Genomic DNA, 57,671 nt, shown 5'->3' on the forward strand with positions numbered 1-57,671 from the left:
TCATGTTTTCACTGCTCCTCATTATGAAATTAAGCTCCTAACACTATATATGCAATCAGGTTAATGAAATATGTTAGTTCTCGAACAAACCCTTATTTAAATCATAAGAATACTGCGCAACAGTTTTTTCTTAATTGCATCGTACGTAGTCGTTACAAGGGGTTTAGTTGATTTAAATATGGTTTCCCTTCAGAGCAACGTGTACCGAACGAAGCCCAAGCTCTTCTATAAACCCTTCTCCAACTTCCGTGATCTTCATAAGGTTAATAGAATGCGCTTATCCATTTTTGATTCTACAAAAAACCTCAAAAGGACTACTTTCATTCCTTTTGAGGTTTCACACACTAAATTCATATTCATTTTAAGTACTACACTTGAGCATGCTTATTCATATGCTGAATAGCTGCCTTTTCTAAACGTGAAACTTGAGCTTGAGAAATGCCAATTTCATCAGCAACTTCCATTTGGGTCTTTCCTTGAAAAAACCTCATGTTTAAAATCATCTTTTCACGTTCATTCAAGCGTACCATTGCTTCCTTCAAAGCAATTTCCTCCACCCAATTAACATCTCGATTCCTCTCATCACTAATTTGATCCATTACAAAGATTGGGTCACCACCGTCATTATAAATCGGTTCAAACAAGGAGACAGGATCTTGTATTGCATCAAGTGCAAAGACGACATCCTCTTTTGGTACATCTAGAACTTTTGCAATCTCTTGTACAGTTGGTTCTTTTTCCCTTTTCTTCTCCGCCATTAATTGATCACGTACTTGCAAAGCTTTATACGCTATGTCTCGTAGTGAACGAGAGACACGTATTGGATTATTGTCGCGTAAATAGCGTCTAATCTCACCAATAATCATTGGCACTGCATATGTAGAGAATTTAACGTTTTGACTTAAATCGAAATTATCAATCGATTTCATTAAACCTATACAACCGACTTGAAAGAGATCATCCACATACTCTCCGCGATTATTAAAGCGTTGGATCACACTCAATACAAGCCTTAAGTTGCCATTCACTAACGTTTCCCTAGCACTTGTTTCTCCATTTTGCAAACGCTGAAATAATTCACGCATTTCTGCATTTTTCAGAACAGGTAACTTTGACGTATCTACACCACATATTTCAACTTTATTTCGTGTCAATTCTTTCCCTCCTATCGCGGGAGATGATGTCTAAGAAAAGTATCTCCTGCGTAGGAAAAAATATGCACGAGCCTTTTGTGGATAAACTCACAAAAATAAGACTCATGCACGTCATAACACGACTTATTCAAAAGAAAAAAATTTTTTAAGAAATTTTTCAAAAAGTGGAGGTCCCAATTAAAAATTTTAGTAGGTCGTTATTCTCCAACGCAATCGGAACAATCCCGAGATTTTTCCAAAAATTCTTTTTTAACACTCTTTAAACCATTTTATTGAACTCTTTTTGTAATCGTTTAATGATTCTTTTTTCAAGTCGGGATATATATGATTGAGATATTCCGAGCATATCAGCTACATCTTTTTGTGTTTTTTCTTCATCTCCAGCTAGTCCAAACCTTAACTCCATAATTTGTTTTTCTCTTTCATTTAATGTGTGTAGCGCCTTCACTAATAATTTACGATCAACTTTTTCTTCAATTCCTCTTGTAATTATATCTTCTTCTGTTCCTAATACATCTGAAAGCAATAATTCATTTCCATCCCAGTCAATATTCAATGGTTCATCAAATGAAACTTCCGAACGTGTTTTATTATTACGTCTTAAATACATTAATATTTCATTCTCGATACAGCGAGAAGCATATGTCGCCAATTTGATCTTTTTTTCCGGATTGAACGTATTAACAGCTTTAATAAGCCCAATCGTTCCAATACTAATTAAATCCTCGATATTAATACCCGTATTCTCAAATTTCCTTGCAATATAAACGACTAACCTTAAGTTTCTTTCTATTAACATCGAGCGAACCGCTTTATCGCCTGTTGGTAGCTTTTTTAGAAGGACTGCCTCTTCTTCCTTTGTTAATGGCGGAGGTAATGCCTCACTACCACCTATGTAGTAAATTTCGTCTGGCTTCATACCCATTCGATACATTAATTTGTACCAAAGTAATTTCATTTTCAGTTTCAGCATCGTATGCCCCCTACCTTAAATTACAAAAATTATATAAATAAATCATTCGCTAAAGACGTTCACTCATGACGACATTGCTTCTTTTGTCATTCCCCTTTGTAACAGTGCTGGGTGAATAATGCTTGTAAACGAATGATCTGATGAAAGTTCCTTATCTTGAAGTGCAATCAACACCTTAGAAGTTTGAATCACTCCTCCTTCCTCATATAGCTTTATGTAATCTGGTCGAATCCCTGTTAAAAAGGGGGATGATTGACCTACAACGCGATATGGAATGATCGTAAGACGGTCATCTAATTGCGTTGATTGTTCGTTAGATTTCATCGATAGTTCATGAAATTGTAAAAGTTGATCAATGTATTCTTTTGAAAAAGACTCATAGAATAAATTTGCTTCCATTATGATAACTGGACGTTTAGAGAGAGGTTCCACCAATTGGTTTCCCGTATCAATCAATCCTTTTGAAGTAATACTCTTATTACCTATTACAACTTGAACATCTATTAATTGATTAGCTTGAAATTGCCTAAATTCGATCTCCTGGAAACGTTGTTTTGAAAAGTACCATACAAGTGGGAACCCAATACAAATAAAGAGCCAACTTATCCCACTCCCATAGCCCTTGTTCACACTTAATAGTCCATCAAATAAATCTGACTCCGTTTGCCAGAAGAAATGCAATGCAAATAACCCACCCCCTGTCATGAACGTTACAAAGTAGAACATGCAAAGCACTTGGAAAAAATAACGGAAGCGTTTATAACCAAATGCTATTACGACAATCCATATAGAATAGATAGCCTTGAACCATGGTTCATATACAATATGTCCATATGAAGTAAATAAAAATAAGACAATGAGTGATGCAAAAAAAGCAGCACCAATCATTCGAACATGATGAAACGGCCGTTTCAACAGTAAATACGTTAAGGCAATAAGGAGATAGTCGATACAAAGGTTTAAAATCCAAATTAAGTCTAGATAGATGGTCATAGAAACCCTCACATCCAATAATTTAAGCCTAGTATACATCTAGTCTATTACGAAGTCTGTCAATTCATGACAGACTTCACGTACTATTTTTAAGAGATTTTCAATCAATTTGTCAGTTATAGCTTAGAGAAAATGATGTGGGAAATACAATCAACTACTTATAAAAAACAAAAAAACACATACCAAAAATGGCATGTGCTTAATCTCTTTAGACTTATCGATTTCGATTTCGACGATTTCGTAAAAATGTAGGTATATCTAACGTATCAGTTGCTTCTGTTGGCTCACTTTTAGTTTGCTGAGTTCCCCTTGCTTCAGATACCCCCTCTTCCTTCGCCTGTTTAACCGTATTGCTTTTTAGAGGTTTTTGTGACAGTGTTCTAGTTGAAGCAGGTTGATCATTTTCTTCAAATCCAGTAGCAATAACCGTTACAACAATCTCATCCTTTAAGTTCTCGTTTATAACAGATCCAAAGATCATATTTACTTCAGGATCAGATGCAGCTGATACGATTTCTGCAGCTTCATGTACTTCATATAGTGACAAATTAGAGCCACCTGTAATATTCATTAATACCCCTTGAGCTCCATCAACAGACGTTTCAAGCAATGGACTTGATATAGCCTTTTTAGCTGCTTCACTAGCTCTGCTTTCTCCCGTTGCAACTCCAATCCCCATCAATGCCGATCCTTTATCACTCATAATTGTTTTCACGTCAGCGAAATCTAAATTGATTAAACCTGGAACAGCAATTAAATCCGAAATACCTTGAACACCTTGACGTAGTACATTATCCGCTTCTCTAAATGCTTCCAACATAGGCGTATTTTTATCAACAATTTCAAGCAGTCGGTCGTTCGGTATCACAATTAATGTATCAACCTTTTCCTTCAATGCTTGAATCCCAGTAGCTGCATGTGTTGAACGCTTACGACCTTCAAATGTAAATGGACGAGTAACAACACCGACCGTTAAAGCTCCTAATTCCTTCGCAACTTCGGCAATAACTGGAGCAGCTCCCGTTCCTGTCCCACCGCCCATTCCAGCAGTAATGAAGACCATATCAGCCCCAGTTAACACTTCTTCTAACTGCTCTTTACTTTCTTCTGCGGCCTTTTTACCAATCTCAGGGTTAGCACCTGCACCAAGCCCCCTAGTTAGCTTGCCACCTAACTGAAGTTTTGTTTCTGCTTGCGATAAATGTAGCGCCTGTGCATCAGTATTTACAGCAATAAATTCTACACCTTTTAAACCATTTTCAATCATACGATTGACTGCATTACTTCCGCCACCACCTACTCCAATGACTTTTATTTGTGCTAATTGATCCATATCCATCTCAAACTCTAACATGTAAGATCCTCCTATTTGTACAATATGCCCGCTCTTTACTTATTCGAAGAACACTTTAAAAAGGTTTTTCACTTTCCCTTTAGATTTCGGCTTATTATTCTCCTCACGCTTCATTTCGTGTTTAACTTGTTTCTTTACAGGTTGATCATAATTCGAATGTGCGTTGCTTGAAACAGCTGATGCTATTTCTTTACCTTGTATTTTAACATTTTTGTAAGCGAATTGAATGAGACCAACACCTGTCGTGTACTGGGGCTCTCTCACCCCAAGATAATCAGGCATTGCCATTCTAACACTACCAGGTAAAAGCTCACTTGCTAGCTCCAACACACCAGGTATCATAACGGTTCCACCTGTTAAGACGAAGCCACCTGGAAAATCACGATATCCCATTCGATGAATTTCTCGATAAGCTAGTTCAAACATTTCTTCGACTCTTGGTTCGATAATGTGCGCTAAATCTTCTTGGGTATATTCCACACTGTCTGCTTGTCCTATCGTTGAAACAGTAAAACGCTCTTCGACTTCTGCATCATCAATATACGAGTGCCCATATTTAACTTTAATACGCTCCGCTTCTTCTGTCGAAGTCCGTAGACCAACAGCAATATCATTTGTAATATGGTCTCCACCAATAGGAACAACAGCTGTATCTTGCAATATCCCTTGGTCAAAAATCGATACCGTAATCGATCCGCCTCCCATATCTATTAAACATACACCTAAATTCTTTTCATCTTTTGAAATAGCAACTGAACCGGAAGCTAGTGATTGTAAGCAGAAACCAGCCACCTGTAATCCTGCTCGTTCTACACAGCGATATAAATTATGTAAAGCCGTTTTGGAGCCAGTAATAATCGTTCCTTCCATTTCAAGGCGAACCCCTATCATTCCACGTGGATCATTGATTTCATCTAATCCATCTACAATAAATTGCTTAGGAATAACGTCTATGACTTCACGTTCTGGTGGGATCGATACAACTTGTGCAGCATCAATAACCCTTGTGATATCTTCATCACTAATCTCTCGATCTGGACTAGAAACTGCCACGACACCATGACAAGGTTGTAACTGAATGTGATTCCCATTCACTCCAACGATGACTTGGTTGATTGTTAAACCAACCATGTGCTCAGCTTGTTCAATCGCTCTTCTTATTGATTTTACCGTTTCATCAATATCGACGATGGCGCTTTTTTTGATTCCTTCAGAAGCAACCTTCCCCATACCAATTATATTCATTGTACCATTTGACATTTCCCCAATTATCACTCTGACATTGGATGTACCGATGTCTAAACTAACGTAGATTTCACTGTTGTCCAATCTATGGCACCTCCTTATATAATCTATTGAACATTTCAATGCATTTTCTACTTTTAAACTAGTTACTAAACATATTCAACAAGAATTTATATTCTCCTTTTTGTACTGATACATATTTATGAATTATTTAACTACCTTCATTTTAAGCATCTTTTTCCTGCTTTGTTTTCCATTTCGTTAATATCATTCGACGAATAACGGCAATATTATTAAACAATCGAACACCAAATGCAAATATAGCAGCTAAATATAAGTCTACACCAAGATGAACACCTAGAAAAGCTAAACCTGCTGCTAATAAAATATTAAAGAAGAAACCTGATACAAATACGTTCGTATCAAAGGTGTTCTGAAGATAAGCTCGAATCCCACCAAATAAAGTATCTAATGCAGCTAGCACAGCAATCGACAAATAGTTCGAGTATTCGTCAGGCACGCGAAAATCTGTCATAAGTCCTACTACAATTCCTATAATTAAAGCTACAATCGGTAACCACATTTCCAACTACTCCTCCTTCACTTCTTCCATAAAACGCACCCGAGGTGTCTGGTCAAACGCAGGAATTTGTATTTCTTCGACCATTTCTATTGATAATTCATATCCTTCAATTTCAAAAAAATCAACTGAAGCCGAAACGAGCATATGATTATGTAAACGTTCGGGGTCGTTTGAAAGCACCTTCACTTCTATAGGAAGAGGGGGCAATCGTCGATTGTTCAAATAGGTCATTTGGTTCACATCTCGAAATGCAGAAGTAGTTATAATCCGTTCATTTCCTACAGCAATTTCATCAGCACCATAAATATTTAATTCATTTATCAAAAAACGGAATACATCAGGAGAAGGAATGAAGCGATCTTGTCCAAAATATTGGTCATTATATAAAGAAGTAATGGTGATAACAACACCAGAGCCCTCTTGTTCGGTTAAACCCGCTTCCGCTCTCATTTCCTCAATTTGATTTTCAATTACCGTCGTAACTTCTCCACCTAAATTATCGACAGACTGTTCATATTGCTCAATTAAAGATTGAATTTGCTCCATTTCCTGTGTTAATTCTTGCCTTTTCTCTTGTTCTGATAATACTTCTGCTCTTAATTCTCTAATATCCCTTGTGTCTCTAATGACTGGCTCTTTAGTCGTCTGAAATTGAATGGCAATCATAAATCCAATGACGAGAGTAATAAATGCAAATACCCATTTTTCTTTCAATTGATCACCCACTCTCCGTAAAATGAGGATCAAGTTCAATTGTATTTTTCTTTTGAATCCGAACGGTTATCTCGTCACTAACTAATTGGCTGTGCACACCACCAGGTAACGTCAAAGCTGATTCCAAAATATCAGAATCACCTATGGCTGTCACAACAAAAGGGGCAGAAGATACATGACCATCTACTCGAATAACAGGTCCTGTACATTGAATGTAAGATTGCCTTGTTAAACGGTATCCATTAATAGCAATAGCCTCAGCTCCAGCGACAAATAACTCATGGACAACACGCTGAATATGAAATTCGTGGACAATGTAATTATTTGGATCCTCGCCATCAGGGACATAATCTGAATCCTCTAATGAAACTTCGATACCAGGGCCTTCTACTTTTACATCACCTACTACTTTTCGTAGTCGGTCTAGATCCTCCAATAAATTTTTTGCGCGAACTTCTTCTTCTTCATCAAGTGTCGTGACGTGTTCTTCTAGTTCACGTAGCTGCGTTTGATAAAAACGCATATCCTCTTGTAGTTTTTGGTTAGTCGACTGTTCAAGAATCAATTGATTTCGTAGTTCATCTTCACGCTCCCACTGACGATCATACCCTGGATTTAAGCTGACATTTTCATTAGTCATCTCATAATTCAACGCTAAAATAAAGCCTGTAACAATTAACACAAAGGATAGGATGAGATGCTTACGTCTCACTTTCATCTTCTTCATCCTCCTCTGACACCCACTCTTCAAAATAAGGGCTCATTTGTAAGTGCAAAATTCCTCTTTTACTCGTATCTAGATCATTAATAATCGCTAAATATGGAATCACCTTTTCATGAAAATCATTGATCGTTGTATGTACCTCTATCCCATCTGTCATATACATGATGAGAGCTTGTGCATCCTGTTCCGTTGGCGAATAAATGATTTCTGAGATACGCTCCAATAAAGCATTCGGTAGCTGTCTAAGTTCAGCTGACAATTCTGATAAATCAGCCCCTTCAGTAAACCCTACTAATATGGGGGCATCAGCTGGTATATGTGACCTATTCAATTCAGATAAATTCATCCCATTATCTAAAATCGGATAATATCGATCATCATGAACTAAATAGCCAACCCGTTCATGCTCAGAGATTGTAATTTCGACTGTAGTGGGCCAACGACGTTCAACATAGGCAGAAGATATCTCAATATGTTCATTTAACCTATTAACAATATCGTCTTCATCTACGTTCCAAATGCTTGTCCCAATTTGAAGTGTACTTTGATGCAGTACTTCTTCATGAGTAAGATGAATGTTGCCATCTACAGTCACCTCTCTAACATGACTTGCTGGTGATTGAAAGTAAACAATTAGTAGAAGCAACATAAAAAAGAATGATAAAAAAAACAGCAAGCGCCGATTCGCACGCTGTTTTCGTTGTTCTCTCAATGTCGGAATTTTTTCGTTTATTGTCACGACTTTCTCATCACTCATTATCAACACTCCTACTAATCCCTGAACGAAATTGTCCATTCCGTATCTTTTTTATTATAGCATAAAAATACAGCTAATATCGTTAGTCTATTAGTATTAAGAATGTTTTCCAATCATTTCTACTTCCGTCTTAAGTTCTATTTGTTTTGTTTCTTGAATCACTTTCTTCGCATGATTAATTAAATCAATAACATCCGTTGCTCTTGCTTGATTGACATTCTCAATAAAATTAGCGTGCATAAGCGAAATTTGCGCACCACCAATTTGATAACCTTTTAAACCAGCTTCTTCAATTAACTGACCAGCATAGAACGGAAGCGGATTACGAAAAACACTTCCACACGTCGGATGTTTCCATGGTTGGGAATCTCGACGATAATCTTTATTCGCTTGCATTTCCTTCACAATGATCGAGCGGTCACCTTTCTTTAATTGAAGCACTGCTTCAACGCAAATTCCTTTTTCCTTTTGGAGCCTAGACGTACGATAATCGAAATTCATTTCGTCTTTCGTCCACACTTCAAGTGATCCATCCTCCTTCAAAATCGTTGCTTCCAACAGGATATCAGCTATCTCCGTTCCATGAGCACCGGCATTCATAAAGACAGCTCCACCTACTGAACCAGGAATACCACCAGCAAACTCTAAACCAGACAACCCTTGTCGACTAAGAAGAGTTGCTAATTTAATGGTTGAGTATCCACCACCAACCGTTACCGTTTCACCTTCAACTTTCATGTCGTCCATTCCACGATCCAACTTAATGACAACTCCTTCAATACCACCATCGCCAACAAGTAAATTAGAGCCTCTACCGATGACTAGCCAAGGAATTTCATTTTTTGTAATGATAGACATCGCTCTTTCTAAATTCTTCATACTGTCAGGAATAACAAGCACGTCAGCGGGACCACCTATTTTCCACGTAGTATGATTAGCAAGTGGCTCTTGAACCTTTACCTTTCCAATATTCGCTTGTTTAAGTTCCTCAATCCAATCCATACTATCTTCCACCTTTACGATCCATTTTTCGTTAATTCGTCTAACACCTCATATAAATGTCTAGCTGCATTAGGGAGTCCTAACTCCTTTGATGAAGTAGACATTTGCATCCATTTATCTTCACTTGTTAGAATGTGATCGATCTCTTCTAACAAGAGGTCGCCTGACATTTCTGTCTCCTTCAACACTATTGCAGCATTATTATTTGCTAGTGATTGTGCATTTTTCTCCTGATGATTATTGGTCACATATGGACTTGGAATTAGAATACTTGGGAGTCCAAGGGCAGTAATTTCAGCTAATGTTGTAGCTCCAGCACGAGCGACAATTAAATCCACCGCCCCTAATACATCTGGCATATTATGAATAAATGGCTTGATTGTTACATTTTGAGGATGATCATGCTTTTTCATTTGCTCCATAATTCGATCATAATGTACAGTCCCTGTAACATATACGATTTGATATGATTTATGTTTCAATTTCCCAATGATCGTCAAAAACGCTTCATTAATTGGTCTAGCCCCTCGACTTCCTCCAACGATAAGTACCGTTTTTTGATGCTCATTCAAGGATAATGAGCGTCTACCTGCTGAAGCATCAACATTCATCACTTCAGATGCTCTTGGATTACCAGTCAAAACGACCTTTTGACTTGGAAAGAAGTGCTTTGCTTCCTCAAAGCAAATGGCAACTTTATCGACATACTTACTCAAAAATTTATTCGTCAGGCCTGGTACACTATTCTGTTCATGAACAACTGTCGGGATTTTTAGTTTTGCTGCAGCGTAGACAACCGGTCCACAAACATAGCCTCCTGTACCTATCACAACATCTGGTTTAAATTCTCGAAGTAAAGATTTCATCTTCCGAGTTCCAGAAAGAAACCTATACACAGTTTTTATATTTTCTAAAGAAATCGAGCGCTTAAATCCGGTAATCGGAATCGATTTAAATGGGATATGTTCACGTGTGACGATCTCAGATTCAAGCCCTTTTTCAGTCCCAACATACAGAATCTCCACATCGCTATTTATTCGTTTCATTTCTTTAATGAGCGCTAACGCCGGATAAATATGTCCGCCCGTTCCTCCACCACTAACAACTACTCTCATGATCTTCCTCCAAATTATCCATTTATCTTCATTTTATCATGAACTGAACACCGAATATACATAATAAAATACAACATCTTCATTAAATACATATTAACGATCATTACAATTTCATTTCAATCAAAATAAGTGATCTCTTCTACTAAATAAGATTTATCGCGAATGACGACTAATATTTAGTAGGACACCGATCGATAATAGCATTAGCGTAAGAGAGGAACCACCATAGCTCAACAAAGGAAGAGTAATCCCTGTTACTGGCATTAGTCCAGTAACAACGCCAATATTTATCATGACTTGTATTGCAACCATTGAAATAATTCCAACTGCTAGAAAGCTACCAAATAAATCAGGTGCCGCTAACGCAACCTTAATACCTCTCCACAAAAGGATTCCAAATAAACAAATAACAATTGTTCCACCAATAAAGCCAAGCTCTTCAGCCAAAATAGCGAAAATAAAGTCTGTTTGTGGCTCGGGTAAATAAAAGTATTTCTGTCTACTCTCCCCTAGCCCTTGCCCCAATAATCCACCAGGACCAACCGCATAAAGTGATTGTATAATCTGAAAACCACTTCCTAACGGATCTGACCAAGGATTAAGAAATGATGTTATACGCTCTATACGATATGGGGCTGATGCAATTAGAGCTACAAAACCAGCAACCCCTACCATCCCAAGCCACATGAAATGGCTAATTCTCGCTCCAGCAATGAATATCATCACAACACATGTTCCAACCATAACAGCTCCTGTCCCTAAATCCGGTTGAAGCATAATCATGCCGAACGCTAACATAACAAGTGAAAGTGAAGGTAAAAGACCTTTTTTAAAAGAGATAATCTTCTTTTGGTTCCTTGATAAATAGCTAGCTAAAAAAGCAATCATGGCCATTTTCATAAATTCTGAAGGCTGGATTGAAAAGGCACCCACCCCTAACCAACTACGTGCACCACCACGAACTAAGCCGACTCCTGGTATTAAAACGATAACTAGTAGGATAAAACAAATGACTAGTAAAACTTTAGACCAGGTTCGCCACGTCCAATAGTCAATTCTCATCATAAATAACATCGCAACAATCCCTAATCCAGCGAAAAACATTTGACGCTTCAAAAAGAAAAGCGAATCATCAAACCGGTAGCTTGCCCACGCTTCACTCGCGCTATAAACCATTAAAAGACCTATCGCTAATAAAGAAAATGTCGTGAGCATTAATAAATAATCCGGTGCCCTTCTCCCCTTATCCATATAAACACCTCAACATTTCATTAAAGTACATCGTAATCCCTGTACTATAACCTATGCACAGATGAGAAAAACATGTCCAATTGACATGTGAATGAAGAACGAACATTTGACTATTCGATGATCGTTCTAAAGTCAGCCTGAACGATAAAACAAACGCTTCCCCTAATAAGGTGCTGTTTAAAACATAATAGACTGTTAAAAACTCAACAACCTAGCAGTATTGTTGAGGAAGGTACACACATATTTATATATAATGCAATCAAATTTGTGAAAGATTATACTTAAACGAACGGAGCATTTTAGTACAAGATTGGTATACTATGATATTGGGAGGAAATTATGAAATTTAGAATATTATTTATTTTCCTACTTTTATTAACAGCTTGTTCTGGAACAAGTTATGAAAATGAAGATGTGATTGCTGTCTTAAAAGGGGAAGAAATTAAAGGAAGAGATATATTAGCCTTATACCCACTAAATGATGAACATATAGAAATATACATAAAAGAAGAGATTATTGTGATTGAAGCGAAGGAAATGGGAATCCATGTGTCGAGAGAGGAAATTGAAAGGAATAAAAATAGTCTATATCCAGGTCTTGACCCATCAGAAATCCTTCAACACGTACAAGAAAATAACAGACAGTTCTATGAAGAACAAGCCGTTGCGCTTGATATTCAACCAGAGGAATATTATGAAATTTGGAGGGATACATACTACTCAAGAGATCCATATATACAAGAGTACATGAATGAAAAATTCTTTAGTCCAGCATCTGCCAAAGGGATAGATTTCATGAAACAAGAAAGTATCGATAAATTAAATAAGGAAATTGAGACACACCTTGATGAACTAATTGACTTGTATAAAAAGAATGGTGATTTAATTATAAACTAATATTTATTGAAGGGATGGAGTCGTATCTTAAAGAAGCAGATACGCTCGTTCACTATTGGTCAGTTTAATTGATGAAGGAACGGAGGCGATTGCTGAACAAGAGAACGACGAGTTATTATATTCAATAAAATAGTAAAACAACTAATTATTGTATAAGTTATGTTAAGATTACAATTGGGAGGGAGATATATAATGAAACGTTTATTTACAGCTGGATTCATATTTTTGATGTTGTTGCTTTCTGCATGTTCCAATGAAGAAGTTATGAAGAACAAGTATTCATTTACAGGAGAGGGGCAGTACTGGGAAGCAGAATACATCTATGAAGGAACGGAACTCTGGAAAGAAGAGGATAATAGAACTAGCTACTCACATGAAAGTAACGATACATTCGTACTTACATTTATAGGTTCTTTAGAGGAGATGCAATCAATAAAGAGAGTTGATTATTCCTATGAAACAACAACCGGAGGAGGAGGAGGCTTCCAAGAGTTTGATGAATCGCCAAATGAAATCACACTTAAAAGTGGTAGCGGAGGGACTGGAGCTACAATCAAAGAAAATGAAATCATATCTGTAAGTGTAAAATGGAATGATCTTGAAGAATCCTTTGAATTAGTAAATAAAACGGAATAAAGTAGTCTTCTTCAAATAGCGGACGCGTTTCTTTAACAAGAAGCGCCTTTTTTATGTCAACAAAAAGGAAATTACTGTTACACTAAAGTAGCAGGTTAAGAAAAAAGATATCCAAAAGGAATTTCCTCTCAGATACCTTATATTTGTCACCTTCCTACCGACAATGCCTCCACTGCTTGAATAAAACGGTTCCCACGTTCTTCAAACGTACGATACTGATCCCAGCTCGCACAAGCAGGTGACAGTAAGATGACATCTCCTCTATGGGAATTCTCAAAAGCAACGGAAACAGCATCTTCCATCCATTGTGCCTCGATAATGGTTTTAATGCCAGCTTTTATGGCAACATCTCTAATTTTGTCCTTGGTTTCTCCAAAAACAACGAGGGCATGAACTTGGTCAAGAGCTGGGATGAGTTCATCAAATGAATTGCCACGATCAAGCCCGCCAGCTAACAAGACAATCGGATCTTTAAACGCTCCGAGTGCTTTTTTCGTTGCCAAATTATTGGTTGCCTTGGAATCATTATAGAACCGCCTTTCGTCAACTTCACCTACAAATTGAAGGCGATGAGCAACCCCACTAAATGTTTTTAATACATCTTGTATTTGGCGTTGTGTGGCCCCCATTGTCAATGATGCAGCAACAGCAGCCAATATATTTTCTAAATTGTGAATTCCTGGAAGGGCAATATCATTCAGTTCAATAATTTGTTCTTGTTTAAAATAAACCTGTCCACCTTTTATGTAAGCACCGTCTTTAAGCTCCTCTTTTGTAGAGAAAGGGATTTTTTTTGCTTTTGAATAGTGGACTGCTTCTACAAGATGTTGATCATCATAGTTATAAATGAGCCAGTCCTGATCATTTTGATTTTCAAATATCTTTGACTTTGCTCGTATATATTCTTCTTTCGTCCCATGATAATCTAAGTGGGCATCGAAGATATTTAATACAACACTTATGTTTGGTTTGAATTGAGTTGTACCGAGTAATTGAAAGCTAGACGTCTCTAAAACGATACAATGTTCAGTCGTTACCTGCTGTACAACTTCACATGATACGGTTCCTATATTCCCTGCAATAGTAGGAATTTTCGAGCTTCCTTTTAACATTTCATAAATCAATGTTGTCGTTGTCGTTTTACCATTAGAACCTGTTATTGCAATGATATCTGCCTCACTCAGTCTTGACGTTAATTCAATCTCTGTGATAACAGGTATCCTTAGCTCTTCTGCTTTTTGAACCATCACATTCGAATAAGGAATCCCAGGATTTTTGACAACGAGTTGAAATGAATCGCTTAACAATTCGACTGGGTGGTGACCACAGATAACCTTCATTCCAAGTGCTTCTAATTGTTGGGCTTGAGAATTATCAGCATATGGCTTGGAATCATTTATCGTTACAAATGCCCCGAGTGTATGTAAAAGCCTTGCCGCAGCTTCCCCACTTTTGGCCAATCCTAATACTAATACATTCATTCCTCTAAACTGTTCAGTCGCTCTCATTACAACCACACCTCTAAATAGATTCCAAGCACAGCAAAGATCATTCCAACAAACCAAAAGGTCACAACGACTCGCCATTCACTCCAGCCAGAAAGCTCATAATGGTGATGTAGTGGACTCATTTTGAATATGCGTTTCCCTCTAGTTTTAAAAGAAATAACTTGAATAATAACAGATAACGTTTCAATGACGAACACTCCACCAATAATGACTAATAAAATTTCCATTTTTGTTAAAATCGCAATCGCTGCAATCGCACCACCAAGAGCTAGTGAGCCTGTGTCCCCCATGAATACTTTTGCAGGGTGAGCATTATAGACGAGAAAGCCGAGTACAGCCCCGACAATCGCTGCACTAAAAATCGAAATATCAATCAAGTCAGCATACCACGCAAGAACAGCAAAAGCTCCAAATGCGACCGCACCCGTACCTGCTAATAAACCATCTAAACCATCCGTTAAATTAACGGCATTAGAAGCACCTACTAACATGATAATAATAAACGGTAAATACAACCATCCTAAGTCAATCGAAAATGATGTGGCCGGAATGGTGATCTCCGTAGATAAGTTCATTTGTCGTAATCCGATATAAAATAAGGTTGCAATGAACAGTTGACCTGCGAGTTTTTGTTTTGATGTTAATCCTAGATTTCTCTTCAATACTACTTTAATAAAATCATCTAAAAAACCTACTAGTCCGAATCCCACGGTTACAAGTAGTAACAACAGTATTTCTTGACTTAAAGACAAGTACGTAATGGAAATAAACAATGACGTTAAAATAATCGATATAACGATGACAAGTCCACCCATTGTCGGTGTACCGCTCTTTTTTTTGTGTGATTCAGGCCCTTCCTCGCGTATGCTTTGGCCAAATTTTAATCTACGAAGAAATGGGATGAAAATGGGTGATAATAGGACTGCGATTAAGAATGATAAGACTAATGTTAACAATAATATTCGTTCTAACATCATTCATCACGCCCCCTTTCTTTTCTCTATTCTTATGTTGCTTGTATGATGATTCATTCGTTTTTATATGAATATACTAATACTTTTTAGAGGGCGCTGAAAAAATGTGGTGTTTAACTTTTTTGGTGCCCTCTTTTGAACAGGATTTTTTAGAATCATTTTTTCACAATCCATGCTTTTTCTTTTTTTGTAAAGCAGCTCTTGCTTCTTCACGATCATCAAAATGAATCGTTTGATCACCGATGATTTGATAGGTTTCATGTCCTTTCCCTGCGATCAGAACAACATCCCCCGCTTGAGCGTAATTAATAGCATACTCGATCGCTTCTCTACGGTCAATGATGACTTCATAATCACCATCGATCACTCCAGACACCATATCAGCAATGATAGATGCTGGCTCCTCTGAACGTGGGTTATCAGAAGTGAAAATAGCTCTATCTGCCAACTTAGTAACAATTTGAGCCATTGCAGGACGTTTCGTCTTATCTCGATCACCACCACAACCAACAACTGCAATAATACGGTTCACTTGAAGACCCTTTATTGTACTTAGCACATTTTCCAAACTATCAGCCGTATGGGCATAATCGACAATGACAGAGAAATCTTCGTCAGATTCTATCGTTTCAAATCGACCGTCTATACCGGTAACAGACTCTAAACTACTCTTCATCCCTTGTAATGACATATTAAAAGTGAGTCCGACCGCTACCGCAGCTAATACATTATAGACACTAAATTGTCCAATCAACTTTAAATGAAATCGTTCTTCATTACCGAAAGCTCGTATCGTCAAATGTGTACCGTTCGGATACAAATCGATATTGGTTGCTCGCACATCAGCGTCTAACTTAATCCCATACGTCATAATGTTTTGCGCTGTCAGCCTTTTTAATTCCTCACTACTGGGATCATCTTGATTAATGATCGCGACCTTCGAAGAAACGGTATTGCCTAACTGGGCGAATAACAATCCTTTAGCATATAAATACTTTTCCATAGTTCCGTGATAATCTAAATGATCAGGTGTCAAGTTCGTAAATACTGCGACATCAAAATCACAACCATGCACACGACCTTGATGAAGAGCATGTGAGGAGACTTCCATAATGGCTGTATCCACATCGTTTTCTATCATTTCATGAAATAGCTTTTGTAAAGGTAACGACTCAGGCGTCGTGTTCTTTGTTTCATGAATAGAATCTCCCACTTTCGTATACATCGTCCCTATTAGCCCTGTTTTCTTATGATGATCGATCATCATTCGTTCAATCAGGTGAGTTACTGTTGTCTTTCCATTCGTTCCAGTTACTCCAATTAAATTCAATTGTTCAGTCGGATAACGATAAAAGTGACAAGCTACTATCGCCATCATTCTACGTGAATCCTTCACAACAATAACAGGTACAGAAAGCGAGAGTGGATATTCAGCTACAACTGCCACAGCTCCTTTTTCAACTGCTTGTTGAGCAAAATCATGTCCATCAACGGTATAACCTTTAATACAAAAAAATACGGCACCAGGCTGTACTTCCCGAGAATCCATTGTAATGGAAGTTACCTTCGGATTTTCTATCATTTCTATATGTTGAAATCGAATAGGCTCTAATAACTCTTTTAAGTCCATAAATAAAAGGTCTCCTTTTTCAGCTGACATACCTACCTCATTTTAAAAGGAATCTGATCAATTGTCACCCATATAAAGTCTAATTGTTGAACCAGTTGATACTTTAATCCCAGGTGAGGGTGATTGAGCTAGGACATACTTCCCTTCACCTTCTCTTTCTATTTGTAAATCATAATACGATTCGTTCAATTCACGTTGCGTTCTACCAACTAAATCTGGCACATCAACAAGCGGTACATCTGACCAAGTTAATTCTTTTTCAACCTGTTCCGTACGTTGTTCTACTCCCATTGCTAGTAAGGAATCTTCAATAATATTCCCAACGATTGGTGCCGCTACTACTCCTCCAAACTGGATCGTATCCTTCGGGTTATCGATGGCCACATAAACAACAATTTGTGGGTCATCTGCTGGAGCAAAGCCAATAAATGAGACAATATGATTATTTTCTAAGTAACGGCCATCCTTAGCTTTTTGCGCAGTTCCTGTTTTACCACCTACTCGATACCCGTCAATATATGCGCCTTTTCCTGAACCAAGTGCTACGACATGCTCTAATGCATAACGAACATCTTTAGATGTCTCCTCTGAAATCACTTGCCTCTTCATCGTTGGTGTATGTTGTTCGACAATTTCTCCTGTTAGAGAATCAACAAATTCTTTTGCAATGAACGGCTGATATAAATAACCACCATTAACGGCAGCAGACACAGCCGTCACTTGTTGCAGTGGGGTAACCGCTACTCCTTGGCCAAAAGATGTCGTTGCTAACTCAAGCGGGCCGACACGGTCTCGTTCAAATAATATACCGGTTCCTTCACCTTGTAAATCAATTCCCGTTTTCTCACCAAAACCAAAATTTTCAATATAGTCAAACAGCCTATCTGTCCCTAACCGTTGACCTAATTCAACAAATCCTGGGTTACAAGAGTTTTGAACAACTTCCAAAAAGGTTTGCTGTCCATGTCCTCCCTTTTTCCAGCAACGGATATTTCGACCTGCCACCTCAATGTATCCAGGGTCATAAAAGGAATCTTCTTTAAGGTCAACTTCACCTTCTTCAATAGCAGCTGCTAACGTAATAATCTTAAAAGTTGAACCAGGTTCATATTGCATCCAGACTGGTTTATTTTGGTTATATACATCGGCAGGTACTTCTCGAAAATGTTCAGGATTGTAATCTGGTCGACTACTCATACCCAAAATTTCACCTGTGTTCGGATTCATCGCAATCGCGATTGCTCCATCTGGTCGATATGTGGCTTCAGCGATATCGAGCTCACGTTCCATGATCGTTTGAATTTGACTATCCACCGTCAAACGCAAATCAAAACCGTTTAATGGGGCTGTATACTCATCTGCGAGATTAGGCATTTTACTTCCCTTCGCAGTTGCAAAAAAGGATACATGGCCTTTATCACCTTTTAATGCATCATCATAATAAAGCTCTAATCCAGTCAATCCTTGATTGTCAATCCCAGCGAAGCCGAGCACATGTGATAAATAAGAACCGAAAGGATAATGCCTTTTACTATCTTCGGCAATGTATACACCAGGTAAACGTAAATCTCTTACTTCACTAGCTTTTTCCTTTGCTACCTTCCTCCCAACATGTACCATTGAAGCATTTTTGGTTATATCACTATATACGTCTTTATGGTCAAGGTCTAATACATTAGCTAGCTTCTCAGCAGCATCTACTGGATCCTTCACTTGTCTAGGAACAACAATGATCGAAGGAGCACTTACATTTGTTGCAAGGACAACATCATTTCGGTCAAGTATTTCACCACGTTTTGCTTCAAATGGTACATCTCGACTCCATGAATCTTCCGCTCTCTCAGTTAACCATTCACCCATAGCAAATTGAACATAGCCGAGTCTTAAAATGATAATTAAGAACGCTATAAATCCAAGGAATAAGACTAGAATAAGACGTTTGCGGACGGTAACGTTAGACACTCTCACCGAATCACTCCTACATACATACTAGTTACAGCTTGCTACTAGCGTATGCTTGTACGAGGTCTGTTAGAACATGGCTATTTATTCGGTATCTATCGACTCTCCATCCTGAGATTCAACTTCGTTTAGAGCACCTTCATCAACGTCTACATATCTCCCGTCATACACAGGGGCTAGTTCGACCATCATATACTCACCTCTCTGTAATTCTGTCCCTGCTTCAACGCTTTGTTCAACAACATAGCCATGCCCGAATACCACCAAATCCATTTCTAGAACATCGGCTAATCTTCGAACATCTCGACTTGACCATCCCACTATATTCGGCATCGTAACCTTGTCTTCATCTGTCAATAAAATTAATTTCTCACCAGGTAATGCACTTTTCCCAGCAAACGGTTGCTGAGAGATAACACGAGAGCCATTTCCTAATTTGACTACTTCTAATTCCGTTTGGTCTATTGCCTTCTCTAAGTCACTACCTTCAAATTCTGTATAATCAGTCACCATATATTCATCGTTTATTTGCTCGGATATTTCTTCTTCTGAAGGTGTTATATTTAAATATTGTAAACTATGCTTCATAATAGTATTGAAAATAAGAGCGGTAGGCTCCGATCCTGATTGGAACAAATCAATCTTGGGGCGTTCCACCGCAACATAAACGAGCACCTTCGGATCATCCTTTGGAGCCATTCCAATAAATGAAAAGATATTTTCACCATGGCCGCTTATGTACCCACCAGAAGGTGAGGGGATTTGAGCCGTTCCCGTTTTACCGATCACATCAAACCCTTCTAAATAATAAGGATTCCCTGTACCAACAGGAGAGGTTACTACTTGTTCAAGTAAATTCTTTACATGTTCAGCAGTATCCGCAGACACCGGCTCCCCTACAACCTCAGGTTTATTTTCATACATGACATCCCCACTTTGCGAATCAACAATCTGTTGAATAATGTAAGGTTTCATCATTTCCCCTTCATTTGCAATCGCAGTAGCTGCCTGCACTTGTTGGATAGGTGTAACAGCAGTTCCTTGACCGAAGGAAGTAGAGGCTGCTTCCACAGCACCGTTCCGATCAATTGCACTACTTACTTCGCTCGGCAAATCAATTCCAGTAGGCTGGTCAAAGCCAAACCTATCTAAATAATCGTAGATTGTTTCTTGACCAAGCTTTTCAAGAGTGAGCCGAGCCATTGCAACGTTGGATGAACGAAGGAAGCCTTCATCAAAGCTAATCATCCCCCAACCGCTTCGATTATTATGGTCACCAATCGTACTTGAACCTATTTGATATTGACCAGATTGATAGAGTTCATCACCATTATAGACTCCTTCCTCAATCGCAGCAGCAAGTGTAAAGATCTTCATCGTTGATCCCGGCTCATAGCGATCAGCAACAGCATAGTTTAAGTAATTCGTAATATTTTCGTATTCATTTGGATTGAAGCTCGGACGATTACTCATCGCTAAGATTTCACCTGTTTTAGGGTTAGCGACGATCGCAATCATCCTTTCAGGCTCATAATCTCCATCAACTTGAGTCATAACTTGTTCCAATGCTGTTTGAATATTTGAATCTAACGTCGTATAAATATCCTGACCATGTTTTGGAGGGGTTACTCGTTCATTCGAATTAGGCAACCTTATCAAACTACGATCCGTTTGAAATTGGACCTTCCCATCCTCAGCTCGCAAATATTCATCTAAACTTCTCTCCAAGCCCATTCGTGCCTCTTCCATATCGCGGTCTGTATAACCAATTACATGTGATGCATATGTTTGTTTCGGATAATAGCGCCGTGGTTCTTCACGGAAATAAATACCTTCAAGTTCCAACTCCTCTATTTCTTTCATTCGCTCGTATGTAAGGTTTCTTGCTCCAGACCCTAGCTCAACTTGAAATCGATCACTCGTTAACAACCGAAGTAAATCTTCTTCACTCATGTTAATATAAGGAGATAGACTAACAGCAGTCTCTTCTGGCTTGCGAACATAGAACCGTTGATCCTCATCGAGGATAGCATATACTGTATATGAGGGAACTTCTTGAGCAATCGCACTCCCTTCTCGATCAAAGATCGTTCCTCTCTTCCCTTCGATCACTTGTTCTTGTGTCCAACGCTGCTCCCCCATCTTAACTAAATCATTCCCATCAACTGACTGCGCTGTCTGAATATAGACCATTCTACCGACTAGCGTAACGAAAACGATTATTGTCACAAGTAATAAAAAAACAGCTCTTTTATTTGTTACCGCTCTTTTGATTTCCATTACGCTTCACCTCTATCATTACCACTTCTACTTAACATTCTTCATTCCTCAATTACTTCCTACGCGCCCTTTTTTATCCTACATAAAATGGAGAGAAAAAACTAGCTCCTAATAGAACTAGTTTTGTACAACTTTTACTTTATTATCATCTAAAACCATTCCTAATTCTTTCGCAATCGATAATATTCGATCCGGCTCACTTAACTCGAGCACTTGTAAATGAAGACCTTCATTAACCTCTTGCTGCTGGGCAATAACCGTTTCTAATTGTTGAACTTCCTTATTGACTGAATAAAGAGTAGCAAAATTATGTACAATGACACTTAGAATGACAAACACTGTTATCGCTACGATACTTATGATTAATTTCTCACCTAATGTTACCGTTGTACGTACTCTTTTTATTCTCTTTGTTGTTTGAACTTGTCCTTGTTGTTGTTCTTGTGTTTGACGTGCAACCATGCTCACTTTATATTCCCCCTTATCGTCGTTTTTCGGCAATACGTAGCTTAGCAGAACGAGCTCGATTATTGATTTCCAATTCTTCATTACTAGGAATGACAGGTTTCCTCGTTACCATCAACAATTCAGGCTTATACTCATCTGGAATAATTGGGAGCCCAGGTGGTAAATCAGGCCCTTTGCTTTTTTCTTTCATCATTTCTTTACATAATCGATCTTCAAGAGAGTGAAACGTAATCACTGAAATTCGTCCACCTACCGATAGAATAGCAATAGCATCTTCAAGAGCTTCCTCGAATGCACCGAGTTCATCGTTCACCGCTATGCGAATCGCTTGAAACGTGCGTTTAGCTGGATGCCCTCCTTTACGCCTTGCTGGAGCAGGTATAGCTTCTTTAATAACGTCCACTAATTCTGTTGTTTTCTCAATGGGCTTATCTTCCCGTCTCGCTTCTATTTTTCGTGCAATATGCTTAGCAAACTTCTCTTCACCATATCGTGAAATGATTGATACTAGCTTGGCAAACGGCCATTCGTTAACCACCTCGTAAGCAGAAAGCTCTTGTGTTTGATCCATTCTCATATCAAGCAATGCATCCTGATGATAGCTAAATCCTCTTTCCGCTTCATCTAACTGTGGACTGGACACACCCAGATCAAACAGAACACCGTCAACCTTATCCACACCTCGCTTGTGTAGCTCTTCCTTCAAATAACGAAAGTTGCTTTTAATTAACGTAACTTTATCCTTAAACTGCACCAATTTTTCTTCTGCATGTGCTAATGCCGTATCATCTTGATCAAATGCATATAAATGTCCTTGTTCATTTAACCGAGCTGCAATCATAGCAGAGTGTCCCGCTCCACCTAATGTACAATCCACATAAATTCCATCTGGCTTAATATGTAGTCCCTCGATTGCTTCCTCTTTCAAGACAGTAATGTGATGAAACAAGCCTTCACCTCCCTTTACCTACAAATCAAAATCAAAGTCAACAATATTTTCTGCAATTTCACTAAATGATTCTTCAGATTCTGCAAAATATTCTTCCCAAATTGCCTTGCTCCATACTTCCACACGGTTTGAAACACCTATAACAACACATTCTTTTTCCAATTGTGCAAACTCACGTAAAGGTGATGCAATGTTGACGCGACTCTGCTTATCTAATTCACATTCAGTAGCACCCGAAAAGAAAAAACGTGTAAATGCTCTTGCATCTTTCTTCGTAAAAGGAAGGGACTTTAACTTTTCTTCTAGCTTTAACCATTCTGCTTGGGGGTAAACGAACAAACAACGATCAAGACCTCTAGTTACTACAAAAGTAGACCCTAAAGCGTCCCGAAACTTAGCAGGAACAATCATCCTACCCTTATCATCAACGTTATGATGATACTCCCCCATAAACATCGTTAGCCCATCTCCCTCCACTTACTAACATTAAAGTACCACATTCCCCCACTTTACACCACCTAAAATGAATATTTTCTCCACAAAAAAAATCCTGCCCTTGTGGACAGGATTTCAAAACTCATTCCGACAGCAATTATTTACAAATACTCACAAATATAAAAGCTTATGTTTTCGACTAAATGACAACTCCATTGACAGCCATTTTTTAAATCCACACTCACCGATGACATTCATCAACACAAACGGATGAATAATACGCTCTTGCTGTTTATTTATTGGGGATAACCAATGCTCTGCCTCAACAAATTTCGCAAGTGCTTCTTCATGAGTTTGTCGAACGAATTTTTTCATCTTATTTTCTATAAATGATAGCTGCTGTTCAATCATATTGATATTTTTTTCACTTAAATGATAAATGGTTTGGTCCATTTCTGCTGCTAAATCACGAATAGTCTCATGTTGCGAGCGTACTTGTTCTCTCACATTCCCAACAACCTCAGTAATTGGATAAGGATTCACATTCTCTAACCATTGATCACGAAGCGTTTTCATCTCTCCTTTTAGAAAAGGCGTAGCCTTATAATTGTGTTCACTCAGCCATTTGCTTACTTGAGTAGGAATAAAGGTTACTTGATACCGTAACAGAACAGGAGGGATTTTCAACGCAAACAACTTAAATACTGGCTTCAATGTAGCCCAATATGCAATCTCTCCCGGACCACCTACAAATGCCAATACCGGCAATAACCACTCTTGCATTAAAGGGCGGGTCACAACATTATTACTGAATCGTTCAGGATGTTGATCAAGTAAATATAGCAAATCTGCTTTCGAATATGTAACATCTGTACCTTGTACTAAAAAGAGACCATCTTCAAAATCAAGACGTTTCCTCTCACCATTAACTTCGAGAAACAAATGAGCATTTGTCGGTTCAGTGTCAATCGGTTCTCCATAACCTGATTGATTAAATTCATGATCTCCTTTTTGCTGAGCAACTTGTAGACAATCAACTTGATCAATTAATTGTTTGAAATAGCCCTTCTCCATTTGGCGAATGAGCGGGTCATGTGCATCTAATAAAAGAAGCCCTTGTTCAGCAAAGAACCAATGCATGATATTCCGAAAAAAATCTACCATCGTATTCGACTGTTTTACATAATCGGATACTTTTTGAAATAAGTCACAAGTAAAAGCGGTTTCTGGCAATGTTGCGAAAATACCCTCTACCCATTCACCCATCTGTGCATGATCTAATATCACATTAGTAGCCGATGTATTCGAAGAACCCGTATCATAGAAGTGCTTCTTCCACCGCAACCCTTGTTGCTTATATACAAAGCGGATTTCATCTAAATCATGGTCCTCTCCAGCAATCCAAAAAATAGGGATAACACCTATACCCAATTCACGTTCTTGTTGCTTAGCAAGAGCAACAATCGTCATCGCTTTATAAATAGTATATAATGGACCCGTTAACAAGCCAGCTTGCTGTCCTCCTACAACAACAACCGATTTAGAATCTTTAAATTTCTCAATTTGATTCATAGCTTCATCATGATTCGGGAGTACCTTATAGCTCTTTTTGAAATATGTAAAAAGTTCTTCTCGTTTAAATTCACGAGTCTGAATATGATCAAGTCGCTTTTTAAAAACATCCTTATCTTGCATCAGATAATCAAAAAAAATCGTTGCTTGTTCTTTATATGCTAAATAATCATCGGTAAAACGATTAATGGTTAAGTCAAGTTCCTCTACGTTCATTCTATTAGCGTCCCTTCATTTAGCGTTTCTTCATCACTATAACAAAGAACGATCCTCCAAGAAAGTAATATGAACTAACTATTTAACCGAATAATACTAACAAATAATCCGACAAAAAATAATGATACGTGTAGGAGAAAGAACACAATAAAATTTAATCGCCAAATCCCTCTAATTAACTTACGTATGTGGATGTCCTCTGAAACATACCAATGTAACCATGTAAAGCCAATCGCAATAAGAACAACAACACCTAATACAATGAATAAGAACGAGCGACCGAATATTTCTAATAAAATAAAGTGTACGGATGCAATAAATAAAACTGTTGACCAATCCGAAGCAAAACGAATCGCATTTTTTTTATTTTTTTTTCGTTTTATATAAATCCAAAAACAAACATACCAACTTAATAGTGGAAGTGTAACTAAAGTGGCTATCACCCACACAAAAACTGCCATTATCTAACCCCTTTCTGCCATTCTATTGCTTTAATAGCATCAAACATCGTATTAAGATACGGTGTGTTTATCCCCTTCTTTTTTCCCATTCTCTGCACACTTCCAACAATCGCTTCAATTTCTGATTTTCTTCCTTGTTGTAAATCAACATACATGGAAGATTGATTGTATCTAGTTCGTTCGCATATATTCGTTACATAGCTCCACACATTATCATGATCTATCAATTCAAAGACTTCTACGACTTCATCAAATAAGTGTTTCATGATTGTAGTAAGGTGCTTATTGGCTAACAATTCACCATTGTTTACTTGAAAAAGTGCCGTTAGTGGATTAATACAAACATTTACAACTGTTTTCTTCATCAATGCCTCATGCCAATTTGTCACCTCTTCGAAGTGAAGAGGATCTATCTCGTCTAAGATCGTTCTAATTATCTTTTGTTCACTACATTTAACGTAACCCCACTTAATTGCACTCGCACCTGTATGAGTAACGGTAAAATCATTTATTCGCTTCGCACCATGCTCTACGACTCCAACAGCTACTTCTAAACATGTATATTGAGACAAATAAGAAAGATGTTGCATTCCATTTTGTAAAAATAGTATTGACTTAATCGTTGACATTCGTTTCTGTAAGCTCTTATCAACGTTTGGCCAGTCATATGCTTTAACGGCAATGACGGCTAAATCAGTTACAGCGCTTGAACTCATAAAATGATCAAATGTTATTGTTTTAATTTTCACTTTATGATGTGTTTGATCATAACGATATATTTGTAGTCCTTCATTTTGTAATTGCTTTAATTGTTCATCTCTTCTTACGACTAAAGTTATAGTTTGCGCTTTCTCAACAAAATAATAACTTAGTAGCATCCCTATTGCACCAGATCCAATGATTGTTACATTCATCGTCTAGCGTCTCCCTTCTTCATATGTACATACTGCCATTGCTATTCATTTACTCTTTATCAATCACATTTTCTCATTCTTTCCAACTAGAACATATAGAACTTTAGACCTATTTAAGGCGTTATATTCTGTTTTATGAACGTAAACTATACATTTACCCATAAAAAAACACCCTGGATTCTAAATAAGATCCAAAGTGTTAGCTATTGGTTATGATTCAGTGGTCGTCTCATAGGTCGTTAGCTTTCTTGCCCTTTCCATAATAGATAGTAACGTGCGATAGTCATCTTCCATTACTTTCTTTTCCTGTTCAATATGCTCAAGCTTATTCTTTAATCTTTTATTTTCTTCTTGTAATTCCTTAAATTCTGTTAAAGAAACTTGATCCGCGCTTTTTTGAGCAAAATCATTCAAAAAAGAAACAACCTTTTCCATTGTAAGTAATTCTTCCGTTTCACTTTCGACCTGTGCTTTCTCCTCCGATAATTGCGGTTGCAGTTCAACGGTTGGCTCCATGTCATATTCAGTTGTTTGAAATAACCTCTTTCCTTTTGAGCGTTGTTTCTTCGCTAATAAGATAGCTGATTCATACTTTTTTCTAATCGTTGAATTCCATCGAAATCCACAAGCTGCACTCGTCCTTGAGAGTCGGTCACCAACTTCTTCAAAGGCCGCTAATTGCGTGCTCCCTTCACGTATATGACGTAAAACAACTTCAGCTAATATTAAATCCTCATCTGTTGACCAAGCATCTTGCCTCACTGTACTCACATGTATTCCCTCCTTATTTTTCATAATTATTCTATACGTATGCATCTACTAGATTAGAAAGACGCACGATTATAAAAAAATAACAAATTCTATTAATAAATTATGACCTTCATTTCAACGTTGTATTCATTTTCATAAATATTAATTGGAGATATTAATTAAGAAGAACGCGGTAACCGTTTTTTTCTTAGTTGCGCCGTGCTGAGCCGTTACAAGGATTTGAGTTTTTCTAAAAAGCGGGGTTCTTTCAGAAAAACGTGTAAAGAGTGGCGTCGACGCCCTCCCTGAATTCGCCTACATCTCTTTGATTAATCTCCTAAAAATCTTTTCTCACTTATCTTTTAAATAGGAGCCACTTATAAATTATGATTCAAAAAAAAACGAAAAGGTATGAAACCTTTCCGTTTTTTTCAAGCTTATTTACTTATAACATTTCGGCCATTATATGAGCCACACTCTTTACAAATACGGTGAGCTAGCTTTAATTCTCCACATTCAGAACATTTAACCATTCCAGGTACTGCTAACTTAATGTGAGTACGACGCTTATTTTTGCGAGTTTTAGATGTTCTTCTAAAAGGTACTGCCATCATTCCCACCTCCTTACAGAATTAAATAGTCATTGTAAAAATGAAGGTTCCATCTTTGTCGGGACTTCCATTTCCTACTCTTTGTCAAAAAATTTAGCTAAATCTGCTAGTCGAGGATCTATTCGATCTTCTTTCTTTTCATCTGTTACTAATTCCCAATGTTTCCCCTCTGGAGGAGCCAACGGAACTGATTTCTCATCAGCAAATAGTTGCATCGGTATTTCTAATAAGACAGCTTCTTCGATTGCAGGCTTCAGATCGACCATTTCACCTTCAAAGAACTGTATATCATCATGATCAACATCTGCCGTTACATAATCATTCTTTGGATGATATTGCCTAACGACTTCAATATCAATAGGGAACGTAACATCTGCCAACGTTCTTGAACAAGGCAAAATCAACGAACCAGAAATTTGCAACGTAAAGGTTAATAAAGAACCTCTATACAGTAGTTCACCTTTCACGTTAAAAGGAGAAACGTTACGTATTTCTTTGTTAATATTCATAACACTTGACAAGTCGATTGTTTCTTCGAATGTAAATGGTTTATGTTTCGCAACGTTTAGCTGCTGAAGGGACCATTTCAACATGTTGATCACCTCTAAGACAACAAGATTAAGTATATATCTACCTTTTTTGAATGTCAATCTTTTTTCTTTACAGACAAATACTTGTTTTATACATGACGTTTATTGTAGCATGACAAAAAGGGATAGTAAAGAGACTCACAAATTTATACCTAATACTCATTTTACCCTTTTTCATCCATCATATTTCATTCGTATTAATTTAGGAGGAGAATCAATGCAAGCAGTCGGCATCGTTGTTGAGTATAACCCCTTCCATAATGGACACCTTTATCAATTAACACAAGCTAAGAAAGAAACAGAAGCCGATATCGTCATTGTCGTGATGAGCGGTACTTTTTTACAAAGAGGGGAACCTGCTCTTATTTCAAAATGGTCACGAACAGAAATGGCTTTAGCGAATGGAGCTGATTTAGTCATCGAGCTACCCTATCCATTTTCAGCACAAAAGGCTGAGTACTTTGCACATGGTGCTGTTCAACTTTTAACTGAGCTTGGAGTCGAATTCATTCACTTTGGAAGTGAAGCTGGTGATATACTCCCTTTCTATGAATTAGTTGATACGATTCAAAAAGACTTTTCAACAATCAATTCATATGTGCAAGAACATATGAAACTAGGTTTAAGCTATCCGCGAGCATTCTCTAATGCCCTCACACGCTTAAATCGGCCGACTGCCATCTCTTTAACAGAGCCAAACAACATATTAGGTTATCATTATGTTAAGGCTATTACAGACCAAGGAAGCCCAATTAAGGCTACTACTACAAAAAGAATACAAGCACACTTTCACGAACAGTCAATTAGTTCCAATCACATTGCAAGTGCAACAAGTATACGAAAAGCGATTAATGAAGGAACACCATTAGCAGATATTGCACATACTATGCCAGCGTCTACTGTGAACCTTTTGACAAAGTACAAAAAAGAAAATAAGCTTCTCCATACATGGGATCTCTATTACCCATTCGTACAATATAAAATTCTTTCCTCCTCTTGTGAGCAATTACGAGACTTATATGAATGTGAAGAGGGACTCGAATATCGTCTTAAGGAAACGATTAAATTTGCTCCTACATACACCGATTGGATCGAGCTTTTAAAAACGAAGCGATACACAAGAACTCGATTACAACGTCTAGTGACACATGTCTTAACCAATACAACTAAAGAAGAGATGCAAACAGCACATTCTGAAGGGCTACGTCATATACAATTACTAGGTTTTACGACAAAAGGTCAACAATTTTTAAAACAAACAAGAAAACAGCGCAATCTCCCTATCCTTACGAAAAGAGCAAAAGCGACAGGGGGCATTGCCGAACTTGAAGAAAGAGCAGCTGTCATTTATGCACAGCCACTCTTAATTCATGCTAGGTATAGAGCAATTAAAGCCGAATTTAATCCTCCAATTCAATTACATAGTCATTAACGATTGGTGTTTCATAACGCTTATTGAAACACCTTGAATCCTTTTATTTTGGTATAGAGGCGAGAAACTCTAAAGCTTCTTCAAATGTATCAATCGGAATAATTTCCATTTCTGTTCCAATATCCTCTGCTGCAGCTAATGCTTCTTCGTAGTTAGATTGCGGGGCACCAGCCTCATTAGGAACTAAGAAGTAATCCGCTCCAGCACGATCAGCTGCTACCACCTTCTGTGGTGCACCACCAATTCGACCAACAACGCCTTCTTCAGTGATCGTACCTGTACCAGCAATATGATAACCCAATGTCACGTTATCTTCTGTTAATTGATTGTACATTTCTAATGCGAACATGAGCCCAGCCGAAGGCCCTCCAATTTGACTTGTATCGATCATTACTTCAGGATCTACAACAATATCTCGCTCAGTAACTGGAGAAGAGATACCAATACCTACTTGTCCTTTTTGTACACCTAATTTTTCTGGAAAAGGAGCAAAACCAACTTCAACAACGACGTACTCATTTTCACGTTTTATAAGTAATTCCACTGTTTCTTCCACACTTTTATCGCTTAGTGTATGTATTAATTGTTCGGCTGTTTGTATTTCTTCACTATCGACTTCAAGAATGAGATCACCCATTTCAAGAACCTCTTCTGCAGGCATATTTTCAATTAACTGTGTGACAACTACTCCATGATATTCATATTCAATCGGTTTTTCAGCAGCTTCGTACGCTACAATCATAGCTGACTCTTGTGAGCTACTCATCGCCATTAATTGTCTATGATGATATTCCTCATCACTTTCCCCTTTTTGGCGTATTTGATCTTCATGATACAATAAGCGATACGGACTTAAATACGACCACCCATAGAAAAAAAGATTCGCTTTTCCCATCTGTACGGTTGTTAGCATAAATGTCCCATCCTCTTCATAGCCACCTGCAACGTCGATTACTTCACGTAAAATTTTCGCATCACCTGGTTGTGAATAATAATATGGAAGTGGGAAGAAATGGATAAACAATAAAATGACAATTAATACAATCCATTTCTTACTCAAAAAAGGCTTTTTTTGTTCGGACTTCATGTTTGATTCTCCTTCCAAGATGCAATTGCCTCTTTGATCAAGGCAATCTGATTTCTAGTAGCTTCTTCACCACTACTTATTAAAGCATCAACCTCACTAAAAGCCAAAGGATTAGCATTTTTTACGATCGGTCGAATCATAACTGTACTTTCAATTTCTTGAGCACGGATTAATTCTCGTGTCATAATATCCATACTTTGAACCATAATATCATAAATCGTCTCTACCTCTGCCTCTTGTTTGAAATAAGAAACATCAACAGCAATTGTAATGTCAGCACCCATTTGTTTAACTGCTGTTACAGGTACGCGATCGATCACACCTCCATCAACTAACGTTTTACCTTCAATCACCTCAGGTACAAATATCCCCGGAATGGCAATACTAGCTCGAACGACAGAAGCGACGTCTCCTTTATCAAATAACACTCGCTCTCCTTTATTAATATCAGTAGTCACAACCACCATACGAGGGTTTAAATCCTCGATTTGTTTTCCTTTCGCAAGCAAACGAATTAAATTTTTCACTTTCTTTCCTGCAACAAAGCCCATCCTAGGTATGATAAAGTCAACAAAATATTTCTTCTGAAACAATGAAGCAAAGCGATGCAATTGATCAGGCGAATGACCGACACCATACAAACAACCAACAAGAGCACCCATACTACTTCCTGTAATCATATCTATTGGAATATTTTCCTCTTGCAGTACTTTTAATACACCAATATGCGCATATCCCCTTGACCCTCCAGAACCTAGAGCCAATCCAATTTTCGGGCGAACTTTCCCCATATGAATCCTCTCCCCGCATTTGTTCCTTTACAGAAATGATATGGTCTATTATTCATCTGTATACGTATAGTTAATGATAGGACAACTCTTAAAGAACAGACAAAACGACTTTTCTTACACATTTCATTCAGTAAGCCTCTCAATTCAAGTTCTGCTAAATGTGGGGGTGTTTCGTCAACATAGGAACGAATGAGTCGAAACTCTTCTAATAAGCGCACTAATAAGGCTTCACCACCCTATAAAATCTTATATTAGTAAAAAGGGGGCTACTATGTGCCATTATCAAAAACAAAAACCATTGTACTTGCTTTAGTTAGCTTACTCCTTGCTGCTTCACTAATGATTTTTCCAAAAGAAGCATTAGAAGCTTCTATTAGAGGTATGCAAATGTGGTGGAATGTCGTCTTCCCATCCTTGTTACCTTTTTTTATTGTGTCAGAGTTATTAATTGGATTTGGCGTCGTAACGTTTATTGGTGCATTACTCGAGCCATTAATGAGACCATTATTTCGTGTTCCTGGAGTAGGAGGCTTTGTGTGGGCTATGGGGTTAGCATCAGGTTATCCTGCTGGTGCAAAACTAACAGCTAGACTTAGGCAAGAACAAAAACTCACACGAATTGAAGCTGAAAGGCTTGTATCATTTACCAATTCCTCCAACCCACTTTTTATATTTGGTGCCATTGCAGTTGGTTTCTTTCATGACGCAACATTAGGCCTCCTTTTAGCATTATCGCATTATTTAGGAAATATAATCGTTGGTTTGTGTATGAGATTTCATGGTATTAATGAAGACGAACACCAGTCCCTAGAAAGCTCCAATCGATCATGGAAAAGTGCATTAACGCTTTTACATGAAGAGCGCCTTCGTGATGGAAGGCCTATCGGAAAGCTATTAGGAGATGCCGTTCAATCCTCTATTCGAACATTATTAATGATTGGAGGATTTATCATTTTATTTTCCGTGTTAAATTCAATTTTAAGCCTTATTGGAATAACAGCTATGATAGCGTCTATCTTCTCAATCATTTTGTCTGTTTTTCAAATACCAAATTCGTTAAGCTATCCGCTCATTTCAGGCTTATTCGAAATTACACTCGGTGCGAAATTGGCTAGCGAGACCCAAGCTACACTTTTTCAACAAGTTATTGTCACTAGCTTCTTCCTTGCATTTAGCGGTTTCTCTGTACAAGCGCAAGTTGCTAGTATATTAGCAGAAACAGATATTCGCTTTAAACCTTTTTTTATCGCTCGTTTATTTCATGGTATATTTGCTGCTCTTTTTGCGTGTCTATTATGGACACCTATTTACAGCAATCAGACCTCTTTAAACAAACAGTCAAATGTACTTGCTGTCTTTATGAGTGAGCACTCAGCACCTTGGTTTTCTATTATGTGGAATTGGCTCGTTCAGTATGGATTTATCCTGACTTTTTTCATGTTAGTTCTATATTTAATTCTGTTACTAAAAAGAGTGGATCAGCACATGTAACGTGCTGAATACCCACTCTTTTTATACATGATTAAATTTTCTGCGCAAAGCATTCTCGACTATATCTGGAACTAGTCCAGAAACATCACCATCATATTTGGCTACCTCTTTCACAATACTAGAACTTAAATAAGAATATTGATGATTTGTCATCATAAAGAATGTTTCAATTTCAGGGCCTAACTTCTTATTGATCGATGCTACTTGCATCTCATATTCAAAATCAGACACCGCTCGAAGCCCACGAATGATCGTACGCGCTTTCTTTTCTTTCATATAGTCAATTAAAAGACCATCAAACGTGTCCACTCGCACTTGTGGGATATGAGCCGTTACTTCCTTTATTAATTTAATTCGTTCTTCCATAGTGAAAGTAGGCTTCTTATTACGATTATGTAAAACAGCTATGATGACTTCATCAAAGACGTGCGAACCACGGGTAATAATATCGATATGACCATAAGTAATCGGATCAAAGCTACCTGGACAAACGGCAATATTTGTCATAATGTTACTCCTTTTTCAGTACAAGTATCAATAGCGGTAAATGGAAATTAGCGTATCACCGTAAGCTTCTTGCCTAACACGTTGTAATTTTGATAGATGCTTAGGTAATGTCGTATCTAGACCGCTTTCACAAACGATCATACCATTTTCACGAATCAATTGAAAATCAACGATCATACTTAATTCATTAGTCAGCTGTTGTTTCGCATATGGCGGGTCTAAAAAGATCAGTTCAAATGATCGCTCACGCTTGATTAACGCTTTTAAAGCTCGATTTGCATCATTTCGATACACTTCAGCATTCTCGCTGAATGAGCAATGCTCTAAGTTTTCCTTAATAATACTAATCGCTTTTTTATTCTGATCTACAAATATAACGTTGTCCATTCCTCTACTTAGCGCTTCAATTCCAAGTCCACCTGTACCCGCATACAAATCAAGTGCGCTACCTCCATCAAAGTAAGGGCCAACAATATTGAATATGGCTTCCTTCACTTTATCAGTTGTAGGTCTTGTTAAAGAACCGGGAACTGCCTTTAACGATAAACCTTTCTTAAGACCAGAAATGACTCTCATCCTACTCACCTACATTCTGTTTCGATATTTTATCATTTTATCCTACCATAAGTAGAATGAAAAGCGAGAACTAAACGTGTATAAACCAAGTAAATGTTAGAAACATCCAACATTATAATATAAGAAAAATAAATGTATGAAATGGTACAAAATCGGTCATACTTCAACTAGTAGCATTCACTTAGTGTTGCTACAACCGCGGAGAAGGCTTACGTTTCCCCATAAGTTCTTCCTCCGGTTTCTCCTCTCCCATAGCCTTAAGTACATACCAATGTATGTGTAAGGCACCTCGCAAGAAATTCTTGCGAGGATTTTTTTCTTTCGCTAGTATAGAAACAAATAGATGTTTGAAAGAAAGAGGGTATCCTTTATGATTCAACGGTTCATTAAATTAGGGGAAGGTTACAATGATTTATATGAGTTATTAGAGCTTGCTCGCACTAATACTGAGCGAATTCATATGCTACTCCAACTCAACACGACGGTTTCTGAGCGTCCTATGTCATCATTTGTACTTATTTTGAAGCCTGCAGCACCTGGAAAATTGATGCCGCTATATATTTGTTTAGAAGGAATTTTAAATCCAAGTTATAAAGAAACAAAACGGTATCACCTAATTCAACAGCTGTGTGAGAAACTACATATTAACATACATCGATTAGAAGTTAAGCCTTCTCATACCTTTTCTGAAGAAGATTTATATTATCAATATTTAATCGGCGTCCTGCGAATGAACAAATACATCCCACCATTGCAATAAGATTACATAAAGAAAAAGGCTGGGACATAACTAGCTAATAGTAAGAAAGGTGAATTTGAGCGAACTCAAATTCACCTTTCTCTATTTTGGGTGTAGATTCTTTTATCTCCTCGCGTTTTCTTCCTTCGATTTTCCTCGTACAGAAAATCGAGTGAAACGCAAATTAGCCTTCAAATAGTTATTCTCATAGAATTTTACTTGACGTAAAATTTCACCGGCTTTTCATTTCAGAGGAGGGTTTTGTCCCAGCCTCTTTCATCTTATATTCCCATCTTATAATCATATTCTTTCGCTTTATCGGGCTTTGCATTTTGAAAATCAGTCTCGACAAACGGACGCATGGAAGGTTGAACATCACGTACAAAATGAGTATTACGTAATTTTCGTATAACATCCTCTATTTTTTCTTGATCACAATAAATAATCGCATATTTCATTTTTTTTGAAACATAATGAACGTGACCAAATCGTCGAAGTTGACGTACAAACTTCAATGATGTTAACCAGATCGCTACACCTTGTCGCTTGCTTTCTAGCATAATAGGCTCTCCTTTAATGTAACGGTATTGTTATAGTTTATCATGCATAGAATCCTACGACAACACGCCGTGTCTATAGATTCATTAACTACAACCACAACTCCCTGAGGCACATCCTCCGCTACAAGACATTGAATCGAAAAAAGGGTTTCCTGTTGGTACTTTAATCGTCTCTGAAACGGAATGAGCAATGATTCCACTAATTTCGTTTAGTAGACCTTCCAATTCTCGTTCAGCCTTCTTAAATTCAACGACTGTATCGGTTAAATCAACTGCTCTTTTCGCATCTCTTATATTTGCGGAAATCTCATCATAATCAGGATGGTATTTCCCAAAGCGCTGAACATCCTCATATTGGTCTTTCATATGATTAAATGCAGATATTCGCTTTTGCGCCTCCACATCTTTCTCTAATTTTTGTTTTGCTTCTATATAATCATGATATACTTCCGATTCAATTACGGCCTTTGCTAATTCGTCAGCACCATCCAATAATTCAATCGTTGACATCGTTGCTAGCATGTACAACACCTCCTACAATCATTAGTATATCATGAACAAGCTGGATCACAATAGATGACAACTGTTCCTCTTATGTTATTGACATCTACGTTAGCTCCAGAATATAATCTTTTAGTCAATGTATCTAAATAGAAAGGTGCCATACTATCATGAATATTGTTACGTTTAACCCTTTTCGAACAATTGGTATCCCTGGTATTAAGTATGTAAAGCCTGAGCATATGTTTGAAGAACGAGACAAAATTGCCGCAGCAGACATTTGTCTTTTTCCGGAAAATTGGCAAGTTAATGCTCTTGTCTATGGCATGAAGAAAAAAATTTTTCCTAGCATTCAATCCATTCAATTAGGTTTCAACAAAATTGAAGTAACTCGTGGCCTGTGGAGCGTCGTACCAAATCATGTACCTAAAACACTTATTTTAGGAAATAACCATGATAATATTAATCGAGTATTAACCGAATTCTCATTCCCGTTTGTCGCAAAAGAAATTCGTAGTTCAATGGGCAAAGGCGTTTTCTTAATTGAATCACACAAACAATTTAACGAATACGCTGAAGAAAACGATTATTTATACATCCAAGAATATTTACCGATTGATCGTGATCTACGTATTTGTGTAGTTGGTAATGAAGTTGTAACCGCTTATTGGCGAATTAATGAACGAAATTCCTTCCGTAGTAATGTTGCTCAAGGTGCAAAAATTTCATTTGATCACATTCCCGAGAAAGCGATCGAACTCGTACGTCACACAGCCAATATGCTTGGTGTTGACCATGCTGGTTTTGATTTAGTCGAAGTCGATGACAGCTATTATTTTCTAGAATTTAATACTTTGTTCGGAAACCATGGCTTCCAACAACGTGGAATTTCAGTTGAAGACTGCATTTATCGCTATATATCAAACATACTTAATCACGAATCGAAATAGTGATAACTTCATCTACACCATTATACGGAGTATGGTCATTTTGAACGACTTGCACGAGAACTTCATGCTCTCCATTAGGCAAGTTTTTTAAATAAAAGGCACGTTCAAATAACGTTGCAATATGTTCATCATTTAAATAAATTCGCAAATGCCCTTCATTGTCCTGATGAAGGGACCCTACTTCATTTTGTCCAAACGAAAATCCACTAAGCTGGCATTCCACATATAATTGATTATCTTTTAGGTTATAATTAACATCTAAGTTCAATGGATTCCCTTTATCAATGTTAATATCCCCAACATGTAAGACAGGCTCAACAAGAACATTTTCGTTTTCTGCAAGTACTGATGTACTCATCATGATCAAAATAACGAATAGGCTAATAGTGACTCGTTGCAATGACTAACACCTCACTTAAACATAAGTGTAGATTATGTTCATTTAACGGTTATTATGCATACATGTATGGCTTGCTAGGAATTTTAATGCCCTTAGCAAGCCATACAATGATTGTTAAGATTGTGCCACTGTCGTTTGCCCAACCTTTAACATTTCCATCATCATCATGATCAATCCCAATGATTCTTGCATTTTTTCAACTCTTTGTGGAAACGTTCTACCGTAAAATTGATTGGCTTCCTTCTCTAAGAGTGCCATTTGTGAAGGATCACGGCTAAGCTTTCGATACCAATTCGGGTGTTGTCGTATAAATGCTCGTAGTTCAGGTTGTTCATTAAGATACTGTTGAACCTCTAAGCGCATATCTTCCACACCTCCTGCTAATCTCTTCTAAATGAAAAAGGATGATCATTTGAGCGTTGATTTTGCTGTTGGTTCGGTTGTTGAAATGATTGGATCACATTTTGAACATTGCCAAGCACTGAGCTGAATTGACTCAAATGCTGTTGGAGATCGTTTACGTTTAACCGACTAATCAATCCCATAATTTGTCCTAAAGAGCTCGCTGTTTCTCCATTACCTGAACTCTCCTCTTGATGCTGACCTGACTCTTGCTGCTCAGTACTCTCAGCATATGTGTTCCAATGATCATGATCTTCACCAAAGACATTCCATTCCTCAAATATCTCTTGTAGCGATTTCTTGTTTTCTTTTACTTCTCTTATAAGATGAGGATTTCTACCCATAAAACCTTTGAACTGTTGAACGGTTGGATGAAGCCCATGTTTACTCATCTTATCACCACCCTTATAAGCCTTTTCATACAACAGTATACGCAGGAGCCTAGTCCTAGGTGCTCAAAGAAGGCTAAAATGACCATGGTGTCATAAAATTTTGCGTATAATAATCTTGGAACACACCAACTCCTAAATGCGTAAACTCCTCATGTAACAAATTGACTCGATGTCCTTCGCTATTTAACCAACCTTCCACAGCTGCTACACCATCTGTATACATAGCAGCAATATTTTCTCCTGCTAATCTAAAACCAATATCACTTCTTTCAAATCGTTGGTCTAACTCACCATACTCAGGAGATGTATGTGAAAAGAATTCTTTTTCCTTCATTTCACGACTATGTCCATATGCAACAACAGCAACATCCTCTTGCCATTCATATGCCTCTAAACCATGTCTGGCACGTATGACATTTGTATAATCAAAAATTTGTCTTGCTTCTGCATGTTCGATTTCTTGCCAATCGTCGTTTGATACAGTTGGTCTTTCTGGGGGATCACCTATGTAGGAAACAGAATAAGGGCGCATTTCTACAAGCATATCAGCCGTAAGCATACGTAAACTCGAAAGTTCATTCGTATGTGTATCGAAATATAGCTGAACCCACTCCCCATCAACTTCAACTAGAGGTCGTGCTAGCAGATCTGCTGCACTTAATTCAAATTGATACTGCCCATTAGTAGCCTTTACATCAACTTGGTTAGAAAAGGTGAACAAGTCATCTAACTCCTCATACATTTCTCCAACAGAAAAGAACGTTTCACTAATATGTCCTGAAACAAAAGCTGTTACAACTTCTCCCTCTTGCATACCTACTTGTAAATATGTCGTTGAATCTTCTTCAAATAAATAAATCCACCAGTCATATGAATAAGCTGTCGGGTCTATACGATCAGGCTCACCATACCTTTCTTCAATTTGATCGCCAGTCAATCCAATAAAAACCTCTTCATCTGTTAGTAGATTTTCTTCATGGTCCGGTTCTTCTATCTCTAAATCTTCTGTTAATTCCTCCCCAACTAACCACTCTATTACCTCAAACTCTTCTGTAGCATCTGTCTCATTTTCCTCAGAATTCTGTAAATAATCTGATTCGATTATTAGAAAAAAGAGAAGAAGACAGGCACAACCAAAAATTATAATGATCTTCTTCATGGAAACACCTCTATTCTCGATCTTATTAGTTGATCTATTCAATGTTCAGTCATCTTATTCCTCTCTCTAACGTTGTAACCTTCTGTCCATTTCCAGTATAATCTTGTCGAAAGGGAATCTCCACAAAACATTCATGATTATACATTGCAACAAAGCTCAATTCATACTATCATTAAAAGAGTACATATAAGATCAATTGGAGGCGGATTGACAGTGAGATTTGATCACATTGAATTAGCTGATAAAGAATTACGTTTTGAGACACTTCAATATGCGTGTGAATCAATCGGGCTTGTCCATGCAGGTCAGTGGGACTATGAACGTGTCATGTTTGATTACAAAATTGTGAATCAAGGAAATATTTATTATTTACGTGTTCCTGCATATGCAATTAAAGGCGAGATACCGAAAGAAGATACAGTCGTTAAACTGATGACACCCTTACTCGGTAAGCATTATTATCCACATGGCGTTGAATACGAGGGGGAAGAGTTCCCTCAACAAATTATTGATAAGTGTAACAAGAAGCTTGAGCTTTTAAAAGGGAATTTAGAAGCAGAAGAATAAGAAAAAGACGACGATGGTACCATCGTCGTCTTTTTCTTATTCTTCACGTTCTCGAATCGTTACAATACGTAGCGAATCGTTGTTAAGCCTATTAATTTCAAACCTAATGTAACGTTCTATTTCTTCTGATTCATTAGGGTAATGGATCACAACTGATTCAAAAGCTTCAACATAATAATCACCTACGTCATCTTCATAAACGTGATCAACATGAAATTCCTTCAGCTCTTTACTAGCTCTATCACTATGTAAATCATTTACGTACCTGCGTAAAGAATGATAGAAACTAACGTTTGCCATTAAATAAGGTTCTACATCATTAAAATGACCGTCATTTACCGACTCGATCATCGTTTTTTTGTAATTTGTTACAAACTCCACTAGCTCTGTATCATCTTCTACTTTTATTAACTCGGAGTTGTCAGGTGATTGACAAGCAACAAGAAACATACAACAAAATAAAACAATCCAATTGGACTTTCTCACTACATACATACTCCTTTCAAAAAGTTCAAGCCTTCTTCATTGATTGAACGCTTGAATGAGTATACCATAAGTATAAAAATATACCTATATAAACTGTTCATTCTATAATGTTCTATACTATAATATAAGTTAAGAGATGTGTAAGCTTTTACGGATAGATACATTTTACATTCAAGAGAGGAGTCCTACATTGGCAGCACTCATATCTAAACGCACCTTCATTATCATCATTAGCATCATTGCCATCGCTATCGTAGCTTATTTCATTATACCTATTTCGATCCCATTACTGTTGGCTTTTTTCACTGCCTTATTGTTATCACCAGCAGTAGAATCTTTACATAAACGACTTAAATTAAAGCGAAACCTTGCCGTCATGATTGTTTTTACCTTGTTTATTTGTTTTATCGGTTTGACTGGCTATTATAGTGTCACAAAAGTAATTACACAAGGTTCACAAATTGTTGAAAATTTACCACAGCACATTAATGACATCAATCGTTCTTGGCTAAATTTCCAACGCAATCTTGAACACGAATATGATAATTTACCGCCAGAATTAGTAGAAGAAATCAACATTCTTGTGACTAGAACATTGAATGATATTCGAAACACAATAAGCGAACGCAACATTATTAACGATGTGACCTCTTTTGTTTCGAGTATACCTGGATACTTAGTATCCATTATCGTCTATTTAATTGCTCTATTTTTATTTTTATTAGAATTACCCGTCTTAAAACGAAAGTCCTTTTCATACTTATCTGATAAGACAAAAGACAAAGTCAATTTTATGACTTCACGATTAAAGTATGTTCTATGGGGATTTTTAAAAGCTCAATTTTTAGTTAGTATCATTATCTTTATCGTTTCATTAATCGGACTGTTGTTTATCGCTCCTGAAGTTGCCTTATTAATGGCCTTTATTATTTGGCTCATTGATTTTATACCGTTAATTGGATCAATTGCTATATTAGCACCATGGGCAATTTTTCAATTATTCGCTGGAAATGTTAGTATGGGAACTCAATTGCTTGTATTAGCCGCCATTCTACTCGTTATTCGTAGAACAGTCGAACCGAAGGTGATGGGGCAGCAAATTGGATTATCTCCATTGGCGACTCTCATCGCTATGTATATTGGACTTATGCTATTTGGTGTACTTGGATTCATTATCGGTCCACTCATTGTCATCGCATTCACTTCAGCAAAAGAAGCTGGCATTATTAAATTAAACTTTAAAATTTGAGCTCAAAGCAATGGGCGAAGCCATCTCCTATTTTGAAAGTTCTCTACAAGTGAACGTCTTGTAGAGAAGCGTGCGGCGCGCAGAGCCATTGCCCTCTTTTAGCCACAACGATATCCGCGAATTTCTTAACCTTTTAAAAAAGTCCGTTTACTACATCGTTCGTAGTAAACGGACTTTACTTATCTTCACTTGGTTGTAGCCTTTGTTGTTTTTTCTCCACTCTATTAAACGCCAAGGTTGCACTCCACATGATAAATAAAGAAATAAGACTGCCAAAGAAAAATAATGTTAATCCAGGTAAAAAGTTAAATAATCGATACGCAAAATAGATTCCCGCTCCCATAAAGATCATAATGTGCGGATTTATGACCGAAAATAGAATCGCATGTTTGAAATATTGACTAAATGACAATTCAAAATGAACAAGAACAGGTATAATCATCAAACATACAGCGCCATAAACAATAGATAATACGATAAAAACAACAGATAGAATCGAATGGAGATAACCATCTACCGTCCCTAAATAAAGAAAGTCAATATAGATAATATACCCTATAACAGCTAACATAAGCCCAACCGCATTCGCTCGCACAAATTCTTGCTTGATAACGGTTAAAAACGTTTTAAAAATGGGGACGCTATCTTCTTTTAAGAGCATCTGTCTTAAAATCGTAAACATTGCTACTGTCGCTGGAAAGAAACCTAAAATAATAAGCCCTAAAAATGTGAAAAGAAACCATAATAAATTAATATAAGCTAATTTCATTACCCAATCTGCTATCGTATAAAGTGGTGTATCTGTCCAATTTTTCTGCATTATGTTCACCCTTTAGATTCAACCATTTCGTAAAACGTAACAGTTAATCATACCATTGTTGCAATACTTCTAACCCTAAATCATTTACTTGACGATCTCTCATCATAACAGCAATCAGCCTGTCTGAATACTCAATACCCAATTCCATTAAAAGTGGAGAGTCTTGATCCAAGCCAATGGCATACACATGTTCCTCTTCCGTTATTTCATTCTTTCCAAAAAACCGTTCATCCACTTCCTTTATTTCTGCAATCTCATCAAGTGGATGTAAAATAACTGGATCAAAAATAATATGATACATCCAATCTTCCACAACATAAATATCACCTTCACCAGCAACCATTTCTACTGTTAATTTCTCAGGGGAAGGTAAAAACATATGAGTCATTGTTGATACGTCGGAAGCTTCATATAAGCTTTCCGTATAATCCGTAAATGCTTCTGCCAAATCAATTGGCAAATCAGTAAAAAACATCACATCTAATGTAACGGCTTCTTCTTCACTAGAACAGCCACCCATATGAAAGGAAGTAATGATGCATAATACAAACAACAAAGCTTTCTTCAAGCGTAACACCCTCTAATATTATATTATATAAGTACCTCAAAAGGGGATAGATCATTCCCCCTTTTGAAAATCCTTAAAGCAATAGCTACTACGTTCATAGCATACAGATTAAGCAAGCTGGAACCAGCTTAATTGTACATCACCTTTTAATATAACATAAATGTCTTCTTTGTCCGCTAAATGATTATCACTGTTCATGGTCGTTCTTAGTTCTTGCCACCCCGTATTTCCTTCAACTTCTACCGTAGCCAATAGCTCACCATTGAAACGACCTACTCTCAATTGTAATTCAGCATGTGATTGCGCATGAACCTTCACTGTCCATTTTGATAAAGGTTTGCTCCATTCACAATTTTTAAAAGAAACCCAGCCAAGCTCATTATTCGTTCGTACGCAATATTCACGGTTTTCACCTTCATCTAAATACACACTTTCGTAATCATCGTAATTAAATGCCTTTATCCTATCTGTACACGTACGATTATCTAGTACATCACCTTGAACGTGAACCGTTGCTTGTAATGGTAAGAGCGCAGATGATGAACCAACCATAACCGTATATTCACCTGATTCAACTTTATACGATTCACTCACAACATCCCAAATAGCTAATTCCTTAATAGGTAATTTGAAAGTGACAGTCCTCTTCTCACCTTGTTTCACAAAAATTCTTGAGAATTCCTTTAACGTCTTAATCGGTCGTGTTATTCGAGATTGATTGGCTCTTACATAAAGCTGCGCAACCTCCTCACCATCAAGCTCGCCCGTATTCTCCACTAAACATGTTACTTCTAACGTACTGTCTCGGTTTATTTCTTTATGAGAAAGGTGTAAATCGCTATAAGTAAATGTCGTATAGCTTAAACCATGTCCAAATGGATATAATACATCTCCATCAAAATATTGATACGTTCTCTTGCCTTTTATAATGTCGTAATCCATTATGTTAGGAAGCTGTTCTGTTGATCGATACCATGTCATACTGAGACGTCCAGCTGGGTTATAATCACCAAATAATACATCTGCCATTGCTGTACCTAGCTCGGGTCCTGCATGAGATGAATACAAAATAGCAGGAATGTGTTCATCAGGCCAATTAACTGCATAAGGATAACTACTTACAATAACAACAATTGTATTTTCGTTCACTTCTCTTACTGAGCGGATTAACTTTTCTTGCTCAGGTGGTAAAATAATATCATCTCGATCAATCGTCTCTTTACCGTTAATAAACGGACTATTACCTACAAAGACAATCGCTGTATCCGCTTCACTAGCTGCTTTCACAGCCTCCATTATTCCATCCTCAACCACTTCAATTTCATAAAAGTCGCCTTTGTCTTCTTGCCCTTCTGTTGCTGCAAATAACTGTCCGTCATCTCCTACACAAACGGGATGACCGTCCCAAGATGTTACACGAACAGCACCTTCTTCTTCATGTAACGTATAAAGCTCCTTCACAAACCATCCTCGTGCTTCTTCAGCAGTAGCCGTCAAGCATTCATCTCCAGTCGTAACAAATTTCCCTGTTGACGTTGATTTTAACGTTTGACTTCCCCAACCCCAATCGGTCCATTGAAACAGCTCTGCGCGAGCAGATTGCTTTGTTGAAATCAATTTGTTGCCATCTTTCTCGTCGATTCCAATGTACGCCCCTGTTTTCTTAGAACGAATTTTGATTTGTTTGTAGCCTTCATGCGAGCATATATTTTGTCCTTTTAATTTATGTTGTATTCCTTTTAATGGAGTTACGCGATAAGAAGGTGTTCCACTATACCAATCAGCATGTACATCATTACAAAGCGGACCAAGTACAGCTACTTTATTCAATTTAGACGATTGTAAAGGTAACGTACCCTCTTCGTTTTTAAGTAAGACTACTTGCTCCTTGGCAGCTTGATAGGAAAGCTCTTGATGTTCTTTCGCCAGCAACTTTGATTCAGGTATATTCACGTATGGATTTAATTCAGGGTCAAATTCTCCTAACCAAAAACGAACACGAAATGCGTTTCTTAATGCTTTATTAAGATCATCTTCTCCGAGTAGTCCTTGCTTTAGAGCATCTCTAATTGCTTCAAGTGATTCTTCCTTATCATCCGTTATACTATCAATTCCACTTTTAATCGTATCAGCCATACCTTCTACATGATTATCATAATAGTGATGGTCGCGAGCAATTCCTAATACATCCCCAGCATCACTAACAACAAAACCATCCATGTTCCACTTTTCTTTAACAAGATCATTCACATACGGATGTAGCAGCGCTGGAGTACCATTAATAGAATTATATGCGGTCATCATTGACTTCGCTTTTCCCTCTACGAACACTGGCTCAAACGCTTTTAAATAATATTCATGCATATTACGTGGGTCAATACTTGCTGAACATTCACCACGATCCAACTCATTGTTATTTCCTAAGAAGTGTTTCAATGTTGCTACTGATTTTAAATAGACAGGGTGATCACCTTGCATCCCTTTTACGAGCTCAGTTGCTAACTTACCTACGAGAGTAGGGTCTTCACCGTACGCTTCTTCCGTTCGGCCCCATCGTGGATCACGCTCTAAATCTACTGTTGGCGCCCATAGAGTAAGACCATTCGCATCTGGATCTTTTTGATAGAATACTCGCGCCTCATCTCCTATCACATCACCAATTTGTTTCATTAACTGCGGATTCCACGTAAGAGATAACCCGATGTTTTGCGGAAAGACGGTTGCTTCTCCTAACCATGCAATCCCATGAGCAGCCTCTGTTCCTTGTTTATGTGCTTTAATACCTAAACGACTAACTTCTGGCTGATACTGATGCATTAATGCAATTTTTTCATCTAACGTAAACCTAGAAACGAGATCATGAACCCTTTCTTCTATCGATAACTCTGGGTTTTGAAATGGATATTCAAATTGTCTTGCCATTGTACACTCTCCTTTTTCAGCTTAAACTCAAATATAAAACGCTTTCATACCCTTATTACTAGTTTAATTCATTATCTTTCTGAGCTCTACCAAATGATTTCAAACAAAATTCATATAGAAATTATAGAAAAAACATTACTCTTTCAATTGATATTTTAATTGAAATAAATATCAATTGAATGACTTGTAAAACCTAATGATTGCGTTTACAATTTATTTTGTACGTACAATGCTTATAACTTTAGGTATACCTTGTTTAAGATATCGTACAACTATTTCTAGCTATTTTCTATGGAGGGTTTCAAATGAAAAATAAAATAGTCATTCAAGCGGATGTTCCTAAAGGAAAAATCAACAAAAATATTTACGGTCATTTTGCCGAGCATTTAGGAAGGTGTATCTATGAGGGCTTTTGGGTTGGACAAGACTCTCATATTGAGCATACAAATGGGATACGAAATGACGTAGTAAAAGCGCTCAAGGAAATTCAAATTCCTGTCCTTCGTTGGCCAGGGGGCTGTTTTGCTGATGAATACCATTGGAAAGACGGAATCGGCCCTAATGAAAACCGAAAAAGAATGGTCAATACACATTGGGGAGGAGTCGTTGAAAATAACCACTTTGGTACGCATGAATTTCTGATGCTTTGTGAAATGTTAGACACCGAACCATACATCTGTGGTAATGTTGGTAGCGGAACTGTACAAGAAATGTCAGAATGGGTCGAATATATGACGTTCAATGGAGAATCTCCGATGGCGAATTGGCGAAAAGAAAATGGTCGTAACGAACCATGGTCATTAACGTACTTTGGAGTTGGCAATGAAAACTGGGGATGCGGTGGACATATGCGCGCTGAATATTATGCAGACCTCTATCGGCAGTTCCAGACATATGTTCGAAATTATGGTGACAATAAGATATATAAAATTGCTGGTGGGGCTAATGTGGATGATTATCACTGGACAGAAGTACTCATGCGTGAAGCTTCGCATTTAATGGATGGATTAAGCCTTCATTATTATACGGTTCCAAGTGACGATTGGGCTAATAAAGGCTCTGCATTAGATCCAAGTGAAAATGAATGGTTTCTTACGATGAAAAAAGCACTTCATATGAATGAGTTGATTTCAAAACACTCGACCATTATGGATAAATATGACCCAGACAAACGAGTAGGTATGATCATTGATGAATGGGGAACTTGGTTCGATGTAGAGCCTGGAACGAACCCAGGCTTCCTTTATCAACAAAATACGATTCGAGATGCTCTTGTCGCAGGGCTACACTTTAACATTTTCCACGAGCATAATGACCGGGTACAAATGGCGAACATTGCTCAAACTGTCAATGTCCTTCAAGCAATGATTTTGACTGAAGGAGAAAAAATGATCTTAACACCAACCTACCATGTCTTTGAAATGTATAAGGTTCATCAAGATGCAACAAAGCTTGATATTGATATTTCCTCAAGCACGTATCAGATTAATAGTGAAGAGTTACCAGCTGTCAGTGCCACCGCATCAAAAGATAAGCAAGGGAAGGTTCACATTAGCATTTGTCATCTGAACCCAAATGACCAAACTTCTGTTGCGATTGACCTGCGTGGTATAGATTCATTGCGTACCATTCAGGGACGTATATTAACAGCAAATGAATGTAACGCTCACAACACATTTGAAAATCCTGATCATGTCAAGCCTTCTTCATTCGAGGACTTTACTGTTGAAGGGGACACGTTACAAGTGAACTTGCCAAGCATGTCCATCATATCATTGACAATAGGGTAGCCAACAATATGAAAACAAGTCAACAAAGAGAATGTAAAAGTTGTCGAATGATCGATGTTCAAGCTGATTGGTCTTATCATCCTACCTATGATTTTGAAACCGTCACAAAAGAGGTTTTTGAGAAAAGGGTCTCAATTTGTTTAAGTTGTCCTTCACTCTTATACAAATCAACTTGTGCATATTCTGGAGAATGGGTCGCTTACCGTGCTCATTTTAAATCAAAAACTTGTCCTCATCCAGCCAAATCGAAATGGTAACGAGATGAGAAGGTTGACATCACCACCAGTAAATAAAACAATCAATAAATCTAAACACGAGGTTAGGACAAAACCCTCCTCTGAATTGAAAAAGCCGGTGAAATTTTACGTATCGTAAAATTTCACCGGCTTTAATTATTTTTTAACTCTATAAATAAGTGACTGTCACAAGTTCGTTTCATTGCGCACCAGCCACTCGCTTTCCGCGGCGATGTGCCTCTGTGGTCTCGGCCCTCCCTCTATGTGAGGCCACTGAAAAAGTTTGGTTTTAACTTTTTCAGTGGCTTTGAAGTAATGTGCGTAGCCGTTGCCCGATTTTGAAAGCCTTGCAATGAGTGGATTTCTCATAGCTAGGCGCGCAACGAGTGGAGCCATTACTCTTCTTTAAGTGACTAGAAAGGACCTATTCAGTACCTCCCTCTATGTCCCGCAGGAGTCGAGTGGCTTCCTCTCCATTTCACCATAAGAATACCCCATCGTCAGAGCCACAACCTTTATAAAAATAGCTTATTTTTCTTGTTAAAATTAACTAAGGTACGCGAAGAATTTATACGCAAAATAGAAAGTTGAATTTGAGCGTGCTCAAATTCAACTTTCTCACGATTAGAAGCTAGTTACGTCCTAGCCTCTTGATTATTATTCACTCCAAAGTTCAACCCGTTTTTGGATAAGCTCTGTAAATTGCTCTTCCATTTCATAGACGCCATGTCCTTCAACCTCATCCATAAAACGATCATACACATCATCGAAATCTTCAGGATTTGCTAAAATCGCTTCCGGAATTCGAGTAAACATAGTATCTTGAATGCGTTGGAACGGAACAGCGATAGGAGAATCTGAATCCCAATTAATCTCCCATGCCGCACCCCAAGGTTTAACAGGAAATTGATCACCATCTGGGAATAAATCCCCCCAAATCTCAGCACCGTAAGCATCTAATACTTCTTTTTCAATTTCAGTATAATCTTCTCTTAATTCTTCAGGACGATTAATCGTAAATGGTTGACCTGTTGAATCAAGAACACCATCACCATAGTGAGGCCCATATGCTTTATACATTTCTATTCCCGTACGTTTAGTAAAATTACTATCACTTAAACGCTCTTCACGCTGTTCAGGAGTTAAATAACGATTTCCATCTTCATCAACCTGATAATGAACATCTTCAATCCCCCAGTTATTTAAAATCTGAGCTTCTTCAGACGCCATCCAATCTAAAAATTTAATCGCACGAACTGGATCTGGATTATCCACTGTAATACCAATCCCCCACGTAGGCAGGTAACCAGTGCTTTGGAAGTTACGTGGCTCATAGCTATCATCTAATGTGACAGGATACACACCATACATTCTCTCATATTTCCCATCTTCACGAAGAGCCGTTTGTGGCTCACTAATCGACCAGTCTGCATCTATAAGCCCTAATACTCGTCCTGATGCAATTTTCGATTTATATTGATCTTCCTGCTGAATAAATGATTCTTGATCTAACAATCCTTCTGCATTCATGTGATTTAACCAACGGAAATACTCTCTTTCCTCTGGACGACGATAACGTAACATCGCTTCATGTGATTCTTCATCAATAAACCATTCGCCATCATCAGGTGCCCCTGTTGCCCATGCTGCAGGGTTTGTAACAGAAATAAGTAAACGCCAATCATCTGCTAATAACGTTAAAGGAATCGTTGGTTGTCCATCAATTTCAGGATACATTTCATAATATTCTTTAATAGCATTCTCAAAATCGTCAATCGTATTAATCTCAGGATACCCTAACTCTTTTACGACATCATGTTGCAGCCAAAAAGCCTGTCCTGGCTCCCAATACTCTTGATCGACTGGATTCGTACCTATAAAATAAATCGAATCATCATTTTCACTCCATTGCATACGATTTAAATAATCACCATAAACTTCTTGAATATTAGGTGCATGCTCCTCAATAAGTGGACGAAGGTCGACCATAGCTCCTGCATCAACTAGTAGATTCCCATCCCCTTTTGGAAGAACCAAGTCTGGGTATTCACCACTAGCTGCCATTAATGAAATACGCTCTGCTGGATCACCCAGTGCAAAATCACCTTCGAGCGATACTCCTGTTTCTTGTAAAATTACTTCACCAACTTCTGAATTCATCCCATCCCAATCTGGATTATTATCTGATGCAAAGAATGAAAATGTAATTGGTTCCAAATCCCCATCAATTTCAACATCCGGTGCGTCATTATCCGTTTGATCGTCTGATGAACCTTCTTCACTGCTGTTACACGCTGCAATCACGAATAGTAACGCAACGGCAACTAACCCTCCTAGTAACTTCTTCTTTATATGTGCCATGTTAACCTCCAATTTAATCAAAATTACATTCATAAAACAATTCTCATAATCTAACTTGATTGAGAAGCAAAGTGACAAATGATGTCACTTTGCTTAAACCTTTATTCACTCCAAAGCTCTACACGTTTTTGAACAAGTTCAGTAAAGTGTGCTTCCATTTCCTCAACACCATGCCCTTCAAGCTCATCCATAAACCGATCAAATACTGCATCAAATTCTTCAGGATCAGCTAAAATGGCCTCTGGGATTCGAGTGTAAATCGAATCTGATGCTCGTTGGAAAGGTACCGAAATTGGTGAATCAGCATCCCAATTGATTTGGTAACCAGCTCCCCATGGTTTAACCGGGAATTGATCTCCATCTGGATACAAATCAGCCCAAATTTCGGCATCGTATGCATCTAATACTTCCTTTTCAATTTCCGTATAATCGTCCCTTAGTGACTCTCGTCGATTAATCGTAAATGGTTGACCTGTTGAATCAAGAACACCATCTCCATAGTGAGGACCATATGACTTATACATATCAATACCTGTACGTTTGTTGAAATTGCTATCACTTAAGCGCTCTTCACGCTGTTCAGAAGTTAAATAACGATTTCCCTCCTCATCTAACTGATAATGAACATCTTCAATCCCCCAGTTATTTAAAATTTGTGCTTCTTCAGATGCCATCCAATCTAAAAACTTAATCGCACGAACAGGATCTGGGTTATCGACCGTAATACCAATTCCCCAAGTTGGTAAATAACCTGTACTTTGGAAATTACGATGCTCATAACTTTCATCTAATGTTACAGGATAGACTCCATACATTCGTTCATATTTCCCATCTTCTCGTAGAGCTGTTTGTGGCTCACTAATCGACCAATCCGCATCAATTAGTCCTAATACTCGACCTGAAGCTATTTTCGATTTATATTGGTCCTCTTGCTGAACAAACGTTTCTGTATCAAGTAAACCATCCGCATTCATCTGATTTAACCAACGTAAATATTCTCTTGCCTCAGGGCGTCGCAAATGCAACATCGCCTCATGTGTTTCTTCATCAATATACCACTCTCCGTCATCAGACGCTCCAGTTGTCCAAAAAGCTGGATTTGTTACTGAAATTAGTAATCGCCAGTCATCTGCTAATAACGATAGTGGAATCGTTGGTTGACCATCAATTTCAGGATACATTTCATAATATTCTCTTATAGCACTTTCAAAATCATCAACTGTACGAATTTCTGGATAACCTAATTCTCTGACAACATCATGCTGTAACCAAAAGCCATTTCCTGGGCTCCACCATTCCTCATCAACCGGACTCGTACCTAAGAAATAAATGGATTCATCATTTTCACTCCACTGCATACGATTTAAATAATCTCCATAGACTTCTTGAATATTAGGAGCATGTTCTTCGATAAGTGGACGTAAGTCAACCATTGCACCTGCATCTACTAACAGATTGGCATCACCTTTAGGTAAGATAAAATCAGGAAAGTCACCACTAGCAGCGAATAGAGATATACGTTCTGCAGGATCACCTAAGGCAAAATCACCATCTAATGAAACACCTGTCTCTTGTAAAATAACTTCACCAATATCTGTATCCATCCCAGTCCAATCTGGATTATTATCTGCGGCAAAGAATGAAAATGTAATTGGTTCTAAATCACCATCAATCTCAACATCCGGTGCATCGTTATCTGCTTGTTCGTCTGATGAACCTTCTTCACTGCTGTTACATGCTGCAATGAGCAATAGTAATCCAATAGCAATAAATCCACCTAATAGCTTTTTCTTAAAATGAACCATGAATAAAACCCTCCTTTTTTAGAGTGATTCTCTATTTTGCTGTCAAGTAATATAGTAATTGCACGACCTTACTATTAAAACACAACTGTCATAAACACTATTAAGCTTACGAAACGTTACTACTAACCATCCTACCATCTTATCCTATAGTTCGATTAGGGCATTACAACAACCAGTAACTCAAAAATAAAGACATTTATCAATTATTGTTCAATATTCTTTTTTCTTAAGTCGATCTATTCACTCCAAAGCTCTACTCGTTTTTGAACAAGTTCAGTAAAGTGTTCTTCCATTTCATAGACACCATGTCCTTCAACTTCATCCATAAATCGATCATAAATCGTATCAAAATCTTCTGGATTTGCTAATATCGCTTCTGGAATTCGAGTAAACATTGTATCTTGAATTTGTTGAAATGGTACAGCAATTGGTGAATCTGAATCCCAATTGATTTGCCACGCTACTCCCCATGGTTTAACCGGGAATTGATCTCCATCTGGGAATAAATCTGCCCAAATTTCAACCCCATAAGCATCTAATACTTCTTTTTCTATTTCAGTGTAATCTTCTCTTAATTGTTCAGGTCTATTAGTTGTAAATGGTTGACCTGTTGAATCAAGAACACCATCTCCATAGTGAGGGGCATATGCTTTATACATACCAATACCCGTACGTTTGTGATAATTACTATCATTTAAACGCTCTTGACGTTGTTCGGAAGTTAAATAGCGATTTCCATCTTCATCTAACTGGTAATGAACATCTTCAATACCCCAGTTATTTAAAATTTGTGCTTCTTCAGATGCCATCCAATCTAAAAACTTAATCGCACGAACAGGATCAGGATTGTCAACTGTAATACCAATTCCCCAAGTCGGTATATATCCAGTATTTTGAAAATTACGTGTTTCAAAGCTTTCATCTAATGTTACAGGGTACACACCATACATCCTTTCATGTTTACCCTCTTCACGGAGAGCTGTTTGTGGCTCACCAATAGACCAATCTGCATCAATTAATCCTAATACTCGACCTGAAGCTATTTTCGATTTATATTGATCTTCCTGTTGAATAAATGATTCTGGATCAAGTAAACCTTCGGCGTTCATATGATTTAACCAGCGGAAATATTCTCTTTCCTCTGGACGACGATAACGTAGCATCGCTTCATGTGTATCTTCATCAATAAACCATTCTCCATCATCAGGAGCACCTGTTGCCCATCCAGCAGGGTTTGTTACAGATATGAGTAAACGCCAGTCGTCTGCTAACAAAGTTAATGGAATCGTTGGTTGACCATCGATTTCAGGATACATTTCATAATATTCTTTGATAGCGCTCTCAAAATCATCAACTGTATTAATCTCGGGGTATCCCAATTCTTTTACAACATCATGCTGTAGCCAAAAAGTATGTCCGGGTTCCCAATTTTCCTGATCTACTGGATACGTCCCTAAAAAATATATTGAATCGTCATTTTCACTCCATTGCATACGGTTCATGTAATCACCATAAACCTCTTGAATGTTAGGAGCGTGTTCCTCAATAAGTGGGCGTAGGTCAAGCATCGCGCCAGAATCAACTAGTAGATTACCATCGCCCTTTGGAAGAACAAAATCTGGATAGCTACCACTAGCTGCCATTAATGAAATACGTTCTGCTGGATCACCTATAGCAAAATCGCCATCTAATGACACGCCCGTTTCCTGTAAAATAACTTCTCCGACATCTGTACTCATTCCATCCCAATCCGGATTATTATCTGCGGCAAAAAACGAAAATGTAATTGGTTCCGCTTCTCCATCGATTTCAACATTCGTCGAATCTTGATCATCAGATGAACCCTCTTCACTGCTGTTACATGCTACCATAACAAATAACAACAAAACAGTAATGAAGCCCATTAATAGCATTTTCTTAGTATGAGACATAATATAACCCTCCCCTTTTCGTTTATATTTATATTTTATTATCAGGTAGCACAATAAATTGTACTACCTGTAACAAACAAGAATGTTTATTTAACTGCTCCAAGTGTCATTCCTTTGACAAAGTATCGTTGTAGGAAAGGATAGACGAGTAAAATTGGTACAATTGTTACAATCGTAATCGCCATTCTAACAGACTCGGGCGATACTCGGTTCATTAATTCAGTACCTTGCCCACCTCTGACAGAATCAATTCCTGCACTTGTAGAAGTATTTTGCAATATTTTCATTAGTTCATATTGCAAAGTCGTTAATGAAGCGTTCGCACTATTGTAAATGTACGTATCAAACCACATGTTCCACTGCATAACCGCAATAAACAAAGCAATTGTTGCTAGAACAGGCTTACAGATTGGCAAAATAATTCGCCAGAAAATAGTGAAATCATTGGCTCCATCCATCTTAGCTGATTCTTGAAGAGCAAATGGCAAACCATCCATAAAGGAACGGATAATGATTATATTCCATGCACTAACGAGTAAAGGTAAAATGTAAACCGCAAATGTATTAATTAATCCTAAATCACGCATAAGCATATACGTCGGAATTAACCCACCGCTAAAGAACATTGTTAATACGATGACCGTTGAAACGAACCGTCTCGCCTGGAAGTCCCTTCTACTCAACACATAGGCAACCATCGCACAAATGAATAATCCTAATACTGTACCAATAACTGTACGAAGCACCGAATTAATAAATCCAGTGACAAGGCTATCATATTGCATAATGACTTGATAATTATCTAAAGTAAACGCTCGTGGCCATGCATAAATTCCTCCACGAACCGTATCACTTGATTCATTAAATGAAATGGCTAACACATTCAAAAATGGATATAACATGACGACGATCACTACTGACATCAATATATAATTAACCACATCAAATACTTTTTCAGATGTACTAGTCGCAAATAAACTTGATTTTTTACTCATTTCACATCACCCCTCTACATGACACTCGTCTTGGTAAGTCGCTTAAATATGCCATTAGCTAACAGCAGCAAAGTAATACTTACAATTGAATTAAAGATTCCAATTGCCGTACCGTAGGAATATCGTCCCATTCCAATCCCGTAATTAAGCGCATACAATTCAAGGACTTCTGAGTATTCCCTGACAAGAGAGTTTCCTAATAGAAGTTGTCGTTCAAAACCAATACTAATCATACTACCGATGGACAAGATTAAAATAACCATTATAGTAGGTCTTATTCCAGGTAATGTTATATGCCAAATGCGGCGCCATCTACCTGCTCCATCAACTCTTGCAGCTTCATAAAGCTGTGGATCAATACCAGCCATTGCAGCTAAAAAGATAATCGAATTCCAGCCCATTTCCTTCCAGACATCTGCTAATGTGACAATGCCCCAAAACAATTCCCCTTGAGCCATGAACTGTATGGGTCGATCGACCAAATTTAAACCAACAAGAATGTCATTCACAATCCCACCATCTGTTGAGAGCATTTTTGTTACTATTCCAGCAACAACTACCCAAGAGACAAAGTGAGGTAAATAAGAAATCGTTTGAACCGATCGTTTGAATAATGAATCCTTTAATTCATTTAATAAAACAGCAAATAATATCGGAATGGCAAAGCCAGCAATTAAGAGCATAACACTCATTGCAATCGTATTTCGTAATACAAGATAAAAGTGATCATCTTGGAATAATTGAATAAAGTGCTCAAATCCTACCCATTCCTGCTCCGTAATAGCTCTTCCTGGTCGAAAATTTTGGAAGGCCATTGTCCAGCCCCATACAGGGAGATAATTAAAAATGAATACCCATATAACAACGGGGATCGACATCAAATATAAGATTTTTTGGTTCTTCATTGTTTTCCAGAAACTCTTTTTCTTTTTTACGACTTCTAGCTTTGAAGGCGCTTTCTCTGGTTTCACGTCCATGCTATCCCCTCCTCTTTACAAATTAATCATAACGAAAATGCACCTTTGTAAATACCTAAATGATTTCAACTAAATTCATATAATAATTTATATAGGAATGCGCTTTCATTGTTGTTTTAATAACACTTAAAACGTTTACACCTTAATAATTAGTGAAATTACTATGTTTTTTAGTGATCTGTCTTTTTGCACGCAACCCCAATCCTCACATAAAACTTCTTTACTCAGAAAAAAAAGCAACCAATTCAGTCGCTTTTTATCATCTTTCTTTTATATGCTGAAGGAGATACACCTTCATATTTTTTAAATTTGCTATGGAAATAATCAACATTGTTATAACCGACGATCTCAGCAACACGATACACTTTCTGTCCTTGTAAAAGCAATTTCTTTGCATTTTTTATTCGAACTTTATCTAAATACGTATTAAAATATTCGCCTGTATAGCTTTTAAATAATTTCCCTAAATAAGCACTGTTGTAATTGAACAATTTCGCTAGCTGTTCCAACTTTAAATTTTCATTATACTTATTTTCAATTAGTAACAATAATTTCTTTAATTGATGATCGCTATCAGCATATTCAAGCTCATTCAATACATCATTCATCATCTCATTAACAACTTTTTTCACATCTTCAAATGAGGGTTGTTGATACAACTCTAATACCTTTTCTAGCATTGAAGTGAAAAATTCCTCTTTTTCCTCCTTTGATTTCTGTAATTTATTAAATACCGTTGTCATGACGTAAACGATGTTTTTTTTCACATTTCTTTCAGAGAGATCTTGCATCGCCCACTTAAACATGTCATTAGTTGTTTCACGCAAACTTTCATACACCCCTAGGTCTAAAGCAAAATACATATTATCAATAATATCTGTAACCTCAAATTGACCTTCAGAATACTGTATATCAATTTGCATACCATCTGACAGTAGTTGTTCTTTGGGATAAAAGAACTTTCTCTGGATCATTTGAAACGCACTTTTGTAGGACTGATGAACGTCATTTAAACTCTCAACAACTTGTCCAATACTATACGTTATAGAATGAGCATAGCTATCCAGTGACAGTTTTAATTCTTGGTATAACTGTTGAACCTCTTTCATTCGGTATTCGGAGGCATTTAGAACTAAACCTACATACGGTTCACTAACAAATAGTGCAACATCTTTGTTGATTAAAAACTCTACTTCTCTTTTTATTTTGAACATATCTGTATCCATTTCAAAGGAGTTATCCACTTTCATTAATAGTAC

Annotated in this window: 56 protein-coding genes (2 of these 56 only partly in view); 9 read left to right on the plus strand and 47 right to left on the minus strand. The window is 37.5% G+C overall.

What is annotated here, in order from left to right; translation table 11 throughout:
- The 13 genes from ACERJO_RS05285 to spoVE all read right to left on the minus strand — a co-directional run.
- Positions 1 to 4, minus strand: the 5' end (the start) of a protein-coding gene (locus tag ACERJO_RS05285; protein WP_247103867.1) for a YlmC/YmxH family sporulation protein. Its footprint begins 260 nt before the window's first position; the window shows 4 of its 264 coding nt (coding positions 1–4); the start codon lies at positions 2 to 4; its stop codon lies off the left edge, out of view.
- A gap of 364 nt (positions 5 to 368) precedes the next feature.
- Complete coding sequence (gene sigG / locus ACERJO_RS05290) at positions 369 to 1,154, minus strand: RNA polymerase sporulation sigma factor SigG (RefSeq protein ID WP_035340449.1); 786 nt, start codon at positions 1,152 to 1,154, stop codon at positions 369 to 371.
- Between the two features lie 259 nt (positions 1,155 to 1,413).
- Positions 1,414 to 2,127, minus strand: a complete 714-nt coding sequence (sigE, locus tag ACERJO_RS05295; RefSeq protein ID WP_035340447.1) for an RNA polymerase sporulation sigma factor SigE — start codon at positions 2,125 to 2,127, stop codon at positions 1,414 to 1,416.
- 63 nt (positions 2,128 to 2,190) lie between these two features.
- Complete coding sequence (gene spoIIGA / locus ACERJO_RS05300) at positions 2,191 to 3,120, minus strand: sigma-E processing peptidase SpoIIGA (RefSeq protein ID WP_373646790.1); 930 nt, start codon at positions 3,118 to 3,120, stop codon at positions 2,191 to 2,193.
- 214 nt (positions 3,121 to 3,334) lie between these two features.
- The gene (gene ftsZ / locus ACERJO_RS05305) at positions 3,335 to 4,474 is read right to left on the minus strand and encodes a cell division protein FtsZ (RefSeq protein ID WP_373646791.1); all 1,140 of its coding nucleotides are present in this window, start codon (positions 4,472 to 4,474) and stop codon (positions 3,335 to 3,337) included.
- Positions 4,475 to 4,513: 39 nt separating this feature from the next.
- Complete coding sequence (gene ftsA / locus ACERJO_RS05310) at positions 4,514 to 5,803, minus strand: cell division protein FtsA (protein ID WP_373646793.1); 1,290 nt, start codon at positions 5,801 to 5,803, stop codon at positions 4,514 to 4,516.
- Positions 5,804 to 5,945: 142 nt separating this feature from the next.
- Positions 5,946 to 6,302, minus strand: a complete 357-nt coding sequence (locus ACERJO_RS05315) for a small basic family protein (protein WP_247104140.1) — start codon at positions 6,300 to 6,302, stop codon at positions 5,946 to 5,948.
- Positions 6,303 to 6,308: 6 nt separating this feature from the next.
- Positions 6,309 to 7,016, minus strand: a complete 708-nt coding sequence (locus ACERJO_RS05320; RefSeq protein WP_373646795.1) for a DUF881 domain-containing protein — start codon at positions 7,014 to 7,016, stop codon at positions 6,309 to 6,311.
- Positions 7,017 to 7,020: 4 nt separating this feature from the next.
- A complete protein-coding gene (locus ACERJO_RS05325) occupies positions 7,021 to 7,734 on the minus strand; it encodes a DUF881 domain-containing protein (RefSeq protein WP_373646796.1) in 714 nt (237 codons plus the stop codon).
- Positions 7,718 to 8,497 (minus strand): cell division protein FtsQ/DivIB, encoded by a 780-nt coding sequence (locus ACERJO_RS05330; RefSeq protein ID WP_247103860.1) that lies wholly within the window; start codon positions 8,495 to 8,497, stop codon positions 7,718 to 7,720. Before ACERJO_RS05330 ends, ACERJO_RS05325 begins: the two co-directional genes overlap by 17 nt.
- A gap of 96 nt (positions 8,498 to 8,593) precedes the next feature.
- Positions 8,594 to 9,499 carry a UDP-N-acetylmuramate dehydrogenase gene (murB, locus tag ACERJO_RS05335; protein WP_247103858.1) on the minus strand — a complete coding sequence of 302 codons (906 nt, stop codon included), beginning with the start codon at positions 9,497 to 9,499 and terminating at the stop codon, positions 8,594 to 8,596.
- 14 nt (positions 9,500 to 9,513) lie between these two features.
- Positions 9,514 to 10,614 carry an undecaprenyldiphospho-muramoylpentapeptide beta-N-acetylglucosaminyltransferase gene (gene murG / locus ACERJO_RS05340; RefSeq protein WP_373646797.1) on the minus strand — a complete coding sequence of 367 codons (1,101 nt, stop codon included), beginning with the start codon at positions 10,612 to 10,614 and terminating at the stop codon, positions 9,514 to 9,516.
- Positions 10,615 to 10,767: 153 nt separating this feature from the next.
- A complete protein-coding gene (gene spoVE, locus ACERJO_RS05345; RefSeq protein ID WP_247103856.1) occupies positions 10,768 to 11,865 on the minus strand; it encodes a stage V sporulation protein E in 1,098 nt (365 codons plus the stop codon).
- 339 nt (positions 11,866 to 12,204) lie between these two features.
- On the opposite strand from spoVE, the gene ACERJO_RS05350 reads away from it, so the two are divergent.
- Complete coding sequence (locus ACERJO_RS05350; RefSeq protein WP_373646800.1) at positions 12,205 to 12,762, plus strand: hypothetical protein; 558 nt, start codon at positions 12,205 to 12,207, stop codon at positions 12,760 to 12,762.
- A gap of 192 nt (positions 12,763 to 12,954) precedes the next feature.
- Positions 12,955 to 13,398 carry a hypothetical protein gene (locus ACERJO_RS05355; protein ID WP_373646802.1) on the plus strand — a complete coding sequence of 148 codons (444 nt, stop codon included), beginning with the start codon at positions 12,955 to 12,957 and terminating at the stop codon, positions 13,396 to 13,398.
- Positions 13,399 to 13,544: 146 nt separating this feature from the next.
- Here the strand turns inward: ACERJO_RS05355 and murD are convergent, their stop codons facing one another.
- The 14 genes from murD to ACERJO_RS05425 all read right to left on the minus strand — a co-directional run bounded on the left by murD (position 13,545) and on the right by ACERJO_RS05425 (position 28,721).
- Positions 13,545 to 14,906 (minus strand): UDP-N-acetylmuramoyl-L-alanine--D-glutamate ligase, encoded by a 1,362-nt coding sequence (gene murD, locus ACERJO_RS05360; protein WP_373646805.1) that lies wholly within the window; start codon positions 14,904 to 14,906, stop codon positions 13,545 to 13,547.
- Complete coding sequence (mraY, locus tag ACERJO_RS05365) at positions 14,906 to 15,880, minus strand: phospho-N-acetylmuramoyl-pentapeptide-transferase (protein ID WP_247104138.1); 975 nt, start codon at positions 15,878 to 15,880, stop codon at positions 14,906 to 14,908. The genes murD and mraY overlap by 1 nt, the downstream gene beginning before the upstream one ends.
- A 163-nt stretch (positions 15,881 to 16,043) precedes the next feature.
- Entirely contained in the window at positions 16,044 to 17,510 is a 1,467-nt protein-coding gene (locus tag ACERJO_RS05370; protein ID WP_373646854.1) for a UDP-N-acetylmuramoyl-L-alanyl-D-glutamate--2,6-diaminopimelate ligase, read from the minus strand.
- Between the two features lie 57 nt (positions 17,511 to 17,567).
- Entirely contained in the window at positions 17,568 to 19,478 is a 1,911-nt protein-coding gene (locus ACERJO_RS05375) for a stage V sporulation protein D (RefSeq protein ID WP_373646807.1), read from the minus strand.
- Between the two features lie 78 nt (positions 19,479 to 19,556).
- The gene (locus ACERJO_RS05380; protein WP_373646809.1) at positions 19,557 to 21,752 is read right to left on the minus strand and encodes a penicillin-binding transpeptidase domain-containing protein; all 2,196 of its coding nucleotides are present in this window, start codon (positions 21,750 to 21,752) and stop codon (positions 19,557 to 19,559) included.
- 117 nt (positions 21,753 to 21,869) lie between these two features.
- Positions 21,870 to 22,214 (minus strand): cell division protein FtsL, encoded by a 345-nt coding sequence (ftsL, locus tag ACERJO_RS05385; RefSeq protein ID WP_247104133.1) that lies wholly within the window; start codon positions 22,212 to 22,214, stop codon positions 21,870 to 21,872.
- 19 nt (positions 22,215 to 22,233) lie between these two features.
- Entirely contained in the window at positions 22,234 to 23,169 is a 936-nt protein-coding gene (rsmH, locus tag ACERJO_RS05390; RefSeq protein WP_373646811.1) for a 16S rRNA (cytosine(1402)-N(4))-methyltransferase RsmH, read from the minus strand.
- An 18-nt stretch (positions 23,170 to 23,187) separates the two neighbouring features.
- Complete coding sequence (mraZ, locus tag ACERJO_RS05395) at positions 23,188 to 23,625, minus strand: division/cell wall cluster transcriptional repressor MraZ (protein ID WP_247104131.1); 438 nt, start codon at positions 23,623 to 23,625, stop codon at positions 23,188 to 23,190.
- 150 nt (positions 23,626 to 23,775) lie between these two features.
- The gene (gene bshC, locus ACERJO_RS05400; protein ID WP_247103845.1) at positions 23,776 to 25,392 is read right to left on the minus strand and encodes a bacillithiol biosynthesis cysteine-adding enzyme BshC; all 1,617 of its coding nucleotides are present in this window, start codon (positions 25,390 to 25,392) and stop codon (positions 23,776 to 23,778) included.
- Positions 25,393 to 25,466: 74 nt separating this feature from the next.
- The gene (locus tag ACERJO_RS05405; RefSeq protein ID WP_247103843.1) at positions 25,467 to 25,853 is read right to left on the minus strand and encodes a DUF3397 domain-containing protein; all 387 of its coding nucleotides are present in this window, start codon (positions 25,851 to 25,853) and stop codon (positions 25,467 to 25,469) included.
- Positions 25,853 to 26,767, minus strand: a complete 915-nt coding sequence (locus tag ACERJO_RS05410) for a ketopantoate reductase family protein (RefSeq protein ID WP_247103842.1) — start codon at positions 26,765 to 26,767, stop codon at positions 25,853 to 25,855. The genes ACERJO_RS05405 and ACERJO_RS05410 overlap by 1 nt, the downstream gene beginning before the upstream one ends.
- Positions 26,768 to 26,977: 210 nt before the next feature.
- Positions 26,978 to 27,538, minus strand: coding sequence for an RsfA family transcriptional regulator (locus ACERJO_RS05415; RefSeq protein WP_247103841.1), 561 nt, complete (start codon positions 27,536 to 27,538; stop codon positions 26,978 to 26,980).
- A gap of 416 nt (positions 27,539 to 27,954) precedes the next feature.
- Positions 27,955 to 28,128, minus strand: a complete 174-nt coding sequence (gene rpmF, locus ACERJO_RS05420; protein ID WP_247103840.1) for a 50S ribosomal protein L32 — start codon at positions 28,126 to 28,128, stop codon at positions 27,955 to 27,957.
- Between the two features lie 74 nt (positions 28,129 to 28,202).
- Positions 28,203 to 28,721, minus strand: a complete 519-nt coding sequence (locus tag ACERJO_RS05425) for a YceD family protein (protein ID WP_247103839.1) — start codon at positions 28,719 to 28,721, stop codon at positions 28,203 to 28,205.
- Between the two features lie 214 nt (positions 28,722 to 28,935).
- Here ACERJO_RS05425 and ACERJO_RS05430 point away from each other — a divergent pair, with 214 nt between their 5' ends.
- On the plus strand, positions 28,936 to 30,150 hold the full coding sequence (locus ACERJO_RS05430; RefSeq protein WP_373646816.1) for a nucleotidyltransferase: 1,215 nt from the start codon (positions 28,936 to 28,938) through the stop codon (positions 30,148 to 30,150).
- 43 nt (positions 30,151 to 30,193) lie between these two features.
- Here the strand turns inward: ACERJO_RS05430 and ACERJO_RS05435 are convergent, their stop codons facing one another.
- Together ACERJO_RS05435 and ACERJO_RS05440 are read right to left on the minus strand one after the other, a co-directional pair.
- Positions 30,194 to 31,237, minus strand: coding sequence for a SepM family pheromone-processing serine protease (locus ACERJO_RS05435; RefSeq protein ID WP_247103837.1), 1,044 nt, complete (start codon positions 31,235 to 31,237; stop codon positions 30,194 to 30,196).
- The gene (locus ACERJO_RS05440) at positions 31,234 to 32,028 is read right to left on the minus strand and encodes a patatin-like phospholipase family protein (RefSeq protein ID WP_247103835.1); all 795 of its coding nucleotides are present in this window, start codon (positions 32,026 to 32,028) and stop codon (positions 31,234 to 31,236) included. The genes ACERJO_RS05435 and ACERJO_RS05440 overlap by 4 nt, the downstream gene beginning before the upstream one ends.
- 273 nt (positions 32,029 to 32,301) lie before the next feature.
- On the opposite strand from ACERJO_RS05440, the gene ylbJ reads away from it, so the two are divergent.
- On the plus strand, positions 32,302 to 33,519 hold the full coding sequence (gene ylbJ, locus ACERJO_RS05445; protein WP_247103833.1) for a sporulation integral membrane protein YlbJ: 1,218 nt from the start codon (positions 32,302 to 32,304) through the stop codon (positions 33,517 to 33,519).
- 21 nt (positions 33,520 to 33,540) lie between these two features.
- Here ylbJ and coaD read toward each other — a convergent pair whose 3' ends face one another.
- Positions 33,541 to 34,026, minus strand: coding sequence for a pantetheine-phosphate adenylyltransferase (coaD, locus tag ACERJO_RS05450; protein ID WP_247103832.1), 486 nt, complete (start codon positions 34,024 to 34,026; stop codon positions 33,541 to 33,543).
- A 27-nt stretch (positions 34,027 to 34,053) separates the two neighbouring features.
- Positions 34,054 to 34,602: a 16S rRNA (guanine(966)-N(2))-methyltransferase RsmD gene (gene rsmD, locus ACERJO_RS05455; protein WP_247103831.1), complete on the minus strand. Its 549-nt coding sequence runs from the start codon at positions 34,600 to 34,602 to the stop codon at positions 34,054 to 34,056.
- A gap of 370 nt (positions 34,603 to 34,972) precedes the next feature.
- Between rsmD and ACERJO_RS05460 the strand changes: the two genes are divergently transcribed.
- Complete coding sequence (locus ACERJO_RS05460) at positions 34,973 to 35,362, plus strand: DUF7147 family protein (RefSeq protein WP_247103830.1); 390 nt, start codon at positions 34,973 to 34,975, stop codon at positions 35,360 to 35,362.
- 260 nt (positions 35,363 to 35,622) lie between these two features.
- Here the strand turns inward: ACERJO_RS05460 and ACERJO_RS05465 are convergent, their stop codons facing one another.
- Both ACERJO_RS05465 and ACERJO_RS05470 read right to left on the minus strand, forming a co-directional pair.
- Positions 35,623 to 35,901, minus strand: coding sequence for a YlbG family protein (locus tag ACERJO_RS05465; RefSeq protein WP_247103829.1), 279 nt, complete (start codon positions 35,899 to 35,901; stop codon positions 35,623 to 35,625).
- An 84-nt stretch (positions 35,902 to 35,985) separates the two neighbouring features.
- Positions 35,986 to 36,423 (minus strand): YlbF/YmcA family competence regulator, encoded by a 438-nt coding sequence (locus ACERJO_RS05470; RefSeq protein WP_247103828.1) that lies wholly within the window; start codon positions 36,421 to 36,423, stop codon positions 35,986 to 35,988.
- Positions 36,424 to 36,572: 149 nt separating this feature from the next.
- Here ACERJO_RS05470 and ACERJO_RS05475 point away from each other — a divergent pair, with 149 nt between their 5' ends.
- On the plus strand, positions 36,573 to 37,352 hold the full coding sequence (locus ACERJO_RS05475) for an ATP-grasp domain-containing protein (RefSeq protein ID WP_373646820.1): 780 nt from the start codon (positions 36,573 to 36,575) through the stop codon (positions 37,350 to 37,352).
- Here the strand turns inward: ACERJO_RS05475 and ACERJO_RS05480 are convergent.
- The 4 genes from ACERJO_RS05480 to ACERJO_RS05495 all read right to left on the minus strand — a co-directional run bounded on the left by ACERJO_RS05480 (position 37,333) and on the right by ACERJO_RS05495 (position 39,705).
- The gene (locus ACERJO_RS05480; protein ID WP_373646822.1) at positions 37,333 to 37,752 is read right to left on the minus strand and encodes a hypothetical protein; all 420 of its coding nucleotides are present in this window, start codon (positions 37,750 to 37,752) and stop codon (positions 37,333 to 37,335) included. The genes ACERJO_RS05475 and ACERJO_RS05480 overlap by 20 nt on opposite strands.
- A 114-nt stretch (positions 37,753 to 37,866) precedes the next feature.
- A complete protein-coding gene (locus ACERJO_RS05485; protein ID WP_247103825.1) occupies positions 37,867 to 38,115 on the minus strand; it encodes a YlbE-like family protein in 249 nt (82 codons plus the stop codon).
- A 17-nt stretch (positions 38,116 to 38,132) separates the two neighbouring features.
- Positions 38,133 to 38,546 carry a YlbD family protein gene (locus ACERJO_RS05490; protein ID WP_373646825.1) on the minus strand — a complete coding sequence of 138 codons (414 nt, stop codon included), beginning with the start codon at positions 38,544 to 38,546 and terminating at the stop codon, positions 38,133 to 38,135.
- 73 nt (positions 38,547 to 38,619) lie between these two features.
- Positions 38,620 to 39,705 (minus strand): CAP domain-containing protein, encoded by a 1,086-nt coding sequence (locus tag ACERJO_RS05495; protein ID WP_373646827.1) that lies wholly within the window; start codon positions 39,703 to 39,705, stop codon positions 38,620 to 38,622.
- A 213-nt stretch (positions 39,706 to 39,918) separates the two neighbouring features.
- On the opposite strand from ACERJO_RS05495, the gene ACERJO_RS05500 reads away from it, so the two are divergent.
- Complete coding sequence (locus ACERJO_RS05500) at positions 39,919 to 40,272, plus strand: YugN family protein (RefSeq protein ID WP_373646829.1); 354 nt, start codon at positions 39,919 to 39,921, stop codon at positions 40,270 to 40,272.
- A 36-nt stretch (positions 40,273 to 40,308) separates the two neighbouring features.
- Here the strand turns inward: ACERJO_RS05500 and ACERJO_RS05505 are convergent, their stop codons facing one another.
- On the minus strand, positions 40,309 to 40,758 hold the full coding sequence (locus ACERJO_RS05505; protein ID WP_373646830.1) for a TcaA NTF2-like domain-containing protein: 450 nt from the start codon (positions 40,756 to 40,758) through the stop codon (positions 40,309 to 40,311).
- A gap of 190 nt (positions 40,759 to 40,948) precedes the next feature.
- Here ACERJO_RS05505 and ytvI point away from each other — a divergent pair, with 190 nt between their 5' ends.
- Entirely contained in the window at positions 40,949 to 42,007 is a 1,059-nt protein-coding gene (ytvI, locus tag ACERJO_RS05510) for a sporulation integral membrane protein YtvI (RefSeq protein ID WP_247103819.1), read from the plus strand.
- A gap of 175 nt (positions 42,008 to 42,182) precedes the next feature.
- Here ytvI and ACERJO_RS05515 read toward each other — a convergent pair whose 3' ends face one another.
- The 3 genes from ACERJO_RS05515 to ACERJO_RS05525 form a co-directional block, all read right to left on the minus strand.
- A complete protein-coding gene (locus tag ACERJO_RS05515) occupies positions 42,183 to 42,827 on the minus strand; it encodes a YesL family protein (protein WP_247103818.1) in 645 nt (214 codons plus the stop codon).
- A gap of 43 nt (positions 42,828 to 42,870) precedes the next feature.
- Positions 42,871 to 43,395 (minus strand): hypothetical protein, encoded by a 525-nt coding sequence (locus ACERJO_RS05520; RefSeq protein ID WP_373646832.1) that lies wholly within the window; start codon positions 43,393 to 43,395, stop codon positions 42,871 to 42,873.
- Positions 43,396 to 43,503: 108 nt separating this feature from the next.
- Positions 43,504 to 46,317: a glycoside hydrolase family 3 C-terminal domain-containing protein gene (locus ACERJO_RS05525; protein ID WP_373646834.1), complete on the minus strand. Its 2,814-nt coding sequence runs from the start codon at positions 46,315 to 46,317 to the stop codon at positions 43,504 to 43,506.
- A gap of 305 nt (positions 46,318 to 46,622) precedes the next feature.
- Here ACERJO_RS05525 and ACERJO_RS05530 point away from each other — a divergent pair, with 305 nt between their 5' ends.
- The gene (locus ACERJO_RS05530; protein WP_247103815.1) at positions 46,623 to 48,107 is read left to right on the plus strand and encodes an alpha-N-arabinofuranosidase; all 1,485 of its coding nucleotides are present in this window, start codon (positions 46,623 to 46,625) and stop codon (positions 48,105 to 48,107) included.
- Between the two features lie 893 nt (positions 48,108 to 49,000).
- Here ACERJO_RS05530 and ACERJO_RS05535 read toward each other — a convergent pair.
- The 6 genes from ACERJO_RS05535 to ACERJO_RS05560 all read right to left on the minus strand — a co-directional run.
- Positions 49,001 to 50,704: an ABC transporter substrate-binding protein gene (locus ACERJO_RS05535; protein ID WP_247103814.1), complete on the minus strand. Its 1,704-nt coding sequence runs from the start codon at positions 50,702 to 50,704 to the stop codon at positions 49,001 to 49,003.
- 101 nt (positions 50,705 to 50,805) lie between these two features.
- A complete protein-coding gene (locus ACERJO_RS05540; RefSeq protein WP_373646835.1) occupies positions 50,806 to 52,509 on the minus strand; it encodes an ABC transporter substrate-binding protein in 1,704 nt (567 codons plus the stop codon).
- A 236-nt stretch (positions 52,510 to 52,745) separates the two neighbouring features.
- A complete protein-coding gene (locus tag ACERJO_RS05545) occupies positions 52,746 to 54,440 on the minus strand; it encodes an ABC transporter substrate-binding protein (protein WP_373646836.1) in 1,695 nt (564 codons plus the stop codon).
- Between the two features lie 86 nt (positions 54,441 to 54,526).
- Entirely contained in the window at positions 54,527 to 55,435 is a 909-nt protein-coding gene (locus ACERJO_RS05550) for a carbohydrate ABC transporter permease (RefSeq protein ID WP_247103810.1), read from the minus strand.
- Between the two features lie 14 nt (positions 55,436 to 55,449).
- Positions 55,450 to 56,412, minus strand: a complete 963-nt coding sequence (locus tag ACERJO_RS05555; protein WP_247103809.1) for an ABC transporter permease — start codon at positions 56,410 to 56,412, stop codon at positions 55,450 to 55,452.
- 245 nt (positions 56,413 to 56,657) lie between these two features.
- Positions 56,658 to 57,671 carry the 3' portion of a response regulator transcription factor gene (locus tag ACERJO_RS05560; RefSeq protein WP_247103808.1) on the minus strand. 519 nt of this gene lie beyond the right edge of the window, so 1,014 of the gene's 1,533 nt are visible here — the last part of the coding sequence; its start codon lies off the right edge, out of view; the stop codon is at positions 56,658 to 56,660.

The organism is Halalkalibacter sp. AB-rgal2, from assembly GCF_041821005.1.
GTDB lineage: Bacteria > Bacillota > Bacilli > Bacillales > Bacillaceae_D > Halalkalibacter.

What these genes read in the sequence shown, in the direction of transcription:
- sigE (WP_035340447.1), bottom strand. Translation starts at nt 2,127, where the DNA reads ATGCTGAAACTGAAAATGAAATTACTTTGGTACAAATTAATGTATCGA.
- spoIIGA (WP_373646790.1), bottom strand. Translation starts at nt 3,120, where the DNA reads ATGACCATCTATCTAGACTTAATTTGGATTTTAAACCTTTGTATCGAC.
- ftsZ (WP_373646791.1), bottom strand. Translation starts at nt 4,474, where the DNA reads ATGTTAGAGTTTGAGATGGATATGGATCAATTAGCACAAATAAAAGTC.
- ACERJO_RS05315 (WP_247104140.1), bottom strand. Translation starts at nt 6,302, where the DNA reads ATGTGGTTACCGATTGTAGCTTTAATTATAGGAATTGTAGTAGGACTT.
- ACERJO_RS05325 (WP_373646796.1), bottom strand. Translation starts at nt 7,734, where the DNA reads ATGAAAGTGAGACGTAAGCATCTCATCCTATCCTTTGTGTTAATTGTT.
- ACERJO_RS05330 (WP_247103860.1), bottom strand. Translation starts at nt 8,497, where the DNA reads ATGAGTGATGAGAAAGTCGTGACAATAAACGAAAAAATTCCGACATTG.
- murB (WP_247103858.1), bottom strand. Translation starts at nt 9,499, where the DNA reads ATGGATTGGATTGAGGAACTTAAACAAGCGAATATTGGAAAGGTAAAG.
- murG (WP_373646797.1), bottom strand. Translation starts at nt 10,614, where the DNA reads ATGAGAGTAGTTGTTAGTGGTGGAGGAACGGGCGGACATATTTATCCG.
- spoVE (WP_247103856.1), bottom strand. Translation starts at nt 11,865, where the DNA reads ATGGATAAGGGGAGAAGGGCACCGGATTATTTATTAATGCTCACGACA.
- ACERJO_RS05350 (WP_373646800.1), top strand. Translation starts at nt 12,205, where the DNA reads ATGAAATTTAGAATATTATTTATTTTCCTACTTTTATTAACAGCTTGT.
- ACERJO_RS05355 (WP_373646802.1), top strand. Translation starts at nt 12,955, where the DNA reads ATGAAACGTTTATTTACAGCTGGATTCATATTTTTGATGTTGTTGCTT.
- murD (WP_373646805.1), bottom strand. Translation starts at nt 14,906, where the DNA reads ATGAGAGCGACTGAACAGTTTAGAGGAATGAATGTATTAGTATTAGGA.
- mraY (WP_247104138.1), bottom strand. Translation starts at nt 15,880, where the DNA reads ATGTTAGAACGAATATTATTGTTAACATTAGTCTTATCATTCTTAATC.
- ACERJO_RS05370 (WP_373646854.1), bottom strand. Translation starts at nt 17,510, where the DNA reads ATGGACTTAAAAGAGTTATTAGAGCCTATTCGATTTCAACATATAGAA.
- ACERJO_RS05380 (WP_373646809.1), bottom strand. Translation starts at nt 21,752, where the DNA reads ATGGAAATCAAAAGAGCGGTAACAAATAAAAGAGCTGTTTTTTTATTA.
- ftsL (WP_247104133.1), bottom strand. Translation starts at nt 22,214, where the DNA reads ATGGTTGCACGTCAAACACAAGAACAACAACAAGGACAAGTTCAAACA.
- mraZ (WP_247104131.1), bottom strand. Translation starts at nt 23,625, where the DNA reads ATGTTTATGGGGGAGTATCATCATAACGTTGATGATAAGGGTAGGATG.
- bshC (WP_247103845.1), bottom strand. Translation starts at nt 25,392, where the DNA reads ATGAACGTAGAGGAACTTGACTTAACCATTAATCGTTTTACCGATGAT.
- ACERJO_RS05405 (WP_247103843.1), bottom strand. Translation starts at nt 25,853, where the DNA reads ATGGCAGTTTTTGTGTGGGTGATAGCCACTTTAGTTACACTTCCACTA.
- ACERJO_RS05410 (WP_247103842.1), bottom strand. Translation starts at nt 26,767, where the DNA reads ATGAATGTAACAATCATTGGATCTGGTGCAATAGGGATGCTACTAAGT.
- rpmF (WP_247103840.1), bottom strand. Translation starts at nt 28,128, where the DNA reads ATGGCAGTACCTTTTAGAAGAACATCTAAAACTCGCAAAAATAAGCGT.
- ACERJO_RS05425 (WP_247103839.1), bottom strand. Translation starts at nt 28,721, where the DNA reads ATGTTGAAATGGTCCCTTCAGCAGCTAAACGTTGCGAAACATAAACCA.
- ACERJO_RS05430 (WP_373646816.1), top strand. Translation starts at nt 28,936, where the DNA reads ATGCAAGCAGTCGGCATCGTTGTTGAGTATAACCCCTTCCATAATGGA.
- ACERJO_RS05435 (WP_247103837.1), bottom strand. Translation starts at nt 31,237, where the DNA reads ATGAAGTCCGAACAAAAAAAGCCTTTTTTGAGTAAGAAATGGATTGTA.
- ACERJO_RS05440 (WP_247103835.1), bottom strand. Translation starts at nt 32,028, where the DNA reads ATGGGGAAAGTTCGCCCGAAAATTGGATTGGCTCTAGGTTCTGGAGGG.
- coaD (WP_247103832.1), bottom strand. Translation starts at nt 34,026, where the DNA reads ATGACAAATATTGCCGTTTGTCCAGGTAGCTTTGATCCGATTACTTAT.
- rsmD (WP_247103831.1), bottom strand. Translation starts at nt 34,602, where the DNA reads ATGAGAGTCATTTCTGGTCTTAAGAAAGGTTTATCGTTAAAGGCAGTT.
- ACERJO_RS05460 (WP_247103830.1), top strand. Translation starts at nt 34,973, where the DNA reads ATGATTCAACGGTTCATTAAATTAGGGGAAGGTTACAATGATTTATAT.
- ACERJO_RS05465 (WP_247103829.1), bottom strand. Translation starts at nt 35,901, where the DNA reads ATGCTAGAAAGCAAGCGACAAGGTGTAGCGATCTGGTTAACATCATTG.
- ACERJO_RS05470 (WP_247103828.1), bottom strand. Translation starts at nt 36,423, where the DNA reads ATGCTAGCAACGATGTCAACGATTGAATTATTGGATGGTGCTGACGAA.
- ACERJO_RS05475 (WP_373646820.1), top strand. Translation starts at nt 36,573, where the DNA reads ATGAATATTGTTACGTTTAACCCTTTTCGAACAATTGGTATCCCTGGT.
- ACERJO_RS05485 (WP_247103825.1), bottom strand. Translation starts at nt 38,115, where the DNA reads ATGCGCTTAGAGGTTCAACAGTATCTTAATGAACAACCTGAACTACGA.
- ACERJO_RS05490 (WP_373646825.1), bottom strand. Translation starts at nt 38,546, where the DNA reads ATGAGTAAACATGGGCTTCATCCAACCGTTCAACAGTTCAAAGGTTTT.
- ACERJO_RS05495 (WP_373646827.1), bottom strand. Translation starts at nt 39,705, where the DNA reads ATGAAGAAGATCATTATAATTTTTGGTTGTGCCTGTCTTCTTCTCTTT.
- ACERJO_RS05515 (WP_247103818.1), bottom strand. Translation starts at nt 42,827, where the DNA reads ATGCAGAAAAATTGGACAGATACACCACTTTATACGATAGCAGATTGG.
- ACERJO_RS05525 (WP_373646834.1), bottom strand. Translation starts at nt 46,317, where the DNA reads ATGGCAAGACAATTTGAATATCCATTTCAAAACCCAGAGTTATCGATA.
- ACERJO_RS05530 (WP_247103815.1), top strand. Translation starts at nt 46,623, where the DNA reads ATGAAAAATAAAATAGTCATTCAAGCGGATGTTCCTAAAGGAAAAATC.
- ACERJO_RS05535 (WP_247103814.1), bottom strand. Translation starts at nt 50,704, where the DNA reads ATGGCACATATAAAGAAGAAGTTACTAGGAGGGTTAGTTGCCGTTGCG.
- ACERJO_RS05540 (WP_373646835.1), bottom strand. Translation starts at nt 52,509, where the DNA reads ATGGTTCATTTTAAGAAAAAGCTATTAGGTGGATTTATTGCTATTGGA.
- ACERJO_RS05545 (WP_373646836.1), bottom strand. Translation starts at nt 54,440, where the DNA reads ATGTCTCATACTAAGAAAATGCTATTAATGGGCTTCATTACTGTTTTG.
- ACERJO_RS05550 (WP_247103810.1), bottom strand. Translation starts at nt 55,435, where the DNA reads ATGAGTAAAAAATCAAGTTTATTTGCGACTAGTACATCTGAAAAAGTA.
- ACERJO_RS05555 (WP_247103809.1), bottom strand. Translation starts at nt 56,412, where the DNA reads ATGGACGTGAAACCAGAGAAAGCGCCTTCAAAGCTAGAAGTCGTAAAA.